The organism is Streptomyces sp. NPDC056169, assembly GCF_042268445.1.
Taxonomy (GTDB): Bacteria; Actinomycetota; Actinomycetes; order Streptomycetales; family Streptomycetaceae; genus Streptomyces.
The window spans coordinates 110,651-167,034 of record NZ_JBHJUO010000018.1; the positions used below are offsets into that span (position 1 = coordinate 110,651).

45 protein-coding genes, 1 tRNA gene and 1 riboswitch (1 of these 47 cut by a window edge) are annotated in these 56,384 nt (G+C 73.4%); of the genes, 20 read left to right on the plus strand and 26 right to left on the minus strand.

Going from position 1 to position 56,384, the window contains the following annotated elements; genetic code table 11:
* Positions 1 to 334: 334 nt before the first annotated feature.
* From ACFC0G_RS28655 to ACFC0G_RS28675, 5 genes are read left to right on the plus strand one after another with little or no spacing between them, the layout of a single operon-like run.
* The gene (locus ACFC0G_RS28655) at positions 335 to 2,338 is read left to right on the plus strand and encodes an ATP-binding protein (protein WP_376408297.1); all 2,004 of its coding nucleotides are present in this window, start codon (positions 335 to 337) and stop codon (positions 2,336 to 2,338) included.
* Positions 2,339 to 2,344: 6 nt separating this feature from the next.
* Positions 2,345 to 2,779, plus strand: a complete 435-nt coding sequence (locus ACFC0G_RS28660) for a roadblock/LC7 domain-containing protein (RefSeq protein ID WP_376408300.1) — start codon at positions 2,345 to 2,347, stop codon at positions 2,777 to 2,779.
* On the plus strand, positions 2,776 to 3,153 hold the full coding sequence (locus tag ACFC0G_RS28665) for a DUF742 domain-containing protein (RefSeq protein WP_376408303.1): 378 nt from the start codon (positions 2,776 to 2,778) through the stop codon (positions 3,151 to 3,153). Before ACFC0G_RS28660 ends, ACFC0G_RS28665 begins: the two co-directional genes overlap by 4 nt.
* Positions 3,131 to 3,754 carry an ATP/GTP-binding protein gene (locus ACFC0G_RS28670; RefSeq protein ID WP_376408306.1) on the plus strand — a complete coding sequence of 208 codons (624 nt, stop codon included), beginning with the start codon at positions 3,131 to 3,133 and terminating at the stop codon, positions 3,752 to 3,754. Before ACFC0G_RS28665 ends, ACFC0G_RS28670 begins: the two co-directional genes overlap by 23 nt.
* Positions 3,751 to 4,323, plus strand: coding sequence for a GAF domain-containing protein (locus ACFC0G_RS28675; RefSeq protein WP_376408309.1), 573 nt, complete (start codon positions 3,751 to 3,753; stop codon positions 4,321 to 4,323). The genes ACFC0G_RS28670 and ACFC0G_RS28675 overlap by 4 nt, the downstream gene beginning before the upstream one ends.
* 111 nt (positions 4,324 to 4,434) lie before the next feature.
* Here ACFC0G_RS28675 and ACFC0G_RS28680 read toward each other — a convergent pair whose 3' ends face one another.
* A complete protein-coding gene (locus ACFC0G_RS28680; RefSeq protein ID WP_376408312.1) occupies positions 4,435 to 5,643 on the minus strand; it encodes an acyl-CoA dehydrogenase family protein in 1,209 nt (402 codons plus the stop codon).
* 581 nt (positions 5,644 to 6,224) lie between these two features.
* On the opposite strand from ACFC0G_RS28680, the gene ACFC0G_RS28685 reads away from it, so the two are divergent.
* A tRNA-Pro gene (locus ACFC0G_RS28685) sits at positions 6,225 to 6,298 on the plus strand.
* 150 nt (positions 6,299 to 6,448) lie between these two features.
* Positions 6,449 to 8,107: a serine protease gene (locus ACFC0G_RS28690; RefSeq protein WP_376408315.1), complete on the plus strand. Its 1,659-nt coding sequence runs from the start codon at positions 6,449 to 6,451 to the stop codon at positions 8,105 to 8,107.
* Here the strand turns inward: ACFC0G_RS28690 and ACFC0G_RS28695 are convergent.
* The 7 genes from ACFC0G_RS28695 to ACFC0G_RS28725 all read right to left on the minus strand — a co-directional run bounded on the left by ACFC0G_RS28695 (position 8,079) and on the right by ACFC0G_RS28725 (position 16,541).
* On the minus strand, positions 8,079 to 8,759 hold the full coding sequence (locus ACFC0G_RS28695) for a DUF998 domain-containing protein (RefSeq protein WP_376408318.1): 681 nt from the start codon (positions 8,757 to 8,759) through the stop codon (positions 8,079 to 8,081). The two genes, ACFC0G_RS28690 and ACFC0G_RS28695, sit on opposite strands and share 29 nt — an antisense overlap.
* A 137-nt stretch (positions 8,760 to 8,896) precedes the next feature.
* Positions 8,897 to 9,673 (minus strand): class I SAM-dependent methyltransferase, encoded by a 777-nt coding sequence (locus ACFC0G_RS28700; protein ID WP_376408321.1) that lies wholly within the window; start codon positions 9,671 to 9,673, stop codon positions 8,897 to 8,899.
* Positions 9,674 to 10,814: 1,141 nt separating this feature from the next.
* Positions 10,815 to 11,633 carry a molybdate ABC transporter substrate-binding protein gene (gene modA, locus ACFC0G_RS28705; protein ID WP_376408324.1) on the minus strand — a complete coding sequence of 273 codons (819 nt, stop codon included), beginning with the start codon at positions 11,631 to 11,633 and terminating at the stop codon, positions 10,815 to 10,817.
* A 108-nt stretch (positions 11,634 to 11,741) separates the two neighbouring features.
* On the minus strand, positions 11,742 to 12,131 hold the full coding sequence (locus tag ACFC0G_RS28710) for a molybdopterin-binding protein (protein WP_376408327.1): 390 nt from the start codon (positions 12,129 to 12,131) through the stop codon (positions 11,742 to 11,744).
* Between the two features lie 139 nt (positions 12,132 to 12,270).
* On the minus strand, positions 12,271 to 12,771 hold the full coding sequence (locus tag ACFC0G_RS28715; protein ID WP_376408330.1) for a molybdopterin-dependent oxidoreductase: 501 nt from the start codon (positions 12,769 to 12,771) through the stop codon (positions 12,271 to 12,273).
* Positions 12,772 to 12,924: 153 nt separating this feature from the next.
* Positions 12,925 to 15,708: a molybdopterin-dependent oxidoreductase gene (locus ACFC0G_RS28720; protein ID WP_376408333.1), complete on the minus strand. Its 2,784-nt coding sequence runs from the start codon at positions 15,706 to 15,708 to the stop codon at positions 12,925 to 12,927.
* On the minus strand, positions 15,705 to 16,541 hold the full coding sequence (locus ACFC0G_RS28725; RefSeq protein WP_376408336.1) for an FAD binding domain-containing protein: 837 nt from the start codon (positions 16,539 to 16,541) through the stop codon (positions 15,705 to 15,707). The genes ACFC0G_RS28720 and ACFC0G_RS28725 overlap by 4 nt, the downstream gene beginning before the upstream one ends.
* 224 nt (positions 16,542 to 16,765) lie before the next feature.
* Here ACFC0G_RS28725 and ACFC0G_RS28730 point away from each other — a divergent pair, with 224 nt between their 5' ends.
* Positions 16,766 to 18,298 (plus strand): PucR family transcriptional regulator, encoded by a 1,533-nt coding sequence (locus ACFC0G_RS28730; protein WP_376408339.1) that lies wholly within the window; start codon positions 16,766 to 16,768, stop codon positions 18,296 to 18,298.
* An 18-nt stretch (positions 18,299 to 18,316) separates the two neighbouring features.
* Here ACFC0G_RS28730 and ACFC0G_RS28735 read toward each other — a convergent pair whose 3' ends face one another.
* The gene (locus ACFC0G_RS28735) at positions 18,317 to 18,715 is read right to left on the minus strand and encodes a molybdopterin-binding protein (protein ID WP_376408342.1); all 399 of its coding nucleotides are present in this window, start codon (positions 18,713 to 18,715) and stop codon (positions 18,317 to 18,319) included.
* 250 nt (positions 18,716 to 18,965) lie between these two features.
* On the opposite strand from ACFC0G_RS28735, the gene ACFC0G_RS28740 reads away from it, so the two are divergent.
* The gene (locus ACFC0G_RS28740; protein ID WP_376408346.1) at positions 18,966 to 19,142 is read left to right on the plus strand and encodes a hypothetical protein; all 177 of its coding nucleotides are present in this window, start codon (positions 18,966 to 18,968) and stop codon (positions 19,140 to 19,142) included.
* A 51-nt stretch (positions 19,143 to 19,193) separates the two neighbouring features.
* On the opposite strand, the gene ACFC0G_RS28745 is transcribed toward ACFC0G_RS28740, so the two are convergent.
* From ACFC0G_RS28745 to ACFC0G_RS28755, 3 genes are all read right to left on the minus strand, one after another.
* A complete protein-coding gene (locus ACFC0G_RS28745; protein ID WP_376408349.1) occupies positions 19,194 to 19,889 on the minus strand; it encodes a type 1 glutamine amidotransferase domain-containing protein in 696 nt (231 codons plus the stop codon).
* A gap of 83 nt (positions 19,890 to 19,972) precedes the next feature.
* Positions 19,973 to 20,632 carry a hypothetical protein gene (locus tag ACFC0G_RS28750; RefSeq protein WP_376408352.1) on the minus strand — a complete coding sequence of 220 codons (660 nt, stop codon included), beginning with the start codon at positions 20,630 to 20,632 and terminating at the stop codon, positions 19,973 to 19,975.
* A 102-nt stretch (positions 20,633 to 20,734) separates the two neighbouring features.
* Positions 20,735 to 22,066, minus strand: a complete 1,332-nt coding sequence (locus ACFC0G_RS28755) for an MFS transporter (protein WP_376408355.1) — start codon at positions 22,064 to 22,066, stop codon at positions 20,735 to 20,737.
* A gap of 210 nt (positions 22,067 to 22,276) precedes the next feature.
* Between ACFC0G_RS28755 and ACFC0G_RS28760 the strand changes: the two genes are divergently transcribed.
* From ACFC0G_RS28760 to ACFC0G_RS28785, 6 genes are read left to right on the plus strand one after another with little or no spacing between them, the layout of a single operon-like run.
* Positions 22,277 to 23,311: an ABC transporter substrate-binding protein gene (locus tag ACFC0G_RS28760; RefSeq protein ID WP_376408358.1), complete on the plus strand. Its 1,035-nt coding sequence runs from the start codon at positions 22,277 to 22,279 to the stop codon at positions 23,309 to 23,311.
* Positions 23,301 to 24,548: a FecCD family ABC transporter permease gene (locus ACFC0G_RS28765; RefSeq protein WP_376408361.1), complete on the plus strand. Its 1,248-nt coding sequence runs from the start codon at positions 23,301 to 23,303 to the stop codon at positions 24,546 to 24,548. Before ACFC0G_RS28760 ends, ACFC0G_RS28765 begins: the two co-directional genes overlap by 11 nt.
* On the plus strand, positions 24,545 to 25,360 hold the full coding sequence (locus ACFC0G_RS28770; RefSeq protein WP_376408364.1) for an ABC transporter ATP-binding protein: 816 nt from the start codon (positions 24,545 to 24,547) through the stop codon (positions 25,358 to 25,360). Before ACFC0G_RS28765 ends, ACFC0G_RS28770 begins: the two co-directional genes overlap by 4 nt.
* Positions 25,361 to 25,371: 11 nt before the next feature.
* Positions 25,372 to 26,253 (plus strand): Rossmann-like domain-containing protein, encoded by an 882-nt coding sequence (locus tag ACFC0G_RS28775; protein WP_376408366.1) that lies wholly within the window; start codon positions 25,372 to 25,374, stop codon positions 26,251 to 26,253.
* On the plus strand, positions 26,250 to 27,254 hold the full coding sequence (locus ACFC0G_RS28780; RefSeq protein WP_376408369.1) for a GHMP kinase: 1,005 nt from the start codon (positions 26,250 to 26,252) through the stop codon (positions 27,252 to 27,254). Before ACFC0G_RS28775 ends, ACFC0G_RS28780 begins: the two co-directional genes overlap by 4 nt.
* Positions 27,175 to 28,236 (plus strand): pyridoxal-phosphate dependent enzyme, encoded by a 1,062-nt coding sequence (locus ACFC0G_RS28785; RefSeq protein ID WP_376408372.1) that lies wholly within the window; start codon positions 27,175 to 27,177, stop codon positions 28,234 to 28,236. The genes ACFC0G_RS28780 and ACFC0G_RS28785 overlap by 80 nt, the downstream gene beginning before the upstream one ends.
* A gap of 149 nt (positions 28,237 to 28,385) precedes the next feature.
* On the opposite strand, the gene metE is transcribed toward ACFC0G_RS28785, so the two are convergent.
* The 3 genes from metE to ACFC0G_RS28800 all read right to left on the minus strand — a co-directional run bounded on the left by metE (position 28,386) and on the right by ACFC0G_RS28800 (position 32,767).
* Entirely contained in the window at positions 28,386 to 30,704 is a 2,319-nt protein-coding gene (gene metE, locus ACFC0G_RS28790; protein WP_376408375.1) for a 5-methyltetrahydropteroyltriglutamate--homocysteine S-methyltransferase, read from the minus strand.
* A gap of 166 nt (positions 30,705 to 30,870) precedes the next feature.
* Positions 30,871 to 31,091, minus strand: a riboswitch (cobalamin riboswitch).
* A gap of 106 nt (positions 31,092 to 31,197) precedes the next feature.
* On the minus strand, positions 31,198 to 32,103 hold the full coding sequence (locus ACFC0G_RS28795; protein ID WP_376408378.1) for a hypothetical protein: 906 nt from the start codon (positions 32,101 to 32,103) through the stop codon (positions 31,198 to 31,200).
* A 193-nt stretch (positions 32,104 to 32,296) separates the two neighbouring features.
* Positions 32,297 to 32,767 (minus strand): Lrp/AsnC family transcriptional regulator, encoded by a 471-nt coding sequence (locus ACFC0G_RS28800; RefSeq protein WP_376408380.1) that lies wholly within the window; start codon positions 32,765 to 32,767, stop codon positions 32,297 to 32,299.
* A 94-nt stretch (positions 32,768 to 32,861) separates the two neighbouring features.
* Between ACFC0G_RS28800 and ACFC0G_RS28805 the strand changes: the two genes are divergently transcribed.
* Together ACFC0G_RS28805 and ACFC0G_RS28810 are read left to right on the plus strand one after the other, a co-directional pair.
* Positions 32,862 to 33,716 carry an LLM class flavin-dependent oxidoreductase gene (locus tag ACFC0G_RS28805; protein WP_376408383.1) on the plus strand — a complete coding sequence of 285 codons (855 nt, stop codon included), beginning with the start codon at positions 32,862 to 32,864 and terminating at the stop codon, positions 33,714 to 33,716.
* Positions 33,713 to 34,141 carry a nucleoside deaminase gene (locus ACFC0G_RS28810; protein WP_376408386.1) on the plus strand — a complete coding sequence of 143 codons (429 nt, stop codon included), beginning with the start codon at positions 33,713 to 33,715 and terminating at the stop codon, positions 34,139 to 34,141. Before ACFC0G_RS28805 ends, ACFC0G_RS28810 begins: the two co-directional genes overlap by 4 nt.
* A gap of 118 nt (positions 34,142 to 34,259) precedes the next feature.
* On the opposite strand, the gene ACFC0G_RS28815 is transcribed toward ACFC0G_RS28810, so the two are convergent.
* Positions 34,260 to 35,513, minus strand: coding sequence for a serine hydrolase domain-containing protein (locus ACFC0G_RS28815; protein WP_376408389.1), 1,254 nt, complete (start codon positions 35,511 to 35,513; stop codon positions 34,260 to 34,262).
* 140 nt (positions 35,514 to 35,653) lie between these two features.
* On the opposite strand from ACFC0G_RS28815, the gene ACFC0G_RS28820 reads away from it, so the two are divergent.
* Positions 35,654 to 36,352: a 1,4-alpha-glucan branching protein gene (locus ACFC0G_RS28820; RefSeq protein ID WP_376408392.1), complete on the plus strand. Its 699-nt coding sequence runs from the start codon at positions 35,654 to 35,656 to the stop codon at positions 36,350 to 36,352.
* On the opposite strand, the gene ACFC0G_RS28825 is transcribed toward ACFC0G_RS28820, so the two are convergent.
* From ACFC0G_RS28825 to ACFC0G_RS28835, 3 genes are all read right to left on the minus strand, one after another.
* A complete protein-coding gene (locus tag ACFC0G_RS28825) occupies positions 36,349 to 37,458 on the minus strand; it encodes a trypsin-like serine peptidase (RefSeq protein WP_376408394.1) in 1,110 nt (369 codons plus the stop codon). The genes ACFC0G_RS28820 and ACFC0G_RS28825 overlap by 4 nt on opposite strands.
* A gap of 2 nt (positions 37,459 to 37,460) precedes the next feature.
* Entirely contained in the window at positions 37,461 to 42,992 is a 5,532-nt protein-coding gene (locus ACFC0G_RS28830) for a trypsin-like peptidase domain-containing protein (RefSeq protein WP_376408397.1), read from the minus strand.
* Positions 42,993 to 43,121: 129 nt separating this feature from the next.
* Positions 43,122 to 44,045 carry a DNA/RNA non-specific endonuclease gene (locus tag ACFC0G_RS28835; protein ID WP_376408400.1) on the minus strand — a complete coding sequence of 308 codons (924 nt, stop codon included), beginning with the start codon at positions 44,043 to 44,045 and terminating at the stop codon, positions 43,122 to 43,124.
* A 116-nt stretch (positions 44,046 to 44,161) separates the two neighbouring features.
* Between ACFC0G_RS28835 and ACFC0G_RS28840 the strand changes: the two genes are divergently transcribed.
* Complete coding sequence (locus tag ACFC0G_RS28840) at positions 44,162 to 44,968, plus strand: caspase domain-containing protein (RefSeq protein ID WP_376408402.1); 807 nt, start codon at positions 44,162 to 44,164, stop codon at positions 44,966 to 44,968.
* Here ACFC0G_RS28840 and ACFC0G_RS28845 read toward each other — a convergent pair.
* The 7 genes from ACFC0G_RS28845 to ACFC0G_RS28875 all read right to left on the minus strand — a co-directional run bounded on the left by ACFC0G_RS28845 (position 44,958) and on the right by ACFC0G_RS28875 (position 55,637).
* A complete protein-coding gene (locus ACFC0G_RS28845) occupies positions 44,958 to 48,059 on the minus strand; it encodes an AAA family ATPase (protein ID WP_376408559.1) in 3,102 nt (1,033 codons plus the stop codon). The genes ACFC0G_RS28840 and ACFC0G_RS28845 overlap by 11 nt on opposite strands.
* A 265-nt stretch (positions 48,060 to 48,324) precedes the next feature.
* The gene (locus ACFC0G_RS28850; RefSeq protein WP_376408404.1) at positions 48,325 to 50,124 is read right to left on the minus strand and encodes a S8 family serine peptidase; all 1,800 of its coding nucleotides are present in this window, start codon (positions 50,122 to 50,124) and stop codon (positions 48,325 to 48,327) included.
* A 564-nt stretch (positions 50,125 to 50,688) separates the two neighbouring features.
* On the minus strand, positions 50,689 to 51,555 hold the full coding sequence (locus ACFC0G_RS28855) for a GNAT family N-acetyltransferase (protein WP_376408406.1): 867 nt from the start codon (positions 51,553 to 51,555) through the stop codon (positions 50,689 to 50,691).
* Between the two features lie 209 nt (positions 51,556 to 51,764).
* Positions 51,765 to 52,670, minus strand: a complete 906-nt coding sequence (locus tag ACFC0G_RS28860; RefSeq protein ID WP_376408408.1) for a hypothetical protein — start codon at positions 52,668 to 52,670, stop codon at positions 51,765 to 51,767.
* A complete protein-coding gene (locus ACFC0G_RS28865; protein ID WP_376408411.1) occupies positions 52,667 to 53,677 on the minus strand; it encodes an SPFH domain-containing protein in 1,011 nt (336 codons plus the stop codon). Before ACFC0G_RS28865 ends, ACFC0G_RS28860 begins: the two co-directional genes overlap by 4 nt.
* A gap of 167 nt (positions 53,678 to 53,844) precedes the next feature.
* Positions 53,845 to 54,891 (minus strand): DMT family transporter, encoded by a 1,047-nt coding sequence (locus tag ACFC0G_RS28870; protein ID WP_376408414.1) that lies wholly within the window; start codon positions 54,889 to 54,891, stop codon positions 53,845 to 53,847.
* Positions 54,888 to 55,637: a phosphatase PAP2 family protein gene (locus ACFC0G_RS28875; protein WP_376408417.1), complete on the minus strand. Its 750-nt coding sequence runs from the start codon at positions 55,635 to 55,637 to the stop codon at positions 54,888 to 54,890. The genes ACFC0G_RS28870 and ACFC0G_RS28875 overlap by 4 nt, the downstream gene beginning before the upstream one ends.
* A gap of 352 nt (positions 55,638 to 55,989) precedes the next feature.
* Between ACFC0G_RS28875 and ACFC0G_RS28880 the strand changes: the two genes are divergently transcribed.
* On the plus strand, positions 55,990 to 56,384 hold the 5' portion of the coding sequence (locus ACFC0G_RS28880; RefSeq protein ID WP_376408420.1) for a TetR/AcrR family transcriptional regulator. Its footprint extends 208 nt past the window's final position; 395 of the gene's 603 nt are visible here — the first part of the coding sequence; its start codon is at positions 55,990 to 55,992; its stop codon lies beyond the right edge, outside the window.

Below are 56,384 nucleotides of genomic sequence, written 5' to 3' on the forward strand. Positions count from 1 at the left end.
GTACGAGCGCCTCCGCCCTCTTCCGTTCCCGCCGCTCCACGGCCCGCGGAGGTCGAGGCGTCGACTTTCGGCCACGTGGTTCTCGGCCTGTCGTGCGAGGGGCGATACCAGACCGGGCCGCTCTACGGGTAAGTTTGCCAACTGCGCACCGCACATGAACGGTTGACGACTACAGTGTGTGGTTGGTGATCATCGGTAGGCTCATCGCACCCCGCAGTACCCGCTGCACGACACCCCCCGCTCGACACCCCAGAACGACCGACTGAAGCACCCCCGTAGTCCACCCCCTGTACCCCGCAGTACGCCGATTCCTGGGCACGTACCAAGGACACTCATGTCTCAACTTCGCGCACCCGCCTCGCGGTCCGATCGACGCGAGGGCGGGCGGCACGGCCGGTCGGGCGCCCGCTCCGCCTCCGGCACCCCCAGCACCCCCCCGGCGCAGACGTCCGCGCCGCTCCCGACGGAAGCCCGCATACGCCCCCAACTCCTGCGCACCTCCGTGCTCCCCGCCGTCGCGGTGGCACTGGGCGGCGCGGCGGCCGTGCTCTTCACCATCCGTTCCACGGGGGCCAGCCCCACGCCCGGCCTCTGGGCCGCGCTGACCGGCGCGGCCGCCCTCACCGTCGCCTCCGTGACCGCCGCGGCGCTCGGCGCCGACCGGGCGGCCAAGGCGGTCCTGGACCGCTGTAACGCCCTGCGCCGCTCCAGCGCCCGCGGCCAGAGCGAACTGCGTGCGGTCGTCGAACAGTTGCGCAGGGGAGAGGGGCTCCCGCCCCGCCCCGCGGTGCCGACAGGACCCGCGACAGGTGACGAATTCGACCTGCTGTCGCAGGAGTTGAACCGCTCGCACGAGGCCGCCGTGGCAGCCGTCGTCCAGGCGTCCCGACTCTCCAGCAGCGTCGGCAACGAACAGAAGGTCGAGGTCTTCGTCAACCTCGCCCGGCGCCTGCAGTCCCTCGTCCACCGCGAGATCCAGCTCCTCGACGAGCTGGAGAACGAGGTCGAGGACCCGGAGCTGCTCAAGGGCCTGTTCCACGTCGACCACCTGGCGACCCGCATCCGCCGGCACGCCGAGAACCTCGCCGTGCTCGGCGGCGCCATCTCGCGCCGCCAGTGGTCGAACCCGGTCACCATGACCGAGGTGCTCCGCTCCTCGATCGCCGAGGTCGAGCAGTACCCGCGCGTCAAGCTCGTACCGCCGATCGACGGTACGCTCCGGGGCCATGCCGTGGCCGACGTCATCCACCTCCTCGCCGAACTCGTCGAGAACGCGACGCTGTTCTCCGCCCCGCACACCACGGTGCTGCTGCGCGCCCAGTACGTCACGGCCGGCCTCGCGATCGAGGTCGAGGACCGCGGCCTGGGCATGCCCGTCACCGAGCAGAACAAGATGAACGCCCTGCTCTCCGATCCCGATCAGGTCAACGTCGCGCATCTGCTCCAGGACGGCCGCATCGGCCTCTTCGTCGTCTCGGCGCTCGCCCGCCGGCACGGCATCGCCGTACGGCTCCAGTCGAACATCTACGGCGGCGTCCAGGCCGTCCTCGTGCTGCCGCAGGGTCTCCTCGGCGCCGACCCCGAGGGCCTGGCACAGCACGAGCGCCAGGCCGCCGCGGCCGTCGGTTCCCCGGCGATCCCTCCGGGGCAGGTGCAGATGCAGCCCCAGGCACAGGCGCCGGAGCCGGTGCACGCCCCCGAGCCGGTCCACGCTCCGACCCCGGGCCACGCTCCGGCTCACGCTCCGACCCCGGTCCACGCCCCGTCACCGGTCCAGGTCCCGGCCCACGCCGAGGCCCCGGCCCACTCCGACGTCCGGCACTCCGACCGGCACGAAGGGCACTACGAGGGCTCCCACTCGGTCCCGGCCGCGGGCCGGATGCCGGCGCACGCCCAGGCCTCCGCGCCGATGGCCGCGCCCTCCGCGGAGCGGGCCGCCGTCCGCCACGAGGAGACGCTGTCGTCCGACCCGCTCGCGTACTCCCGTACGAGCACGCACGGCACGCACCTGAACGGCCACGTCAACGGCCACGCGGACGCCGGCTCCATCCCCTCGATACCCGCGCAGTCGGTCGGCTCCGAGCACCAGGCCCCGCTCCTGCCCCCGGCGCCCGAGGGACCCCGTGCCGAACCCTCCGGCCGGCCCCTCCTCCCGAAGCGGCGCGCCCAGGAACACCTGGTCCCGCAGCTGCGCGACGAGCCGGCGGCCCGCAGGCCCGAGGAGCACGCCCTGCACGACCCCGGCCTGATGGCCGCTTTCCAGCGCGGAATCGGCCTCGCCGAATCCCAGCCCGCCCCCCACGAACCGCTGCGTCCAGGCGACGCGCACAAGGAGTAGATCACCATGGCGAGCAATGTGCCGAACGGCCATTCCTCGGATCTCGACTGGCTGCTGAGCGGCCTGGTTCAGCGGGTCCCGTACACCCGCAACGCCGTTCTGCTCTCCTCCGACGGCCTCGTGAAATCCGTCCACGGCCTCGACCCCGACGCCGCCGACCACATGGCGGCCCTGGCCTCCGGCCTCTACTCGCTCGGCCGGAGCGCGGGCGCCCGGTTCGGCGACGGCGGCGAGGTCCGCCAGGTGGTCGTGGAGCTCGACTCCACGCTCCTGTTCGTCTCCACCGCGGGCTCCGGCACCTGCCTCGCCGTCCTCGCCGGGCGCGAGGCGGACGCCGCCGTGCTCGGCTACGAGATGGCGATGCTCGTCAAGAGCGTCCGGCCGTATCTGGTCACGCCGGCCCGGCAGGCGGCCGGCGCGGCGGGTGGCCGCGGGCAGTGAACGTGACGTCCCATCAGGAAGGGCCCTGGCTCGACGACGCGGCCGGCCGGCTGATCCGGCCGTACACCGTGAGCGGCGGCCGGACCAAGCCCAGCACCGCGCTGGACCTGCTCTCGATGGTGATGGCGACCGGCTCGATCCCGCAGCCCCACATGGGCCCCGAGCACAGCCTGGCCCTCGGGCTGTGCGACGGGCCCACCTCGGTGGCCGAGATCGCGGCGCACTTACGGTTGCCGGCCGTCGTCACCAAGGTCCTGCTCTCCGACCTCGTGGACTGTGGGGCTCTCACCGCCAGAGCCCCCCGGTTCCACACCAACCACACCGACCGTTCCTTGCTGGAGGCAGTGCTCGATGGCCTACGACAACGGCTCTGAGCGCCACGAGAGTTTCGCGACCGACCCGTTCCCCACCGCGCTCAAGATCCTGGTGGCGGGCGGGTTCGGCGTGGGCAAGACGACCTTGGTGGGCGCGGTCAGCGAGATCGAACCGCTCAGCACCGAGGAGCTGCTGACCTCGGTCAGCGCGGCCACCGACAGCCTGGAGGGCGTGGAGTCCAAGACCACGACCACCGTGGCCATGGACTTCGGGCGCATGACGCTCGACGACCGCCATGTGCTCTACCTGTTCGGCACCCCCGGACAGGAGCGCTTCTGGTTCATGTGGGACGAGCTCTCCGAGGGAGCGCTCGGCGCGGTCGTCCTCGCCGACACCCGCAGGCTCCAGGAGTGTTTCTCCGCCGTGGACTTCTTCGAGCGGCGCGGCATCCAGTTCGTCGTGGCGGTCAACGAGTTCGACGGCGCCTACCGCTACGAGCCGGACGAGGTGCGGGCCGCGCTCGACCTCAAGCCGGAGGTGCCGGTCGTCGTGTGCGACGCCCGGATCTCCAGCTCCGGCATCCGTACCCTGCTGACCCTCGTCCAGCATCTGCTCACCACCATTCCGGCCGCCGTGCCGAGCTTCGGAGCCACGCCATGACCTACGACCCGACCGGTCATCTCCTCCTGACCCCCATCGACAAGGACGCTCCCGCGCGGGTGCAGCGGCTCCGTGAACTCGGGCTCGGGGAGCGACCGGACCCGGCGTTCGACGAGTTCGCGCACCGCCTCGCGGACGTGACCGGAGCCCCGTTCTCGATGGTCAACTTCATCGACGAGAACCGGCAGTTCTTCGCGGGGCTGCACACCCCCGAGGGCACCCACTCGGGCAGCGACCTCGGCGCGGCCGCGGCGAGCACCGGTGGCGTCGGCCGCTACATGGCCCGCGACCACGGCTACTGCCCGCACGTGGTGGTACGGCGCAAGGCGCTCGTCCTGGAGGACGTCTGCGACTACCCGCGCTTCGCGGGGAACCCGGTCGTGGACGAGATCGGGATCCGCTCCTACATGGGCGCGCCGCTGATCGACCGTACCGGTGTCGCGCTGGGCACGATCTGCGTGGTCGACACCGACGTCCGCCCGTGGGGGCGCGCCGGCCTGGAGACGATCAAGGCGATGGCGGCCGAGCTGGTGGAGCAGATCCACCGCCGCGAGGACGGCATGTTCTGACCGGCACCGCCGGAGAACACGGCCGGGGCCCCGGTACGGCGAGTGTCGCCGTACCGGGGCCCCGGCCGTATTCGTGCCCGTGCCCGTGCCTTTGCTCGCTTCCGTGGCCGCTCAGGCGTGCGCCGGTTCGAGCTCCGGGGTCCGGACCAGGTCGGAGAGCCGCTCCGACCAACTGCCCTTGTCCTGGCCGAGGGCGACCTCGGCCAGCCGCAGGAGCTGGATGTCGGAGGTGCCGGCCGGGGCGAAGATGTGGTGCGCGTCCCGGAGGTACCGCTCGATGGCCCGGTCCGTGAAGAGGCCGGCGGCGGCGTGGATCTCCATGGCGTTGCGGCCGGAGTCGATCGCCGACTCGACGTTGACGAGCTTCGCGTTCATCAGCTCGGCGTCGCAGGACAGTCCCTGGTCGAGCAGGTGCACCGCGTGGTACGCGGAGAGCCGGGCCGTCATGAGCCGGGACTGCATCTGACCGAGCTTCAGCTTCACCGTGGGCAGGTCGTGGAGCGGCTTGCCGTAGCGGATGCGCTCGGAGGCGAACCGGGTGGTCTCCTCCAGGATCGCCTGGTGGATGCCGAGCGAGACGGCGGTGAGGTTGGCCCGCCCGTACAGGACGCTGGAGGAGTACGCGACGGAGAGGCCGTCGCCCTCGTCGCCGAGGCGGTTGGACGCCGGGACACGGCAGTTCTCGAAGATGAGCTCGCCGAAGCTGAAGCCGTGGAGTCCCATGGCGGGCTGCTGCGGACCGGTCCTGAACCCCGGGCGATCGGATTCGACCAGGAAGGCGGTGAGTCCCTTCGAGCCGGGACCGGTCCTGACCACGACGCCGTGCAGATCGCCCACGTGGCTGTTGCCGACGAAGACCTTGCTGCCGTTGAGGATGTAGTCGTCGCCGTCCCGGACCGCGCTGGCGCTCATCCCGAGGACGTGACCGCCGGACTCGGGCTCGGTCACCGCGATGGTCGGCAGGCACTCACCGGCCGCGACGGCGGGGAGCCAGGTCTTGCGCTGCTCGTCGCTGCCGAAGTGGACGATCTTGGCGGTGCCCAGCTGCGAGGCCTGGACCATGGCGCCCATGGCGCCGCTGACCCGGGAGAGCTCCTCGATGATGATGGTTTTGGCCAGGTGGCCGGCGCCCATGCCGCCGTACTCCTGGCTGATTGTCGCTCCCAGCCAGCCCTGCTCGGCGATGAGCCGGGAGAGCTCGTGGTGGACTGTCCGGGATGCTTCCATCTCGGCTATCCGTGGCCGAACCTCACGCTCTGCGAAGTCCCGGACCGTCTCCCTGAGCTGATGATGCAGTCGACTGCTGAAGTAGCCGTCCATTCGAGTCCTCCCCTGCGAAACGCCTGTCGGCCTGGTCGACCGGGCAGGTGGTGCATCGGCAGTGGTCCCGTCCCGAACAGGCCGACCTCTTCATGGTGTTGATCTTTCCGGGACGGAGCAATATCGCCACGACTTTTGTCCGAAACAGGAGCTGTTGACGATTGAATCTGACTGTGTTTCGTGTGGTGTTGGCCCCCTACCACCGGTTCGGTGTCCATTCCCCGTGGGCATCTTTCTGCCACATGCCAACGGCAACGGATCCGGCGGCATATGGCCATGAGGCTCCCGAGGTCGTCCCATCCGCCCCTTCATCACCATAGGGGCGGCATTCCGGAATCCTCCCGACCGCGCCCCCGCCCCGAGAACACGGGCCTCGCCCCCGCCCTCCCCACTCCTGGGGCCCTCGCCACGGGCGCGCGGGCGCACTGAGGGGCGTGCGGAAGCATCACGGAGAGTGAGCGCCACGCCCCCGGCGCGCACCCCTCGCCCGGGCGCCGGAAAGGGTTCGTGACCACCACGGAAAGTGCGGTATTGTTCTGATGCGCGTTCGGCCAGGGGAAACCCCAGGTCAGACGGGTGATCGGGACGTGGCGCAGCTTGGTAGCGCACTTGACTGGGGGTCAAGGGGTCGCAGGTTCAAATCCTGTCGTCCCGACTCGAAAGAGTCGTAGATCAGGGGCCGTTTCAGAGCAATCTGAAACGGCCCCTGACTCGTTCTCGGGGATCGGTCGGGGATCAGTTGGGGACCGGTTGGGATGTGACGCGGCTCACGGGAACCCCGGGGCGGGACGGTCCAGTGCAGATCATGAACGTCTCCTCGAAGCACTCTCCCTCGTCCGTCCCGTCCGTCCCCGCCCTGGCGGCGACGCGCCGGTCCGTGCTGCGCGGGCTCGGCGTCGCGACGGCCGCGGGCACCGCCGCGATCTGCCTCCCGGCCGCCACGGCCCACGCCGCGCCCGCCGGGCGGCCGACGCGCGGCGCCTCCGGCACGTACGCGCTGACCCTCGTCCACCTGGGCCGCGACGGCGCGCCGACCACCGACTACCGCACCCTGCTGACCGCGCTGTCCGGGCCCGACGCCGGCAGCGGCCGGGAGCTGAAGGAATCGCCCAGCACCGTCACCGTCCAGGTGCCCGCCGGGCGGTACCTGCTCGACTCCACCCTCTCCACCAGGCCGGTGGGGGAGGGGAACTGGGGGAACGACTGGCTCGTGCAGCCCCGGCTGGACGTCGACCGCGACATGACCCTCGTGCTCGACGCGCGGGTCGCGCGCCCCGTGGACATCCGGCCGCCGGTCGCCGACGCCAGGTTCGAGCAGGCCGGGGCGTTCGCCAAGGTGACGTACGAGGGGGTCACCGGGTTCGTGAACCTGATGACGAGGTCTCTGGACCTGCGTACGGCGCACCTGGGGCCGGCCGCCGAGCGCGGGGCCGTACAGACCTGGGTGGACTCGTACTGGAGCCGGCCGGGCGGCGTCTGCGCCCTCGGCTACGCCTTCCGGGGCGAGCGGGCGCTGACCGGTCTGGTCCGGCACCCGGTGCCCGGCGACCTGGCCACGCTGGTGGTGCGCGCGGGGGTGCCCGCGTCCGGAGGGGGAACGGCCCTCGTCGAGTTCTCGCCGTCGGCGGGCCCCTCCCCGGCGCTGGGGCTGCCCGTGCCGTCGGGGGGCACCGGGACGTTCCTCTTCACGCCCGAGCGCGGCACCTGGGACCTCGTGTACGGTGCGCAGCCCGAACAGGAGGGGCCCGCCAACAACTACTTCGTCCTCGGGCGCTCGTTCACGCCCGGATCCACCACGGTGCACACCTTCGACATCCCGGTCTTCGGCCCGGCCATGGACTCCTCGCCCGGCGCCCGGCCCGTCGCGCAGCGCACCGGCGACACCCTGGACCTGACGGTGCCGCTGCTCGCCGACGGCGAGGGCCACGTGCCGTCCTCGCCCCTGTTCACCGCGTCGACCGTCACGCTGCACCGCGACGGCACGCTGGTCGCGACCCGCCGCGGCGAGAAGCCGGGGCACGCCTCGTTCACGGTGCCGGCGGGGCGGGCCGCCTACCGGCTGACGGCGAGCGCGACGCGGCCGCGCGGGAGCGTCACCGCGGCGTGGACGTTCACCTCCGCCGCGACGGCCACCGCCACCGACCTCCCGTTGAGCGCCGTGCGCTTCGGCCCCGACCTCGCGCTCGACGGCACCGCCCCGGCGCACACCACGAGCCGGGTGGCGGTGACGGTGGAGGGCGCGGCCCGGCGGTCGGGGGTGCGGTCGTTGACCGTGTCCGTGTCGACGGACCGGGGCGCCACCTGGACGCAGGCGGCGGTGACCGGCGGCCGGAGCACGGTGACGACGCCGGGGCCCGGCAAGGCGGTGTCGCTGCGTGCGGAGCTGACGGACGCGCACGGCAACACCCTCACCCAGACCCACATCGACGCGTACGTCACGCGGTTCGCCACCGGGGCGCGCTGACGCCGGGCTCCTCCCGCCGGTCCTCCGGCCGCCGGACGAGGCCGAGGGTGCCGGCGGCCAGGGCCCAGAGCAGGAGCGGGAACGCGGCGACCCGCTCCATGCCGCCCATGCCCAGGCCGAGGTAGTGGCCGGAGAGGAACAGCCCGAGAGCCGCGATCGCCGTGATCCCCAGCAGGGCGGTGGCCCGTCGCAGCGGGGGCCGGACGCGGCCCGCCAGGCCGGAACCCGCCAGGACGAGGCCGATGTTGCCCCCGGCCATGATGAGGAGGGCGCCCAGGACGTGCTGGTTCTCGTCGACGTCCGCGGGAGCCAGGCCGGCCAGGACGAACCCCGCGCCGGCGCCGGCCAGGAGCAGCCGGGCGAGGGCGGCGGCCGGCCCCTTGCGCCACAGGGCGTCGCCGGTCAGGGCGGCACCGACGACGAGCAGCACCCCCAGGGCGATGAACGAGCCGTTCATCAGGCCGTGTTCCGGGGAGCAGACGTACCGCGGTTCGGGGGTGGCCTGCAGTGCGCAAAGGGCGTTCCCCAGATCGCTGATGTTGTTCTGTGCCCAGCTGTACGGTCTCGACCAGGCCGACTCGGTGATCCCGTGGATCACGAAGAACTGCACCACTCCGACGATCCATGCCGCGTACCCGATCCGGAACTTCATCCGTCCGTCCTCCCCATGTGAACCCGTACGGGAAGTCGATCACGCGGCGCCCGACCGGGGCACTCCGACGAACCCCCTGGCGCGGGGTGGGGTCCGCCCCACCCCGCGCCAGGGGGTTCGCCGTCAGGTCGCTTCGTTCAGAGAGTGGCCCGTACGACGACGAGCGAGCCCTCGTACGCGGGCTCGGAGCGCAGGTGGCCGAAGTGCCGGTCCCAGGCCCCGGATTCCAGGTCGCCGCGGAGGGTTCGGTCGAAGCGTTCGCGTACGCCGTCGTCGACGAAACTCCAGGCGGAGCACGCCTGGCGGGCACGGGGGTCGAGGAGCAACTCGGGGCGTCCGTAGTACGCCTCGTTGAAGCCGTCGGTGCAGTCGAGGGGGATGGGGACGGGGTCGACGGTGACCGTTCCGCCGAGGGCGGCGGCGATCCGGTCGACGGGCGGGTACCGGCGGGCCTCCGTGTCGAGGACCTCAGGGGCGTAGTCGTACAGCCAGAAGTGGCGTACGAGGGCCGGGTCGCAGGTGAGGACCACGACGGGGCCGCGGGTCACGCGCCGCATCTCCCGCAGGCCGGCGCTCACATCGCTCCACTGGTGCACGCTGAACAGCGTCATCGCGGCGTCGAACTCGCCGTCGGGGAAGGGCAGGTCCTCGGCGACGGCGTCGATCGCGCGGGGGAGTCGGTCCGACCGCTGGGCCCGCATCGAGGCGGACGGTTCGACGGCGGTCACCGCTCCGGCGACGCCCTCGTACGATCCGGCGCCGGCGCCGACGTTGAGGACGGTGCGCGCCTGCCCCAGGCTCTTGGCGAGGAGCCGGGCGATGCGTCCGTCCGGACGGCGGTAGGCGGAGTAGCCGGAGCTGATCGCGCCGTGGTCGACGTCGCCGGCGCTGCCGTCGTGCGTACGTGTCGTCATCTGCCTTACCTCGCCTCGTGAGCAGGAGCAGCGGAAGCGGACGCAGGGCTCACGCGGAGGAGCCTCGCTCGGCAGTCTCCGCTCGGACGGCCGCGACTCCCATCTTGCATCTGCTGATCTGATCTCACAATTGCCTCACGAATGCTTGGTTGATCACCTATGTGGGCAGGCAGATGTGGTTCATAGCTTTGGGGGTTCGGGTGCCCGGAGTGGTGGGGGCGGCGGGCTGTCAGCCGCGCAGCTCGGCGCGTGCCAGGAAGTGGCCGGCAGCGTCCTCGTACGCGTCCAGGTGCCAGCCCGTCGCCTCCAGCGCGGGGCGGAGGTTGTTCTCGTCGGCGCGATGCGTGAAGAAGGCCCGGGGTCGCGGTGTGCTCGGACCGGGCCGCCACGAGCGCGGCGAACCGGTGGAGCAGACGTTCTCCCCAGGGGTCGAGCGGAGTGCCCGTCAGGAACCGCACGCCCCAGGCGCTGGATCCCCGGCGGAACGCCTGCTGTCCGTACCCGTCGCACGTCGCCAGGGCGACGCCGTCGGCGCAGGGTGTGAACGGTTCGTCGGCCGGGCGCAGCTCCGGCGGAAGCGGCCCGCTGCCCGCGAACAGAGGATCGGCGTCGGCCGCCGGGGTGAGGGCGACCGCTCCGCGCGTCGCCGGCCTCTCGGGGCCCGCCTCCACGGTCACGGTGTCGGCTCCCGCCAGCAGCCGGCCGGCCGGGCCCAGTGCCAGGACGGGAACCTCCGCCGCCAGGGCGTCCTGGAGCAGGGCGTGCGCGGCAGGGGCGGCGGACCGGGGCGTGGCCAGGAGGACCAGGCCCTCGACGCCGCTCAGGCCGGGGGAGAGAACCCCGTCGACCGTGGCGGACCGGACGGTCAGGCCGGCTCGGGCGAGGGCCTCGCTCACGGCGGTCGGAGTCTCCGTCGCCGGGTTCCGCACCACGACCACCGCCATTGCGTACTCCTCACGTTCCGGCCGCGTCGGGCCGGGGTAGGGCGGGGGCCCCTGCGCACCGAACACCGCGAGCGGTGCGCAGGGGCCTCTGGCAGGTCGTCCCGTCGCGGCGAGAGCCACTCCTCCGCCCCGGGCCGGTACCTGCCGGTCAGGCAGCCCTCACCCGACCGGGGCGAGGGGGCTCGGACACAGAAGGCCTACGGCTTCTGGAAGCCGGCGTCCTGAAGGATCTTCTGGCCCTCGGGCGAGGACAGCCAGGCCACGAACGCGGCCGCGGCCTCGGCGTTCTTGGAGTCCTTGAGGGCCGCGGCCGGGTACTTCGCGATGGCGTTCTGCGCGTCGGGGATCTCGACGGCGTCGACCTTGTCGGCGGCGGAGGCGGCGTCCGTCTTGTAGACGAGGCCGGCGTCGGCCTCGCCCAGCTCGACCTTGCTGAGCACGGCGCGGACGTTCGGCTCCTGGGAGACCGGCTTCACCGTGATCTTCTGGGCGTCCAGGACCTGCTTGCTGTACTTGCCCGCGGGCACCTCGGGGGCGGCGAGGACGACCTTGAGCTTGGTGTCGGCAAGGTCCTTCAGCTCGTCGACCTTGAAGGGGTTGCCCTCGCCGGTGGCGATGACGAGCCGGTTCTTCGCGATGATCGCCGGGGTGCCGGTCTCGGCCTTGACCTTGTCCATGCTCTTGGTGTCGGCGGTGACCAGGACGTCGGCGGGCGAGCCCTGCGACACCTGGGCGACGAGCTCCTGCGAGCCGGCGAACGAGAAGGTGACCTTCGTGCCCGGGTGGGACTTCTCGTAGGCGGCGCCGGCCGTCTTGAACACGTTGGTGAGGGACGCCGCCGCGAGGACCGTCAGGTTCGCCTGGGGCGCGGCGCTCGCGGAGCCGGAGGGCGTGGCCCCCGCGGCGTCGTTCTTCGTGTCGTCGTTGCCACCACAGGCGGCGAGGGGGACCAGCAGGGCCGCGGTGAGGGCGGCAGCGGCGGCACGACGTCTGGTGAACGTGAGGGTGTGGGTCATGAGGGTCTGAACTCCTTGGGGACGAACGGAGAGTACGGGGGAGGGCAGGCCGCGCCGGCTGCCTGGGTGTTGCGGTGTCGCGATGCTGCTGTGCTGCGTGAGGGGTGGTCAGGTGCGGTCGATGTGCACGCTGGTCGACTTCACGCGGGCGGTGGCCTGCATGCCGACTTCCAGTCCCAGCTCTTCCACGGCCTGGCGGGTGAGGAGGGAGACCAGCCGGTGTGGTCCGGCCTGGATCTCCACCTGCGCCGCGATGCCGCCGAGCCTGATCGCGGTGACGATGCCCGGGAAGGCGTTGCGGGCCGAGGTGTACGACACGTCGTCGTCGCCCTGTGACGCGAGCTCCGCGGAGAACGCGGCCAACGACGTCCCGTCGATCACGCGCCTGCCGCTGTCGTCGCGGTGGGTCGCGACCCGGCCCGCGTCGGCCCAGCGCCGTGCGGTGTCGGGGCTGACGCCCAGCAGTCGCGCGGCCCGGCCGATGGTGGAGGACTGCATGTGCGACACCGTAGGGCGCATCTCATCTCATGTGCAACAAAGCTGTGGGACTCTCCATGGCGAATGAGAGGAGGGCTGGAGGAACTGACGAGGGGGGCGTTCGGCGGGTTCAGGCAGGCTCATGTGGCCTCAGGTGGGCTCAGGACTCGGAGGGCGCGACCCCCGGGAGCCGGCAGCCGCCGATCCAGATGCCGGTGACGGCACTGATGTAGCGGGCGCCGCAGCGGTCGGACGGGACGACGAGCTGGGCGCCGGCCGTGTCGAGCTCCTCGCCGTCGAGCCGGGTCGCGAGGAGGACGGGGGAGCCGCCGAAGTCGGGGTCGATCTCCGCCCAGGACAGGACCGCGTGGTGCCCGTCGCCGCCGTTCACGACCAGGAGGAAGCGGGAGCGCTCCTTGCGGCGGGCGGGGTCGAAGCCGGGGTGGGTGCGGTCGAGGACCTCGAGCAACAGGGGTCCGGCGAAGGTGTGGCGCTGCGGCCCCGCCGTGGCGCAGTCGAAGACGACCTCGGCGCGGTGCTGCTCCCAGCCCTGGCGCAGGTCGGAGACGGTGAGCGAAGTGGGGTGGGCCACCTCGCCCCAGACGGAGAAGACTCCGGCGCGTACAGGCATCGCGGGCGGTGCGGTGCTCGGTCGACTCATCGTCGGTCCCTTTCGGACGGTCGGTGCTGCGGCTGCGGCTGCGCGCAGTGATACCCGACCGCCGGGACGGGGAATCGTGTCTGCCACCTGTACTCGCCTTTCCTCGCAGCATTTGTGAGCTTGCTACGAGTCGAGGGCTCCCATCCTCCAGGTCTATGACCCAACACCCCGCCTCGCCCGGTCCAGGGCGAGCCAGACGCGGTCCCGGGTGACCGGCAGTTCGGTGAAGCGGATCCCGGTGGCGTCGCGCAGCGCGTTGGCGAAGGCGGGGGCGACGGGGTTGAAGGGGCTCTCGCTCATGGACTTGGCGCCGAGCGGGCCGATCGCGTCGCTGGTCTCCGTGAAGTGGACCTCGGTCCGGGGGACGTCCGCGTACTGGGGGAGGCGGTAGCGGCGGAACGCGGCCGTGGTGACCTCGCCGCGCCCGTCGATCCGGACCGTCTCGAAGAGGGTGGCCCCCAGGGCCTGGGCGACGCCGCCCTCGACCTGGCCCCGGCACTGCATCGGGTTCATGACCTTGCCGGCGTCGGCGGAGTGGACGCTGCGCAGGATGCGGATCTCGCCGGTGCCGGGGTCGACGGCGATCCGGAACCACTGGGCGTTGAAGGCGACCGAGCGCGGCGAGCCGCCCCAGTGCCCGTCCGCCGCGAGCTCCTCCACGGCGCCGAGGGCGTGCCCGGCCTCGTACAGCTCCTTGAGCGTCACCGTGCGGCCGGCGCAGTCGAAGGCCTCGGCGCCGAGCACGCACAGGTGCCGGGCGACGCCGGTGTGGCGGGCGGCGAGGGTGCGCAGCCGTTCCGCGAGGGACGTCGCGGCGAGCAGGACGGCCTTGCCGGCGACGACGGTGCCGGCGGATCCGAAGGCGCCGGTGTCGTGGCGTACGACGTCGGTGTCGGACTGGCGGATCGCGAGGCGGTCCTCGGTGGTGTTCAGGGCGCCGGCGGTGATCTGCTTGTGGACCGTGGTGGTGCCGTTGCCGAACTCGGCGGTACCGACGGCGATGTCGTACGTGCCGTCCTCGAGGAGCGAGACGCGTGCGTCGGCGTAGTGACCGCCGGGCGGCCCGGTGGCGATCATGGCCATGCCGGTGCCCTGTCCGACGAGCCAGCCTTCGGGAGCCTCCTCCGCGCTGCGGTCCTCCGCGATGGCCCGGCGGACGACCTCCAGGCACTGGTCGAGGCCGTACGAGGCGATGTACAGGTCCTCCTCCTCGCCGATCGGGCTGTGCATGCCTTCGCCCGGGCCGATGATGTTCCGCTCGCGGAAGGCCAGCGGGTCCATGCCGAGGCGGCGGGCCAGTTCGTCCATGACGGACTCGACGGCGAAGGTGACCTGGCCGAGGCCGTATCCCCGGAAGGCGCCGGCCGGAACGACGTTGGTGTACACGGAGTACGCGTCGACCTTCTTGTGCGGGGCGCGGTAGACCGCGAACGACTCGCCGACGCTGTGGAACATGACGGCGGGGCCGTGGTTGCCGTACGCCCCGGTGTTGGACACGACCCGCATCCGCACGGCGGTCAGCGTGCCGTCGGCGCGGGCGCCGACCTTGATGCCGATGGTGAAGGGGTGCCGGGTGGTCGCTCCGTAGAACTGCTCTGCGCGGGTGTACTCCAGCTTCACCGGGCGGCGCAGCTTCAGCGCGGCCAGGGTGACGATGTCCTCGGTGAGCATCTCCTGCTTGCCGCCGAACCCGCCGCCCACCCGGCCGGCGACCACCCGCACCTCGTCCTCGGGCAGCTCGTACAGGGCGCACAGGGCCCGCCGGGTCAGGAACGGCGTCTGGGTGGAGGAGCGGACGGTGAGGCGTTCGCCCGTGCCGTCCTCCTTGGGCTCGAAGTACGCGACGCAGCCGTGGGTTTCGAGGCTCGCGTGCTGCACGCGCTGCGTGCGGAACGTCTCCTCGTACACGACGTGCGCCTCGGCGAAGCCCGCCTCGACGTCACCGATCTCGCCGTGCACCTCGCCCGCCACGTTGTTCTCGACGCGGGCGATGCGCACTTCGGGGCCCTTGCCGGCGTGGATGACCGGTGCGCCCGGCCGCATCGCCTCCTCCGGGTCGGTGACGTACGGCAGTTGCTCGTACACGACCTCGATCCGGCGGCAGCCCTCCTCGGCCGCCTGCTCGCTGTCGGCGACGACGGCGGCGACCCGCTGCCCGACGAAGCGGACGACGTCGTCCAGGACGCGCGTGTCGTCGGGGTCTTCGGTGGGGTGCTCGTGGCGGGCGCTGGAGTACAGGGTCGCGGGGGCGTCCTCATGGGTGAGGACGGTGTGCACGCCGGGCACGCGCAGGGCGGCGGCCGTGTCGATCGAGACGATCCGGGCGTGCGGGTGCGGAGAGCGCAGCAGCTTCATGTGGAGGAGGCCCGGGACCTCGACGTCGAAGGTGTAGCGGGCCCTGCCGGTGACCACGTCGGGACCGGCCGGGGCGCCGACGTTCCTGCCGACGGCCTGTCCCGCGCAGGGGCGTTCGGTGTGCTTCACGCCGCGTACGGCGTCCTCGATCGCCCGGTAGCCGGTGCAGCGGCAGATGTTGCCCTTGAACGCCCGCGGCAGGTCGTCGAGTTTGCCGTCGTCGTGCGCGGTGCCCCGCTCGGCCTCCAGGGCGGCCGTCGTCATCAGGAACCCGGCCGTGCACATGCCGCACTGGTAGCCCTGCGCGTCGAGGAACTTCTGCTGTACGGGGTGGAGTTCGCCGTCCCGGGAGGCGAGGCCCTCGACGGTGGTGACGGCGCGGCCCGCCGCCCGTACGGCCGGATACAGACAGCTGTGGACCGGCTCGCCGTCGACATGGACGGTGCAGGCACCGCAGTCCCCGGCGTCACAGCCCTTCTTCACCCCGAACCAGCCGCGCTCGCGGAGGTACGTGCGCAGACACTGGCCGCCGCGCGGCTCGTCGTCGTGGGACCGGTCGTTGACGCGGACGTGGAAGCTCATCGGGCACTCTTCTCCGGGCTGAGGGTCAGTTCGCGGCGGACTTCCTCGGCGAGGCGGAAGCCCATGTGCCGCCGCCACTCGGGCAGTCCGTGGATGTCGTCGAACCAGTCCTCCTCGCCGACGGCCGCCTCGATCGCCCGCCGCAGCTGCTCGGCGTCGGGCGGCAGCGGGAACCAGAACCGGAACGGCCGTACGGTCGCCGCGCTGATCGTCACCGCCAGCGAACCGTCCAACGGATCGAGCGTCCCGATGACCAGCGCACCCGAGCGGCCGAGCCCGTAGAGCGACGCCTGCCGGAACGCCGTACGGCACTCCAGCGCCCGGCCGGGGAGCGTGACGGAGCGCAGCAGCTCGCCCTCCGCGAGGTCCTTGCGACCCGCGCCGGTGATGAAGTCGACGACCTTCACCTCCCGCAGCGAGCCGTCCTGCGCCTGGAGAAGGCAGGAACCGTCGAGCGCGGCGGTCAGCGAGATCATCGGCCCGGCGGGCAGGCCGTTGCACAGGTTCCCGCCGACGGTCGCCATGTTCCAGATCTTGAACGAGGCGAGGAAGGCCCGGCAGCACTGCTCGAAGAGCGGCGCCGCCGGAGCGTCGAGGGTCTGCCTCCCGAAGCGGGACAGCTGGGCGATCGTGCAGGTCGCGGCGATCTCCAGGGAGCCGTCCGCGCGCCGGGTGAGCGGCTCCCACCCGGTCCGGCTCAGGTCGATCAGCCGCCGCAGACGCGGCTGCGGCTCGGAGAACAGATACGTGCCCCCGCCCAGCCACGCGTCGCCCGGGCGCCACGGCTCCCGGAGCCGGGCGTCCCTCACATCCGTGATCGTGTTCAGATCCATCCCCACGCCTTCCGACCGTTGCCTTCAGGCCAGTGAAGCCCGGGGGAGGCAGGCGGCACGACTGGTCGCGAAGCCGGAAAAGCACCACCCCGGGACAGTGCGGGCTGGAGGATCAACCAAGAGCTGTTTTCTGCCTGTGCCCGTGCATCTACGATGTCTCGACTCGCATTCGCCTCGTGAATGTGGGAAGCGGGCTCGCCCCGTGTTCGCGCAAGGAGCCCCGTATGCACGTCGATCACCTCCTCCGTCTCGACCGTCTCGACCTCTCGCTCGTGTGGGGCGACGAGGCGTTGCTCGGCCAGGAGATCCGCGGTGTGACGGCGACCGACCTGGAGGCTCCGGCGCGGTTTCTCCAGCCGGGGGAGGTCGTGCTCAGCGGACTCGTGTGGTGGAGCCGGGACGGCGGCTCGGACAAGGCCGACCGCTTCGTCTCCGCGTTGCGCGGCGCCGGAGCGGTGGCGCTCCTCGCCGGTGAGGAAACGCACGGCGCGGTGCCCGTGGAGCTGGCCGATGCCTGCCGGAGGCACCGGATCGCGCTGATCGCCGTACCGGCGCACACGAGCTTCCGGGCGATCACCGAAGCCGTCTACCTCCGCCAGTGGGGCGAGCTCAGCCGCCGGCCCGCCGACCACTTCGCACTGCCGGAGAACGTCCGCCTGGACCTCGACCGCGCGCTGGAAGCCGACGCGACGGCAGGCGAGTTGCTCGACCGGGCCTTCGGCCACCTCGGCACGCCGGCCTGTCACCTGCTGACCGGCAGCGGACGGACCGTCGCGCGGACGACCGGTTCGGCCGAACTGCCCGCCCACCGGGCTGCCGAACTCCTGCGCGGTGCGCACGGCACGACGGTGCGGGTCGAGGCGGACGACACGGTCTTCGACGCCTGGCACCTCTACCTGCCCGAGCCGGGGAAGGTCCCTCCGCGGGTCCTTCAGGAGATAGCCGAGCTCCTCGGCCGCCACCGGCGCCGCCAGGACCGCCACCGGGCGGCGCGCCTCGCGGCCTGCGCGGAGCTCATGGACGCCGCGGGTGCCCCGCGCCCCGATGCCCACCGGTTGCACGGCGCACTGGCGTCCTGCGGTCTGGGCGACCGGGCGGCGTACACCGTGGTCGTCGCGGTCCTCGGGCCGCACGGGGGAGGCGGTGCGGATGCCGTCGCCGCGCTCACCGAGGCGCTGCGACACCTGCCGTCCGTCTCCTTCGCGGTCGCCGAGGGCCTCGGCGGCGAGGCGATGGCGGTCGTCGCGACGCACGAGGGCGCCGGGGGCGAGCTGAGGGAAAGGCTCGGTGAGGCATGGCCGTTGGTCCACGCCTGCCGCCCGGTCGCCGCTCCGCGCGCCGGTGTGAGCGAGCCCGTCGCCGCCGAGAGGGGGTTGAACAGCGCACTGGTCCAGGCGCGTTACGCGCTGTCGGCGGCCCGCGCCGCGGCGACGTCGGAGGCCCGTGTCGCCGGCCTCGGCGACCTCGACGGGCTTGAGATGCTGATGGCCGGCATCCCCGTCGACGTACGGAACGCCTACCGCGAGACGGTCCTTGGCCCGCTGCTGGGCTCCGGGCGTGGTTCCCACGCGATGCTCCTGGAGACCCTGGAGACCTTCCTGGCGCACGACTGCTCATGGGCGAGGACCGCGGAGGCCCTGCACGTCCATGTGAACACGGTCCACTACCGCGTCGCCCGCATCGAGGCCCTCACCGGCCGTGACCTGTCCCGTATCGACCACAAGACGGATCTGCGCGCCGCGCTGCTCTGCCGCTGACGCTCCCTCCCGGAGTGGTCAGGGCACGTCGATGTGCACGCTCGTCGACTTCACCCGGGCGGTCACCGTGACGCCGACGTCGAGCCCCAGTTCCTCGACGGCCTCGCGCGTCACGAGCGACACCAGCCGGTGCGGACCGGACTGGACCTCCACCTGTGCGGCCACGTCGTCGACCCGTACGGCCGTCACGATCCCCACGAACGAGTTCCGGACGGAGGTCGGCACGTCGTCCTCCGGAACGGCGTGCAGTCCCGCACCCCGCTCCTTCGCGAAGCGGGCCAGGTCCGCACCCTCGATGATCCGTTTGCCGGCTCCGTCGCGCTCCATGCCCAGCCTGCCGCCGTCCGCCCACCGGCGAACGGTCTCCGAGCTCACTCCGAGCAGCTGCGCGGCCTGCCCAATGCTGTACGACGACACACCTGCACTCTAGGTCACGCGGGTGGTGGCGCTCGCGGTTCGTCGACATCGTCTCCGGCGGGGCTCACTCCGTTTCGGCCGGGGCGGGCATGGCGAGCTCGGAGTCCGCGGTAGGCGCCACCCCGGTGTGGCTGCTGCCGGCGGCGGGTGCGGTGAGCACGGCGGTCATCGGCGGTGCGTGCTGGATGTCGGGGCACGTCCACGCGGACGCCACCCTGCAGACCGGGGCCCGCTTCCTGCATGTGGCCTCGTGTTCGCCGTCACGGTCAACGGCCTGTACGCCCACTGGCTCGGCCGGCGCCTGGAGCGGTACCGCGGCCTGCCGGTTCCGCGCCACCTCCTGGTCCGGTCCGGAGCGGCCGCGACGGTCAGCCAGGCCGGCTGGTGGGGGGCCTCGCTGATCGGCTTCCTCAACAGCCGGACCTGAGGCGCCGGCCGCCGTCGCGGACGCATCGCCCGCATCGCACTGGACGCGGCGTCAGGTCAGCTGCTTGAGGACCTCGGCCGCGAGCGGGGTGGAGGAGGACGGGTTCTGGCCGGTGACGAGGTTGCGGTCGACGACGATGTTCGGGACCCACGGCTCGCCGACCTGTACGTCCACGCCTGCTTCGACGAGGCGGGTCTCCAGGAGCCATTTCGCCTTGTCGGCCAGGCCGGCCTGGGTCTCCTCCGCGTTGGTGAAGGCGGCGACCTGGTAGCCGGCGAAGGCGTTGGTGCCGTCGGCCTTCGTGGCGGCGAGCAGCGCGGCGGGGCCGTGGCAGACGACGGCGAGGGGCTTGCCCGAGGCGAGGGCGTCGACCAGGATCCGGCCCGAGACCGGGTCGACGGCGAGGTCCTCCATGGGGCCGTGGCCGCCGGGGTAGAAGACGGCCGCGTAGTCGTCGAGGCGCACGTCCTCCAGCGAGATCGGGTGCTGGAGCTCGGTGAGCGAGGCGAGGGCGACGGCGACCCTGGCGGCGCCTTCCTGGCCGCCGTTGAACTCGGGGGCGAGGCTGCCCCGGTCGACGGTGGGGACGACACCGCCGGGGGTGGCCACCACGATCTCGTGGCCGGCGGCCGTGAACGCCTCGTACGGCGCCACGGCCTCCTCGGCCCAGAAACCGGTGGGGTGCTCGGTGCCGTCGGCGAGCGTCCAGTGGTCGGCGCCCGTCATCACGAAGAGGATCTTGGACATGGTCGGGAGACTCCGAGGGGGCGGGGGCTGACGCTCCGGGTCCGGGGCGTCAGTGCGGTCATGCCCTCGACGCTACGCCCGCCTCAGGCTGCCGGAGCGGTGAGGCCCGCGAGGGCGAGGGCCCTGGCGACGGCCGGGAGGTCCAGCGGTTCGTGATCCGGGTTGGTGGGGCGCAGTCGTCCCAGCAGCAGGTCCGGATCCAGCCGGTGTGCCTCGGCTTCGGCCAGAAGAGTGTCCGCGCTCGGCCCGGCGGTGGTGCCGTCGAGGTACTCCGACAGGCCGCGCAATGCCTGGTCCCGGCCGACGAGCTCGCTCAAGCCGCAGTCCAGGCCGTCGTCGCCGAGGTCGTCGGGGTACGGGGCACGGGCCCAGGTCCCGTTCTCGTACCAGTAGACGCAGCCCAGCTCGTAGCCCTTGAGCCGGTCGTGCAGCTCGTCGTACGGGAGCCAGTCCGGGCCGCCCGCCAGCATGTCGATCGGCGGCTCGTGCCACTTGACCTCGCTCGCCTCGTCCTCGCCGTAGAGCACGAACCGGCCCTCGCCCATCCGCGACATGGTCCACCAGGTGCAGCCGGAGTCGTCGTGGTGGAGGCCTTCGTCGTCGATCCAGAGGCCGGTGCGGTAGCCGCTCGGGCGCTGCTCGTCGGCGGTGGTCGCGCTCATCGCGGCGAGCAGGGCCCACCGGGCCCACAGCGCCTCGCCGGCCGGAAGGTCCTCCGGCAGTCCCGGACGGTGAATGGTCATCCTTGCCCCCGTGCGTCGTCGTCCCGATGGTGATCGCGACAACCGTACGGCCGGCACCGGCGCCGGGTCCGGGCCGGGGCCGGCCGTACGAGGCCCGCGCCGTCAGTCCGTCGTCGCCGGGGCCGTACGGGCGAAGTGGCGGGCGGTGGGGACCAGCGCCGCCGCGGCCGGTACGAGGAAGCAGGCGGCGGCGCAGGCGCCGAGTACCGGCGTGACCCCGAAGGCGTCGATGGCCGGGGCCATCAGGGCCAGGCCGACGGGCGCGAGGCCGTAGGACACGAGGAAGTCCAGCGAGGAGACGCGGGCCAGCTTGTCCGGCGCGACCTCGCGCTGAGTCGCGGTGAACCAGGGCACGTTGAACAGCTCGATCCCGATCCCGGCGACGGCGTACGCGGCGACGACCACGAGCGGGTGCACGGGCAGCACCAGGCTCAGCGGTGCGACGCCGTACGCGGCGAGACCGGCGAAGGCGGCCCAGCCCTGGGAGCGAGGCCGCAGTCGGGCGATGACCAGCGCTCCGGCGAGCGCGCCCACGGTGTACGCGGTCATGGCCGCGGCCAGCACCCACTGGGTGTCGTACCGGTCCCTGCTGATCAGGGGCAGCGCGACGCTGGTGGCGGAGTAGCCGAGGGCGATGACCGCGACCAGGGCGGCGAGACCGGCGAGGAACCACGGGTGGCGCCGCGCCTCGCGTATGCCCTCCAGGAACTCGGCGCGGAAGCCTGCTCGCGGCGCGGGTGCGGCGGCGGGGTCCGTGGTGGCGGGGTCCGTGGAGGCGGCGGGGTCCGTCGCGGTGGCCGGGTCCGCCTTGGAGGCCCGGGCCTTGCCGGCCGCGCCCTTGCCCGGGACGAGTGCGGCGACCAGCCAGAGCAGGCCGATGCCGAGCAGCAGCGTCCCGATGTCGAGGAAGGCGGCGAGCAGCGCGGTCAGGGCGGGGCCGGCGAGCGTGGAACCGCGTACGGCCATGGTCATGGCGGCGTTGGCCTGTTGGCGGCGGTCGGGGTCGACGGTCTCGGCGGTGAGCGCCTGGAACGCCGGGCGGCAGGCGCCCTGTCCGGCGCCCGCGAGGGCGGCGGCGGCCGTCATCAGGACGAGCGAGCGGCCGAGCCCGGCGGCGAGGAGCGGTGCGGCCGTCGCCGCCGCGAGGCCCGACCAGAGGACGACCGCGCGGCGGGAGTGCCGGTCGGCCAGCACGCCGCCGACGGTGACGGCGGCGAGGAAGCCGACGGTGCGCGCGGCGAGGACCAGGCCGAGTCCGGCGGCGCCGAGGTCGCGGTGCAGGACGGCGAGTCCGAGGACGAACGGCAGGGCCCAGGTCGCGAGCCCGGAGGCGGTGGTGCCCGCCCACAGGCGCAGGAACGCGGTGTCGCGGAGGATCGAACGGGCGGGCGGTGTCGCGGACTTGGTCGTCGTGGGTGGGGGCGTGGTCGCCACGGTGTGGGTGCTCCTTGGGGCTGGGAGGGGGCTGGGAGGGGGGTTGTGAGAGCGCTGGGAGAGGGGGGTGGGTCGGTCGGTGGACCGGGCCCCCGGTGTGGTTAATGAAAATGAATACCATTACAGTACCCTTCGAACGCGGCACTCCTGCCGGGTGCACGACAACACCCACGCCCGTACCCCGCCCTCCCTTCGCAGACCGGAGACCCCATGCGCCACCCCGCCCGCCTCGGCATCGCCCTCACCGTCCTCCTCGCCACCGCGGGCTGCTCATCGGCGAGCGGCGACGGCCCCGCGCCGGACGCCAAGCCCGCCAACAGGTCCTCCGGCGCCGTGAATTCCGTCAGCAGCTGCGGTCGCCAGGTCTCCTTCGCCGAGCCCCCGAAGCGGGCCGTCGCCCTGGACCAGACCTCGACCGAGACCCTGCTCGAACTCGGCCTCCAGGACCGCATGGCGGGAACGGCCAACCTCAAGACGAAGATCCCGGCCCCGTACGCCGCCGCCTACGCCAAGGTCCCGGTGATCGCCCCGAAGATCGCCACCGGCGAGCAACTGCGCGCCGCCACACCCGACTTCGTCGTCGCCGGCTCCACGGACCTGTTCACCAAGGACCGGGTCGGCACCCGGGAGGAGCTGGGCACCCTCAAGGTCCCCACCTTCGTCAGCGCCGTGGACTGCCCGGAGCGGAATCCGGCCGGCACGACCCCCTTCGAGCTGCTCTTCGCCGACTACGAGAACCTCGGCAAGGTCTTCGGGGCCGAGGACCGGGCCGGCAAGCTCGCCGCCCGCCAGCGCGCCGCCGTCGCCAAGGCCGGGGCGAACGCCTCCAAGGTTCCCCAAGGCGCGGACCGGCCGACCGTCGTGTACCTCTACTCGGTCTTCAACGGCATGCCGTACGTGGCGGGCAAGACCGGCCTGCCCAGCGAGATGAGCCGGATCGTCGGCGCGAAGAACGCCTTCGACGACGTCGACGAGGACTGGCCGGAGGTCTCCTGGGAGGAAGTCGCCCGGCGCGACCCGGACTTCATCGTGATCGGCGACCTGTCCGAGCGCGGCCGGCCGGGCGACAGCGCCGCCGAGAAGCGCGCCTCGATGACCGCGCACCCCGTGATCTCCCGGCTGGCCGCGGTCCGCGACGACAGGATCCTCGAAGTGCCGGGCATCGAGCTGGATCCGTCGGTGCGCTCGGTGCACGCCCTGGGGCTGCTGGCGGACGGGATGAAGGAGCTCGGGTATGTCCGCTGACCCGGTCGCCCGGCCGGGGCCGGTGGATCTCCTGCTGCCCGCGGCCCGGGGATCCGCCGCGGGGGTCGCGGGTGCCGTGGGGGTCGCAGGTGCTGTGGGCGCCGCCGGAGCCTCCGGTCCCGCAGGCTCTTCCGGTTCCGCCGGTTCCGCCGGTTCCGCCGGTTCCGTTGAGACGTCCGACCCGTCCGATACGTCCGACCCGTCCGGCCCGCCCGTGGCGGTTCGGTCGGCGGCGGGCCGGGCGGTCCTCTTCCTCCTCGCCGTGGGCGTCCTGGCGGGCTCGGTGGCGGCGGCCGTCCGCCTCGGTACCGCCGACGTGGGCTGGACCGGCCTAGCCCGCGTCCTCGGCGCCCATCTCGGCCTGGACGTCGCTCCGTTGCCCCCGTTGGTGGACTCCCTCGTCTGGGACCTGCGCCTCCCGCGCGTGCTGATGGCCGCCCTCGTCGGCGCCTCGCTCGCCGTGTGCGGCGCGGTGCTCCAGGCGGTCACCCGCAACGCCCTCGCCGACCCCTACCTGCTCGGGGTCTCCTCGGGCGCCTCGACGGGAGCCGTCGCCGTCGTCGTGCTCGGGGTGGGCGCGAGCACGCTCGGGGTCACCGGCGGCGCGCTCGTCGGCGCCCTGGCGTCCTTCGCCCTGCTCCTCCTGCTCCTGCGGCGCAGCGGTCTCGACTCGGTCCGGATCGTCCTCACCGGTGTGGTCGTCGGCCAGCTGTTCACCGCCCTGACCTCGCTCGTCCTGATGGCCTCCGCGGACGCCGACACCACGCGGGCCGTCACCCACTGGCTCCTGGGCTCGATGGCGCCGGCCCGGTGGGACACCGTCGTCGTCTGCGCGATCGTCACCCCGCTGGGGCTCGCGGTGGCGTGGCTCTGCTCCACCGCCCTCGACGGGCTCTCCTTCGGCACCGACACCGCGGCCTCCCTGGGGATCGGCGTACGGCACACCCGGATGCTGCTCCTCGTGGTCACGGCCGTGCTGACGGCGGTGGCGGTGGCCACGGTCGGAGCCATCGGCTTCGTCGGGCTGATCGTCCCGCACGGGGTGCGGTTCCTCGTCGGGCCGCTGCACCGGGTGCTGCTGCCCTACGCGGCGCTCGCCGGAGCGGTGTTCCTGGTCTGGACGGACGCGCTGGCGCGGATCGCCTTCGCGCCCCGCGAGGTTCCCGTGGGTGTCATCACGGCCCTCCTCGGCGTACCGCTCTTCCTCCTCGTCCTGCGCAGGAGGGGGGAACTGTGAGGATCACCGCCGAAGCGCTCAGCTGGTCGGTGGCCGGCACGACGGTCGTCCGCGAGGTCAGCGCCGACATCGCCCCCGGCGAGACCGTGGGCCTCCTTGGCCCCAACGGCTCCGGCAAGTCGTCGCTGCTGCGCTGCCTGGCCGGGCTGCGCGCTCCCGGCGCGGGCGCGGTCCGGTACGACGGGGAGTCCGTACGCGACTGGAACGCGCGCCGGATCGCCCGTCACGTCGCCTTCGTCGAGCAGGACTCGGGAGCCGACAGCGACCTTCGGGTCCGCGACGTCGTGGGCCTGGGGCGGACACCGTTCCGGGACCGCTGGCGCGGACCGGACGCCACCGACCGGGCCGTGGTCGCCGCCGCCCTCGAACGCCTCGGACTCACCGCGCTCGCCGACCGCTCCTGGAAGGCCCTGTCGGGCGGCGAGCGGCAGCGCGCCCACATCGCCCGCGCGCTCGCCCAGCAGCCGTACGCCCTCCTGCTCGACGAGCCCACCAACCACCTCGACGTCAAACACCGGTTGGAGCTGATGGAGCTGCTGTCCGGCACCGGACAGACGGTCCTGGTCGCGCTCCACGACCTGTCGCTCGCCGCCCGGTACTGCGACCGGCTGCTCCTCCTCCACCACGGCCGGCTGATCGCCGCCGGCCCGCCCGCCGCCGTGCTGACCGCCGAACGGCTCGCCGACGTCTTCGAGGTCGACGCCGAACTCACCGCCGACGCCCTGGGGCACCCCCAGGTGACGTACCGAGGACCGCTCCGCGCGGCGGCACCGCGCCCCCCGGCGGCCCCCGCACCCCCACCCGCTCTGTGAAGAGGAAAACCATGACCCACACGATCCCCACCCCTCCCTCCATCCCCACCCCCACCTCCGGTGCCCGGGTCGGCGCGACGTCCGTCGACGGCCTCGTCGAAGCCGTCCTGGCCGGGGAACACGGACCCCTTCCCGCCGAGCTCGTCGCGACCAGCGTGTTCTGGATCCACCACGGCACCCGCCTGGCCGGCGGCGACACCACCTACCTCAACCAGTACGTCCTCGTCCGCCTCGGCGGCTCGTTCGGCGGCTGTGCCTTCGAGGCCGGCGAGATCGACCCGTCGATCTGCCGCGACTCCTCCGGCACCCCGCTCGACGTGCTCCTGCGAGAGGCCCCGCGACCGCTGCGGATCGCCGCCCTCGACGCCTACCTCTCCGAGGTCCGCCCGCACCGGACGGCCGGCGAGGCGGGCGACGCCGAACCGGTCACCCTCCCCGCCGGAACCCCGGAGGTCCGCGCCCGGGCCCGCGACGCGGCCATCGCCGGCCTGCTGGACATCGAGGAGGGCGCCGAGGTCGGCCTCATCGGCGTCGTCAACCCGCTCGTCGCCGCCATCCGCGAGCGCGGCGGCCGGCCGCTGCCCTGCGACCTCAACCTCAGGACCACCCAGTGGGGCGACCCCGTCACCGCCGACATGCACGAGGTGCTGGACCGGGCCGAGGCCGTCGTCGCCACCGGAATGACCCTGAGCAACGGCTCGTTCGACACCATCCTCGACCGCTGCCGCTCCCGTGGCATCCCGCTGGTCGTCTACGCGCAGACCGGCAGCGCCGTCGCCCGGGCCTTCCTCGGCTCCGGCATCACCGCACTGTCCGCGGAACCGTTCCCCTTCTCCCAGTTCAGTGCCGAGGAGACGGTCCTGTACCGCTACCGGACGGTGGGCGGCGCGTGATCCCCGCCGGTACCGGGTACGCCCCCTGTCACCACGGCGAGATCCTCCAGGGCGTCTTCCTCGACGACGACGGGCGCCGATGCGCCGGACTGGTCACCCTCCCGATGGCCGGCCCGGGCAGCCGGGCCGAGTTCGTACGCGGCCCCGGCACGCCGCCCGAGGCCCTCACCGTCGTCCCCTCCGGCCGGAGGAAGGCCGCACAGGCCGCGGTCCTCGCCGTGGCCGCATGTGCGGAGAGAACCCATCAGCCGCCCTGCGGAGGGGAGTTGCGCCTCACCGGGGACATCCCGGTGGGGCTGGGCATGGGCAGCTCCACCAGCGACGTCATCGCCACCGTCCGGGCGGTCGCCGACTCGTACGGCCTGCGCCTGACGCCCGGGACGGTCGCCCGGCTGGCGGTCCGCGCCGAGCTGGCCTGCGATCCGCTGATGCTGGACGGCGGCCCCGTGCTCTTCGCCCAGCGGGAGGGCCGGGTCCTGGAAGCCCTCGGCCCCGCCCTGCCGCCGTTGGTCGTGGTGGGCTGCGTGCTCGGCGGCGGAGCGCCCGTCGACACGCTGGCCCTGCCCGCGTACGAGCCCGACGACAGCGACGTACGGGCCTATGAGCGGCTGCGCACGCTGCTGCGCCGGGCCGTGGCCACCGGCGACGTCGCGCTCCTCGGCGAGGTCGCCACCGCCAGCGCGCGGCGCGGCCAACAGGTGCTCGGACACCCGGAGTTCGACGCCCTGACCGGCATCGCCCACCGGGTCGGGGCGGCGGGCGTGCAGATCGCACACAGCGGCGCGGTGGCGGGCGTGCTCTTCGACCCGGCCGCGCCCGGGGTGCGGCACCGAGTCCGGCGCTGCCTGCGCGCCCTGGACGCCCACGGCATCCCCGCCACCCGGACCTTCACGACCGCCACCACCACCAAGGAGACCTGGAATGGACCAGCACATCGCGGAGTCGATCGGCCGGCCGGACCTGATACGTCTCGACGACCGGCTCGTCTGCCTGCGCTTTGAGACGATGAAGGTGGTCTCGGCCCTCGCGGCGGTACGCCACCTCCTGGACACCGGAGTCGTACGGCGCGGGGACACCCTCCTCGACAGCTCCAGCGGCATCTACGCCTACGCCCTCGCCCTGGCCTGCCACCGGTACGGCATGCGCTGTCACATCGTCGGCTCGACCACCGTGGACCACACGCTGCGCACGCAACTCGCCGTACTAGGAGCGACGTTGGAGCAGATGGAACCGTGCAGCGACCTCAAGCTCGACCAGAAGCGGCGCGTCGTGCGGATCCACGAGATCCTCGCCGAGCACCCCGAGTACCACTGGATGCGGCAGTACCACGACGACATCCACTACCTCGGCTACCGCGCGATCGCCGACGGGATCCGGGAGGCGACCGGAGCGGACGGACTCACCGTCGTCGGCGGGGTCGGCTCGGGCGCCTCCACCGGCGCCCTGGCCCGCTACCTCCGCGCGGCGGACGACGGCCCGGACGACGGCTTGGGCGCCGGACCGGACAGCGACGCGGCCGATCGCCCCGGCGGCCGCGCGGCCGACGTCGCACTCGTCGGCGTCCAGCCGTACGGCAGCGTCACCTTCGGCGCCGAACACGTCTCCGATCCCGAGATCATCATCGCCGGGATCGGCAGCTCGATCCCCTTCGGGAACGTCTCCCACGAGCTGTACGACACCCTGCACTGGATCTCCTTCGACGCGGCGCTGGCCGGCAGCGTCGACCTGCTGCGCCGCCACGCGGTCTTCGCGGGACTCTCGACCGGCGCCGGCTACCTCGCCGCCCGCCACGAACACGAACGCAGCCCCGAGCGCACGGTCCTCTTCCTCGCCGCCGACACCGGCCACCGCTACGTCGACACCGTCTACGCACGCCACCGCGAGGCCGTGCCCGTCGAGGGCCTCGCCCCGCGCGACGTTACCGACCGGAGCCAACTGGCCCTGCCGTGGTCCCGGATGCACTGGAACCGCGCCCGTGCGTGAACATTCGTACGTTCCAGCGAGGTGATCACTCGCTCCTCGGCGTCCTGGAGACCATCGAGGACCGCTCGCCGCTCGGTGCCGCCGACGCGGGGCCCACGTGCTCCCGCCGGGCCGGCGGGAGCACGGGGACCCTCCTCGTCGCGGCGCGGTCAGGGGGTGGTGAGCTCGGACCGGACGGTGCGGGCCGCCTCGACCAGGTTCTCCAGTGCGGCCCGGGTCTCGGGCCAGCCGCGGGTCTTCAGGCCGCAGTCGGGATTGACCCACAGCCGCTCGGCGGGGATGGCCCTGAGGCCGGTACGGAGCAGCTCGGCGGCCTCGTGGGCACTCGGGACGCGCGGGGAGTGGATGTCGTAGACACCGGGTCCCGCCTCGCGCGGGTAGCCGTGGGCGGCGAGTTCCCGGGCGACCTGCATGTGCGAGCGGGCGGCCTCCAGGCTGATGACGTCGGCGTCGAGGTCGTCGATGGCCTGGACGACGTCGCCGAACTCGGCGTAGCACATGTGGGTGTGGATCTGGGTCTCCGCGCGCACCCCGGCGGTCGTGAGGCGGAACGCCTCCGTCGCCCAGTCCAGGTAGGCGTCGTGGTCGGCCGCGCGGAGCGGCAGGGTCTCGCGGAGGGCCGGCTCGTCCACCTGGATGACCGAAGTGCCCGCCGCCTCCAGGTCGTTCACCTCGTCCCGCAGGGCGAGAGCGACCTGGCGGGCGGTGTCGGCGAGCGGCTGGTCGTCACGGACGAAGGACCAGGCGAGCATGGTGACGGGTCCGGTGAGCATGCCCTTGACGGGCTTGGCGGTGAGGGACCGGGCGTACGCCGTCCAGCGGACCGTCATCGGCGCCGGCCGGGAGATGTCGCCGGCGAGGACCGGCGGCCGGACGTAGCGGGTGCCGTAGGACTGGACCCAGCCGTGCCGCGTGGCGAGGTAGCCCGTGAGCTGTTCGGCGAAGTACTGGACCATGTCGTTGCGTTCGGGCTCGCCGTGGACCAGGACGTCGAGGCCGGTCTTCTCCTGGAAGGAGATCACTTCCTGGATCTCGGACCTGATGCGCTCCTCGTACCCGGCGGTGTCGATCCGGCCGGCCCGCAGGTCGGCCCGGGCGGTCCGCAGCTCCGCGGTCTGCGGGAACGAGCCGATGGTCGTACTGGGGAGCAACGGAAGCCGGAGGGTGGCGTGTTGGGCGGCGGCCCGTTCGGCGTACGGCTGGGGGCGCCGGGTGTCGGAGGCGGTGACGGCGGCGGCGCGGGAACGGACGGCCGGGTCGCGGGTGATGGGGGAGCCGGCCCGCGAGGCGAGGTCGGCGCGGTTGGCGGCGAGCTCGGCGGTGATGGCCCCGGTGCCCTGTGACAGGCCCTTCGTCAGGGTCACGACCTCGGCGGTCTTCTGGCGGGCGAAGGCGAGCCAGCGCAGGATCTGCGGATCGATCTCGCGTTCGGCCGCCGCGTCGAGCGGGACGTGCAGCAGGGAGCAGGAGCCCGCCACGTCGACGCGGTCGGCGAGGCCGAGGAGGGTGCCGAGGGTGGTGAGCGACGCCGCGAGGTCGTTGACCCAGATGTTGCGGCCGTTGACCACACCGGCGACGAGCCGCTTGCCCGGCAGGCCGCCGGCGGCGGCGAGCGCGTCGAGGTTGGCGGCCGCCCGCTCCGTGAAGTCGAGCGCGAGCCCCTCGACCGGCGCCTTGGCCAACACCGGGAGGGCGTCGCCGAGTCGGTCGAAGTAGGAGGCGACCAGGAGCTTGGGCCGGTCCGTGAGCCCGCCGAGGTCGCGGTAGGCGCGGGTGGCGGCGTTCAGTTCCGCCGGGGTGCGGTCCTGGACGAGCGCGGGCTCGTCGAGCTGGATCCAGTCCGCGCCCGCCGCCCGCAGGTCGGCGAGGACCTCGGCGTACACCGGGAGCAGCCGGTCGAGGAGGGTGAGCGGATCGAAGTCGGCGGCCACGCCGGGCGCCGGCTTGGCGAGCAGCAGGTAGGTGACGGGGCCGATCAGGACGGGCCGGGCGGCGAGGCCCAGGGCGAGGGCCTCGCGGAGCGCGGTGACCTGCTGGGAGGAGTCGGTGGAGAAGACCGTGCCGGGCCCCAACTCCGGGACGAGATAGTGGTAGTTGGTGTCGAACCACTTGGTCATCTCCAGCGGTGCGACGTCCTGGGTGCCGCGCGCCATGGCGAAGTACCCGTCGAGCGGATCCGCGGCGACGGCCGCCCGGTGGCGCTCGGGGATCGCGCCCACCATGACGGTGGTGTCGAGGACGTGGTCGTAGTACGAGAAGTCGCCGGTGGGGACCTCGGTGATGCCGGCGGCGGCCAGCTGCCGCCAGGTGGTGGCGCGCAGGTCGGCGGCGGTGCTCCGGAGGGCGTCGGCGGTGACGCGGCCCTTCCAGTACCCCTCGACGGCCTTCTTCAGTTCCCGGTCGGGCCCTTGGCGGGGGTAGCCGTACAGGGTGGACTGCGCTGCCGCGGCTGCGGACTTGGTGGTCACGGAGATCTCCTTCGCGAGATGAATCCCTGAGATCCCGGAGACGGGACGCGGACGCGAAGGGGTGACGGAACGGACGGCGCGACCCGGCGCGGTGCGACGCGGTCGTCCTTCTCGCTCTGTACGCCGACCCGCCCACGAGGTCACCGGAATGTCCGCGCGCGGAATCGTCCGCGTGCGGGCAACGGGCAGGTCTTCGGACTCGCGGGCACGTCCTCACGGGGGAGGACTCCTAGTGGCCGTCGCTTCCCAGACCCGTCCCGGGTCCAGTGCTGATGACGGCGGTCGTTCCCGCTCACCGCTGCGGGGCAGTCCCGGATTCCCACCGGGTTCCCTCTTACGACGCATCCCGTCCGGCTGACGGGGCGAACCAGCTGCACCCGCAGCCTAGCCTGGTCGTCCGGTTGTTCGCACGCGACGGGACTCCGGAGCGCCACCGGGCCCCGGAGTCCGTCATGTCGGGTCGTACGTGCGTGTGCGTGCGTGCGTGTCGGGGTCAGGCGCCGCAGAAGGACTCGGTCCGGACGAAGCCGCCGAGGTTCTCGTCGTCGGTGCCGAGCAGCGTGTCCGCGGACTCGGGCAGGCACTCCACCGCCTCGACCTTGTACTGGGGGTACGTCCCGAGCACGGTCGGGGAGGCCGCGAGCGCGACCCGTACCCGGCCCGTCGCCGAGATCGTCACCCGGCCGGCGTCGCTCACCGCCGAGTCGAACGGGCCGTCGTCGCCGGCGTCCGCCGCCGACCCCACGACGAGCCTGCCGGCGGCGGTCACCGCGATGTCGGAGATGTGCCGTGCACCGTCGTCGGCGGGGTGTGCGGCCCGGTAGGTCCGGCTCGTCACCGCCCCGAACAGCGGCTGCCCCCACGCGGCGAACGTCAGCGGCGCCGCGTACAGGGTGGCGGGACGGCCGGGGCCGGCGCCCCGGTCCGCCCACAGGGCGGCGAGCTTTCCGTTCTGGGCGACGAGCGCGAAGCTCTCGAAGTCGTCGCCCTCGCCGATCGCCGGCAGCGGCGTGTAGTCGACGACCGTCGCCGTCGAGCCGGCGACCTTCAGGCGGAACAGGACTCCGCGGCTGGTGAGTGCCAGGTACTCGCCCGGCATCCCCGGGACGGCCTCGATGGCCTCCAGGTCGACCGGCTCCGGCCCGTCCCAGGTGAGCGGCGCGACGGTGTCGGAACCCTCCCGATGGGTGATCCGGGACAGCCGCTGTTGCCCGGACCGCTTGTTGTCATGGACGACCAGGACCTGCACGCCGGTGCCGTCGTCGGTACGGCCCTCGTACGCGAGACCGCTGACACCGCTGAGGACGTCGCCACCGACCTTCTGCCACTCTCCGGCGGCCCCGGCGGGGGCGGAGCCCAGCGTCGTCAGCAGCGCGGTCGCCGCGGTGAGCCAGGCCATGCGCTGCAACATCGAAAGTTTCACGGAGTCGCTTGCCTTCTCTGTCCGACAGACGCGAGATCACGCGCCGGACGTCAGGCTATGGATCTTGGTACGGGCGGCCCCAGCGCCCGTTGCTCCGTTCGCCGGAGCGCGCGGTCGGACAAGGGGCGCGTGGGCGGTAGGTGCGCGCCCCCTCAGTCCCCGAGACCTCTCACCGGGCCGGACGGGCGTCCGTACGAGGTTCGCCCGGCCCGCGGAACGGCAGCGTCCGGCTGAGGACCAGGTTCGTGGTCGTGCTCCCGAACTGCGCCAGCGCGTCGACGAGCTCCTCCAGATGGGACATCGACGTGGCCGCCACCTTCAGGACGTAGCAGTCGTCACCCGTGGTCCGCAGGCACTCCAGGTACTCCGGGCGCTCACCGAGCAGCCGGCGCAGCGGCTCGTGCCGGGTCCCCGGGTACTTCAGCCGCACCACCGCGAGCACCGGATAGCCGGTCCGCTCCAGGTCGACCTCCGCCCGGAACCCCGTGATCACCTCGGCGGCCTCCAGGCGCCGCACCCGCTCCTTGGTCGCCGACGCGCTCAGATTCACCCGCCGCGCCAACTCCGTGTACGCGATCCGGCCGTCCTTCTGGACCTCCGTCAGGATCGCCCAGTCCGTCGCGTCGAGAGTCTCGGTCATCCGGCCAGATTACCGGCGGATCCACGGCCGAAGGGCCCCGGAACAGGCGGGAATCCCTTCAGCGGCCCCCGGGCGCCGGACTAGCCTCGTCCTCGTGAAGATCGGAGTCAACATCCTCAATTTCGGGCCCGGGACCGACCCCGGAGTCCTGCGGGAATGGGCCCGGACCGTGGAAGGCCTGGGGTACGACCTCCTCATGGTCTCGGACCACATCGCCATCACCCCCGACGTCGCCGAGCGCTATCCGGCACCCTTCTACGAACCGTTCACCACCCTCTCCTGGCTCGCGGGCCTCACGACCCGGGTCCGGCTCGGTACGACGGTGCTCATCGCGCCCTACCGGCACCCGCTGCTCACCGCCCGCATGGCGGCCAACCTCGACCGGCTCAGCGGGGGCCGGCTCGTCCTCGGGGTGGGGGTGGGGTGGGCGCGCCAGGAGTTCGCCGCCCTCGGGATCCCCTTCGAGCGCCGCGGCCGGCTCACCGACGAGCACGTGCGCGGCGTCCGCGAGGCCTGGGAGAACACCGCGGACTACGGGGACCGGCGGATCCCGGTGTGGGTCGGCGGCAACAGCGATGCGGGGGTACGCCGTGCCGTACGCCTCGGCGACGCGTGGCATCCGCTGCGCTGCACCATGCCGTGGCTGCGCGAGGGCGTCGACCGGCTGAAGGCCGCCGCCGACGAGCAGCGGCTCCCCGTGCCCGCATTCGCCCCCCGGATCGCGCTCGGGATCACGGCGGCACCGGTCACCGCGGCGGACCGGCTCGCGGGGCACGGCACGCTCGACCAGATCCTGGACGACCTCGACCAACTGCGGCTGCTCGGCGCCGAGTCCGTCGTCCTCGACCCGTACGCCGGGGATCCGAGCGAGACGCTCCATCCGGAGAAGGCCTGGGAGGCACTCGCCGCCGTGGCCGCGCACCTCGACCTGAACGGAGCTCCCGCATGATCACGCCCGACGACCACACCCTCCTCCGCCGCGCCATCGCGCTCGCCGCCAAGGCGAAGGAGGGCGGCGACCCGCCCTACGGTTCGCTGCTCGCGGCACCGGACGGGACGGTCCTCGCGGAGGACCACAACACCACCCTCACGGACCGGGACATCACCGCCCACCCGGAGCTGAAGCTGGCACGGTGGGCCGCGAAGGAACTGGACGCGGCGACGGCGGCCGAGACCACGATGTACACCAGCTGCGAACCGTGCGGGATGTGCGAGCCCGTCATCCGGCTCGCGGGGCTGCGCCGGGTCGTCTTCGCCCTGTCCGGCGAGCAGCTCCTGGACATCAGGCCGGCGAGCTCGAAGCCGCCCGTACCCCAGGACGGCCCCGCGCTCCTCGACGAGGTGCGGGCCGTAGTCGAGGGCTACTACCGCTGACCGGCGGGGCGTTGACGCCCGGGCCGTCAGTCGTTGACCGCCCGGGCCGTCGGTCGTTGACCGCCCGGGCCGTCGGTCGTTGACCGCCCGGGCCGTCGGTCGTTGACCGCCCCGGCCGTCAGCCGGTGTCCGGGCTCGGCGGAGACGCCGGGAGCGGGATGTCGTAGACGTGGTCCGGGGTCACGATGCCGGTGATGGCCTTCCCGAGGCGGGTGCTGGGCGCGATTCCGCCTTTCGTGACGTCGGTGTTGAGGAGGACGACGAGGGTCGCCTGCGCCTCGGGCAGGTAGATCGTCAGCGACTGGTACCCCGGCAGGGAGCCGTTGTGGCCGATCCAGCCCTGGATGTTGAAGATGCCCAGACCGTATCCGTCGCCGCTGGTGGACGACGGGTAGACCTTGAGGCGTTCGGCCTGGGTCTTGGCGGTGAGCAGTGTGCCCGTGGCGACGGTCTTGGCCCAGGAGCGCATGTCCTGGAGGTTCGAGATCATCGCGCCTGCCGCCCAGCCCCAGGAGGGGTTCCAGTCGGCGGCGTTCTCGATCTCGCCCGACGCGGTCTGCTCGGTGTAGCCCTGGGCGTGCGGCTTGGGGAAGGCGGCGTCCGTGGGGAAGGAGGTGTGCCGCAGGCCCGCGGGCTCCACGACGTTCTTCTGGATGTACTCGTGCAGGGGCATGCCCCCGGCCTTCTCCACGACCAGACCGAGCAGGATCGTGTTCGTGTTGGAGTACTGGAACTCCGCGTCCGGCTGGAACTCCACCGGGTGTTTGAACGAGTAGTCCAGCAGCTGCTGCGGGGTGAAGGGGCGGTCGGGGTTCGAGGTCAGAGCCTTGTAGAAGTCCTCGTCCCCCGTGTAGTTGAACAGCCCGCTGCGCATGGCCGCGAGATTGCGAAGGGTGATCTTGTCGCCGTTCGGCACGCCGTCGACGTAGTCGGAGATGGGGTCGTCGAGGCCGATCTTGCCCTCGTCGACCAGTTCGAGCACGGCCGTCACCGTGAACGTCTTGGTCTCGCTGCCGATGCGCATGAAGAGACCGGGGCTCATGGCCGCGCCGGTCTCGGTGTCCGCCTCCCCGAAGGAGCGGAGGTACGTGCCCTTGCCCGGTGCCGACAGGGCGACCGAGACGCCCGGCACGTCCGCCTCCCGCATGACGTCCTGGATGGCCTTGTCCAGCTCGGCGGCGACCGCCGGGGTCAGCTCGGGGAAGTCGGTCTCCGCATCCGCCGATGGCGCGGCGGCGGAGGACGTCACGAACGCGGCGGGGCCCGGAGGCTCGGTGGCGACGGCGGTGCCCGCACCCAGCGGGGCCGCGAAGATCCCGAGCGCCGCGACACCGGCACAGACGCGCCGCCGACGGCTGAATGAGTACCTCACGGCGGGCCTCCTGCCGGCCGGGGACAACACTCCACCTCTCAGGCTAGGTCCGGCGGGCCGGGCTCGCACGGCGACCCGGGAGCCGTCTGTTAGGTTCCGTTGGCCTGTGAGTTCCGCTTGTCGAGAGGAAGAGACGCACGATGGCCGTCATCCACCGCACCACGATGCAGCCCACCAAACTGGAGCTCCTCGCCGCGTGGCTGCCCACCCGTGCCTGGTACGCCGGCCGGGCGGAGGGGCCGAGCCCGGCCAAGGCCGGTGGGTTCCGGCTCGACGACCCGGCCGGCGAGGTGGGCATCGAGTTCATGGTGGTGACCGACGGGCCGGAGGACGGGGCGACGGCCTATCTGGTGCCCCTCACCTACCGCGGGGCTCCGCTGGAAGGCGCCGAGCACGCCCTCGTCGGCACCTCCGAGCACGGCGTCCTCGGCACGCGCTGGATCTACGACGGCACCCACGACCCCGTTCTCGTCGGGCAGTTGCACGCCCTGCTGCGCGGGCAGGCGGTGGCGCAGGCCCAGTCCGTGAACGACACGCCGGATCCGACGGTCTCCGTCTCCCCGGCCGAGCACGCCGGTGCCGCCGACGCGTCCGGTACGGCCGACGCGGCCGACGCGTCCGACGTGGAACTCGTACGGGTCGCGGACCGGTCCGACCACACCGCCGCGGTGCTGCGGACGGCCGGTGCGGCCGGGGAACTGACGCTGCGTGTACGGCGGGTGCTGCGGGCCGCGGGAGAGGGCACCCTCCCGGAGCCGGGTCAGGTCACGGCCCAGTGGTCGCTGCCGGACGGGAGCACCGCTCGTGGTGCGTTCATCGAGGCGGAGGGCTCCCTCTAGACCCAGTTGACCTCCGCCCGGGCGAGCAGGGGGTCGTCGATCAGCTCCCACAGCGGGACCGCGAGGTTCCCGCTGCGGTAGCGGCCGCCGAAGTGCAGGCCGAGGACGCGATGGTCGTCGAGGTCGAACACGGGGGAGCCGCTGTTGCCGCCCAGCGTCGAGCAGTCGTGCTTCATCACCAGGCTGCCTGGGGTGAACTCGGTGGCCGCGCCCGGCTGGAGACGCTTCACGTTGTACACGTCCATGAAGATCCGGCGCATCGACTCGGGTTCGTTGCGCCGGCCGTCCCAGGCCGGGTAGCCGACCACGTACACCGGGCGGCCGGGCACGCTCGCGGGCGCGTCCGCGGCGACCGCGAGCGGGGTGGGCAGCCCGTCGGGCGACGAGGGTTCGATCCGCAGCAGGGCCATGTCGACGTCCGGGTGGATGCCGATGATCTCCGTGATCTCGTACGGGGCCGAGTACGGCGCGGAGGGGGGCGCCGCGACCGGGTCGCCGTCCACGGGGAGTTCCTCCGCCGGGTCCACCCGTGCCGACATCCCGAAGGTGAGCGTCCAGCGGTCGCGGTCCGCTTCGAAACTGCTGAACTCCGCCGCCACATGACGGTTCGTCATGACCGCGTGCGGGCCGACGAGGAAGGCCGTGCCGATCCAGTCCAGGCTGGGGTGGCCGGTGACCTCGACCCGTCCGACCCGGGCCAGGGACTCCTGGATGGCGGCCCGTTGACCGTCGAGCACCGCCCACTCGTCCCGCTGCGGTGCGAAGTCCTGGCGCTGGACCAGGATCGCCGGACGGCCCTGGAGGAGGACGATCGCCTCCACACCGAAGGACTCGTCATCGTCGATCTCGTCCTCGCGGTGGGCCGCCAGCTTCTCCAGGCCGCTGACCCCGGCCTCCAGGACGCGCGCCCGTTCCTCACGGGCGAAGCGGGAGATCTCGACCGCCGGCGCCACATCGGCGGGCAGTTCGAGCGACGACTCGGCGATCTCCGCCTCCAGATCCGCCCGGACGCGGGCGGCGACCTCCTTCAGGTCCCCGAAGATCTGCTCGGCGCCGGTCGCGACCGGCGACCCGCCCCGCGCCCCGCCGCGTGCTCCGTTCGGCATGGTCACTCACCTCGGCTGCCCGTGCGTCCGGCCACCGGGGCGGCGGGCCGCCCCGACTGACCGGCCACGATCTCGTCGTACAACTCCGGTCGGGACTCCCGCAGATGGGCCATGATGCTGCTCATCTGGGTGCCGACGTTCACGAACTTCGTCTTTCCGCCCTGGAACTCGACCTCGTCCACCTTCTGCGTGCCGCGGTGCAGTCCCACCACCGTCCAGTCGTCGAGGCAGACGGGGGAGCCGGAGGAGCCGCCGCGCGTGTCGGTGAAGTACAGGATGTCCCGCTCGTCCGCTCGGTAGACCAGGTTGTTGCGCAGGGCGATCCGCTTCGGCAGGCCGCCCGGGTGCTGGATGATGTTGACCGGTACGCGCTGGCGCTCCCGGACCAGCAGCGGGCGGGTGGCGACCTTGAGCGTCGGCCGCGGGGCCTGGTCGGCGGCGAGCCGCACGATGGCGTAGTCGAGCGCCTCGTCCCAGGCGGCGAGTTCACCGGCGGTCACCTCGGGCGAGGCCGTCGCGTCCTCGACGAAGTCGAAGCGGGAGCGGGACATCAGCGCCTGGAGCCGCAGGTCCTCGTCGCTCACGAACGGCCGGACGCCCGACTCCCACGAACGGGCCATCACCACATGGTGGTTGGTGATCAGCAGTCCGGGTGCCACCATCCAGCCCGTGCCGCCGTGCGGGTACGACGGGAGGAGCGGGGTCCCCGACTCGTACGGCGGGATCCTCAGCAGGGCGACGGAGGCGCCGGCCCGGATGCCGCCGTGGAGGAACTCGTACGGCACGGTGTCGTCCTGGAGGACGATCTCCTCCTTGAACTCCCCGGGCATCATGTCCGCCGGCAGGGCGGCCTCGCCGGTGATCTCCCGGGCCACGGTGTCGAGCGCGCCCTGGAGGACGGCACGCGGGCCCTGCTCGTGGGTCTGCTCGATCGCGTTGTGCAGCCAGATCTCCAGCGGGACCAGGCCGTCGATGAGGCGCTCGACCTGGTTCATCGCGTTCAGGTCGGCGTGGGCCTGGTGCAGGGGGTCGCTCAGCGGCTGGAGCGTGGCGGTGAAGTGTGCCGGGATGCCCTTGAGCAGGGTGGGGCGCAGCGCGCGGTCGGCGAGTCCGGCCTCCATCGCGGCGTTGCGGACCCGGACGAGCTCCTCCTGGGCCAGGAACGGCTCCTTGCGGAGCGCGGCCCCCGCGGCGTCGGGAGGCGGCTGCGTCCACAGGCCGACGCTGCCGCGACGGGGGCGCGCGGCCATGAGGGGAGTCGCCCAGGAGCCCGTCGCGGAGTCGGGGAGGGAGCGGCCGGGAGGAAGCGGGCCGGGGGGCGGGTCGAGGGAGGAGGCGCTGTCGGGTGAGGGCGGGACGCGAGCCGCGGGGCCGGTTGGACTCGGGTCGTTCGGCGTCGGGTCGTACGGGGTCGGCTCGTGTGGGAGGGGCTCGTAGCCGCCCGGGTCGCGGGGGACCTGGCCGTACGGGGCCGGGGCCGGGCCCGCGTCCATGGCGGAGGCGACGCCGTGGAGCAGGTCCCCGCTGTCGTCGCGGAGCGTGAGCGCCTGCCGGGCCACGCTGTCCAGCGTGCCGCGCCGCCGGGCCTCCCGCAAGGCCAGCTCGATCCGTTCGCGGCCCATCCGGAGGCGGCCCGTCCCCGGCCCCGTCTCCGTCCCCGTCCCCGGCCCCGCGCGCGGGGGCTCGCCCGACGCCGTGTCCAGGATGCGGGCCAGCGGCTCGCGCAGCCGGGGCTCGTCGGTCATCGTCGTGTCGATCCAGTGGGCGAGCTCGCCCACGACCGCGTCCTCGTCCGCCGGGAGCCCCACGAGCCGCAGCGTGTGCTCCAGGAGCTGGGGATCCGCCCGGCAGGCCGTCGCGGCCGCCGTACGGGCGAGGGACGGCTGCCGGGCCAGCTCCGCGTCGGGCATCCCCCGCAGCGTCCGGGCGAGCCGCGCCTCCGCCGGGGCGGCGTCGCCGTCCGCCAGGGCCGCGAGCCGGGACCGCGCGACCAGGACGCCCAGGGACTCGTACCGCAGACCGAGCCCGGCGGCGATCTCCTCGGCCTCCTGGAGGTCGCGGTCCGCGTCGGCGAAGTCGCCCGCGTCCTGCGCGAGCCGGGCCGACAGCTGGAGCAGTTCGAGCTGGGTCTCCGCGCAGCCCGCCTCCGCCGCCCGGTCGACGGCCCGCTCGGCGCCGTCGCGGGCCTCCTCGCTCCGCCCCGAGCGGGCGAGGGTCTCCGCGAGCAGCGCGTGGAGCCTGCTGCACGGCGTCCACGGCCGCCGCTCGGACAGCCGCTGCGCCGCGGCCTCCACGTATCCCTGGGTGAGCAGGTCCTCGACCTCGCGCGCGGCGATCCGCTCCCAGTCCTCCTGATCGGCCCCGGTCATGACCTGGTCGGGGACGTGCCCGCCGATGAGGCCGAGGAGGAAGGCCGCCGACCGGTCCGGCATCTCGCGGTGGGTCGTCCCGCCCAGGAAGGCGGAGACGCCTCGCTCCCAACGCCCTTCCACCGTGCGGGGGTTATCGCCGAGCCGGAGCAGGTGGTAGATCTCCTCGGCGCGGTTCCTCGGCCCTTCGCGGGCCGAGTAGTACGCGACGGCGCTCTGGTCGACGGCCCGCATCAGGTCGGTGCGCGCGCGGTCCGACAGGCGCAGCATGATGGCCCGCAGGTCGGTCCGGTGCCGGATGGCCTCCGGGCCGGCCGACTCCATCAGGTCGACCCGGGACGTGAGCAGCCCGTAGAGGCGGCGGGCCTCCGCCGGGGTGTCGACCCGCAGCCCCGCCGGTCCGGCCAGGACGTGCCGCACGAGGTCGGGGGTGATGAGGCGGAGCGCGAGGCCCGCCTGGACCAGGGCCCGGACGTCGTCCTCCGCGATGTGCTTGAGGATGCGGTCGTACAGCGTGCCCTGGATGAGCATCTGGTCGACCTGGCGGTCGAAGTAGCGCCGCCGGTGCGGGAGTCCGCGCAGCAGCTCGCCGAGGGACGCGGAGTCGCCGCCCAGGGCGACCGCCGTACGCGCGGCCAGCTTGAGGCTCAGCGGGTGGCCGCCGATCCGGTCGACGAGGCTGTCGGCGACCGTCTCGTCGTCCACTCCTGACGACATCAGCAGCTCGACGGAGGCCTGCTGGTCCAGCTCGGTGAGCTCCATCGTCCGGGGGGTGAGGACGCGCGCCGGATGGTCGACGGGCGCGCGCCCGGCGACGACGAAGCGCAGGCGCGAGTACGCGGCGCGCAGCGCCGTCCAGATCGCCCACATGCGGGCGATCACCGGCGAACCCCGGTACTGGGCCTCCTCGAAGGAGTCCACGACGATGAGGAGCGGCGGGGCGGTCCCGCCCGGCGGGGGCCGGACGGCCTCGGCGACGAGGGCCGCGATCCGGCGGGCGAGCTCCTGCTCGTGGGCGCTGGCCCGGGCGTGGAAGTCCGCCGAGTAGTCGCGGCCGATCGTCGCCCGTGTCGTGGAGAGCTGGTGGAGCTCTTCGAGTTCGTTGCGTTCGCCGCGCTGGACCGCCGCCGTCTGCTCGCACTCGTCCGCGAGGGCGTCGAAGGCGGTGCGGTGTCCGGGGTGCTGGATGCCGAGCTGGCGTGCCATCTCCGCGATCACGGTGGCGGGTTCGTGGATGGAGAGCGTCGGCCGCTCGAAGTCGAGGTAGGCGAAGGGGAAGCGGGTGGGGGCGGCCTTCAGCGCGTCGACGAGGAACCGGGCGAGCAGCATGCTCTTGCCGATGCCGCCCACGCCGTGGATGAGGACGGGGGGCTCGGCCGGCTCCTCGGGGAGTGCGAGATAGGTGTGCAGGGAGTCGAGTTCGGCGGTGCGGCCGTGGAAGGTCCCCTGGAGGAGGCGGTGCATGGGCTGGAGCAGCCGGGCCTCCTCCAGGCGCTGCTGGACGTCGTCGACGGCGGGCAGTCCGGTGACGCCGGGGACCCGGCGGAGCCAGAGCACGGCCTGGAGGGTGTCGCAGAGCGCGTCGGCGTCCGCCCCGCCGGGGAGGGCGTCGACGCCGTCGAGGGGGCCCGCGCCCAGGAGCAGGGCGAGGGCGGTGCGTTCCGGGCCGGGGCCGTCGGGGCGCTGGCCGATGTTGGTGCGCAGGGCCCGCAGGGCGGCGGCGGGTCCCGCGAGGCCCGCCAGGGCCGTCTCGCGGATCTCGGGCTTCAACGACCAGACCGTGGACTCGGGGGAGGGCAGGGCCGCGCAGTCGTCGACGAGCTCCAGGACCGCCCGCCCGGTGGGGAACTCCTCGTCGGGGAGGCGCAGCAGCGCGGGGTCGAACTCCTGGAGGAGGCAGGCCGCTTCGCGGTAGGACGTGCGCAGGTCGGGCAAGGCCGGCGTGGGGGCATCCAGGCTCGTGCGCAGGGCGTCGCGCAGCAGATGGCCGGCGTCCCCGGGCGGGGGAGGCTGCGGAGGGAACGCCCGGTGGAGCCGTACGACGTCCTCCACCGCCGTGCACACCCGGCGCATGTAACTGTCCTCGGTCCCGGGCCGGTCGGCGGCGCGCAGGACCTCGGCGACGGACGTCTCGACGAGGTCGCGCACGGCTCCCTCCTTCGCCGTTCCGCCCTCGCCCTCTCCGTCCTCATCGGCGTAGAACTCCCGGAAGAAGGCCCGGAGATCGTCCTCGTCGAGCAGCCGTGTGGTGTCGCGGCACTCGTTCTTGCGGATTTCGTACGGGAGTTGGCGCATCGTCGTCGAGTAGCCGAGGAGGACGAGGCGGGGCGCGGTCTCCTTCCGTACCGGGGTGTGTTCGTAGACCGCCCGGGCGAGGACGCCGATGCAGTCCCACACGTCGGAGTTCGGGTCGAGCCGGTCGCAGTCGTCGAGGACGATCCAGAAGCTGTCCGAGGCGGCGGTCGCCCGACCCACGATCCGGTGCGCGGCGTCCTCGAAGGCCGGCAGTGGATCGTTCAACCGTGTCGGGTCCACGACCAGGTCGTCGGTGTCGGCTCCGGGACCCGCGACGAAGGCGGCGAGACGCTGCATGAGCCGCGCCGCCGTCGAGGTGCGGGACAGGGTGACCCGTACCGGCCGGAAGCCGCAGTGCTGGCCGAGATGGCGGATGAGCTCGTACGTGTAGGAGCGGCCGCTGTCCGGCGGGCCGTCGACGACCAGGACCGTCTGCTCCGGGTCGGCGAGGAAGCCCCGGAGCTTCTCCCGCAGCTCGGACCGGCCGAGGAACGCCTCCGTACCGTGCTTCAGGAGCAGGCTGTCGAAGGGGTCCTGCGGGGAGCGGTCGAGCCGCTCGTCGTCCCGGAGCCGGGTGAGGAGGTTCCGGGCCTCCGCGCCCTGCTCGAAGGAGTGCGGATCGTCGATGGACGCCAGGGCGTCGAGCCCGGCGAGGACCGTGAGCAGCCGGCGCTGGTGGGCGATGTCCCGGCGGGCCGCCCCGACCACCAGCAGGGCGTTTCGGTCGGGATCCGGGGTGAGCGGCAGGTCCTGGACGAGATCGGCGGGCAGTCCCGCGCGAAGGAGGTTCTCCCGCGGTTCGGGTGTGTCCAGGAGATGGGCCCGTACCCAACTGGCGACGAGCCCCCACTCCGTCTCGGTGAGCGGCATGCGACACCTGTCCGGCGAACTGGCTGGTCCTCCTCATCGTTTCACCGGGCCGTACCCGTCGCAATCGCTGGTCGGGGCGGCGGGCCGACGGGCCGACTGCGCGGCGGGCCGGCGGGGCGGCGGCACGGCTCAGGGGTGCAGCACGATGTCCCCGTACGACTCAAGGCGCCGCCAGCGCTCCTCGGGCCCGCGCGCCGGCGGCAGCACGTCCACGTCCGGCAGCGGCCCGAACTCCAGCTCGGTGATCTCCGCGACGTCCGAGACGGGCACCTGGTACGTACGGAAGGGGCCCAGCGGCGGCGGCGCGCCCGCCGTCGCCCCCGCGAGCGCCCGCTCGGCGTCCCGGCTCAGGTCGGGGCTCTGGTCGAGGACGTACGCGGCGGCGGCGAGCGCCCCGTCCTGCACGAACGCGGCCACCTTCCAGAAGCGCAGCGGCACCTGGATCCCCCGGTACGGCGGATCGGAGTCCTGGAGCACGGGCCCCGTGAGGACGGTCAGCTTCCGGTCGAACTCGGCGGCATGGTCGAGGAGGTAGTTCTCCAGGCCCTGCCAGAGCTGTTTGCCCTGGTTGAAGACGTCGGCCTGCGGCGCGGCGTTGGTGAAGTGGAAGGTGTCGGTATTGGCCCGGGCCGCCACGGCCGCCGTGCCCCAGACCGGGTCGAGGCGGCGGACGAGATGGCCGCGGTCGAGACTGTTGTTCCGGTAGACCTCGTCGCCGGCCTGCTGCTCCCTGGGCAGCCGCGGGTCGAACTCCCAGACGTCGTCCCTGGGTACGTCCTCCTGGAGCTCGCGCCCGTCGATGCACACGGCGGTCGAGGCGGCGAGCCGCCGGTCCGGCCGGAAGACGACCGTGAAGTGCGTGTACGGCAGGACCACCGTCGCGACCGCGGCCCGGACCGGGAACGGCAGCGGGACGACGGGACCGAGGAAGGCCTCGTCGTAGCCCGTACGGTCGGCGAGCGCCTCGCGACGGGCGCCGGGGGCGGGACCGGGACCGGGCGCGGGACCGGGGGCGGGGGCCGCCGAGGCGGGCGGGGGATCGGAAGGGTTCATACGATGTAAGTACCGCGTGGAGAGGGTCGCGCTCGGCGCCGGACCGCAGGCCACTCGATCAGCCGCCCCCGGAAGCCGCCCCGGCATCCCCTCCCCTCCGTACGAGGAGGCACCCCATGGCCACCGGACTCTCCCTGCACGTCGGACTCAACGAGGTCGACCCAGGCCGCTACGAGGGCTGGTCGGGCACCCTGAACGCCTGCGAGAACGACGCCCACGACATGGCACGGATCGCCCGCACCGCGGGCTTCGAGTCCACCGTCCTGCTCACCCCGGACGGCACCGTCGCCAACGTCACCTCCGTCCTCGGCGAGGCCGCCGGCCGGCTCGGCGCCGGCGACATCCTGCTCTTCACCTACTCGGGCCACGGCGGACAGGTCCCCGACGAGACGGGGACGGACGCCGAGCCGGACGCCCTCGACGAGACCCTGGTCCTCTACGACCGCCAGTTCCTCGACGACGAGGTGCAGCGGGCTTTCCGCGCCTTCGCCGACGACGTACGGATCGTCGCCCTCCTCGACTGCTGCCACAGCGGCAGCAGCATCGAGATCCCCGGCGGCGCGGACGACGACCGGGGCCGCTACCTGCCCGAACCGCGGCAGCGGCAGCTGTACGAACGCGACCGGGTCTTCCTGGACGAGCTGCGCCGCTCGCTCGCCGGGGACGCGGCCGCCGACGGGACGGCCCCCGACGCCCTGCTCGTCTCGGCCTGCCAGGACAACCAGACCGCAGCCGACGGCGACGTCAACGGAGCCTTCACCGAGGCGCTGCTCCAGGTGTGGGACGGGGGTGCCTTCCAGGGCGGCTACCGGGAGTTCCACCGGGCGATCCAGCGCAGACTGCCCCCGAGCCAGAGCCCGAACCTCTACCTGACCGGCTCGCCGGGCCCGGACTTCCTGAACCAGCGGCCGTTCACGGTCTGAGCGCCGTCGCCAGCTGGGCGCGCGAGCGGACGTCGAGCTTCTGGTAGATCCGGGTCAGCCGGGCCTCGACGGTCTTCACGCTCAGATACAGCTTGGCCGCCGCCTCCTGGTTGCTGGCCCCCTGGCCCACCAGCCGGGCGAGCCGCAGCTCCGCCTCCGTGAGCACGGAGAGCGCGGGCGACGCCTCCTCCCCGCCCGAGCCGCCGCCGGTGCTCTCGCCCACCGCGCCCGCCGGGGGCTCGCCCGCCAGGGCCAGCCACGGCGCCGCTCCGGCCCGCTCGAACACCGAGGCGGCCTCGTGCAGGGCGCTCTGCGCCGCCGACCTGCGCCGCCTGCGGCGCTCCACCCGGGCCAGCGCGATCAGCGCCCGGCCCCGCTCCAGCGGCAGCCCGGCGCGACCGAAGCGCTCGGCCGTCCCCGTGAGGAGCTCGGCCGCCGCGTCCGTACGCCCCTCCGCCGCCAGGCAGAGGGCGTGCACCCGGTCGCAGCCGAGCAGCACGGTGCCGCGTCCCAACCGCTCCGCCACCGGCCGTACCTCGGCGAGGAGCGCGAGGGCCTCGTCGCCGGCGTCGTTGGCGAGCAGCGCCTCGGCCAGTTCCTCGTGCCAGCGCAGCATCGACGGATCCACGGTCGACTGGGCCCGCTCGTCGGCCTGGACGCGCCGCAGCGTCTCCAGGGCGGCGGCCACGTCCCCGTTGACGAGCTGGACCCGGCCGAGCGCGTACCGGCTGCGGGAGAGGAAGACCCGGTCACCCTCCTCCTCCGAGGCCTGGACGCTGCGGCGGGCGTAGCTCGCGGCCCGCGCGAAGCTGCCGCCCGCGGTCTCCGCGAGCGCCAGCGCGTACCAGGCGGGACCGGGGGAGAGGCCCGCCTCCAGGGTGAGCGCGAGCGACTGCCCGGCGTGTGCGAGGGCCGCCTGGCACGGACCGATCCGGGACGCGATCTCGGCGAGGGTGCTGAGGAGTTCGATGGCGTCCTCCACCGAGCCGCGCCGCTGCACCAGCGGGAGAAGGGCGCCCAGTTCGTCACGGGCATCCGTCAGCCGGCCGTCGAAGAGTGCGTGTCGGATCGTCAGGATCTGTGCGGCGTTGCGGATGCCGAGCGGGCGCTCGGCCAGCTCCAGGGCACGGGCCTGGGCGAGGACCGTCTCCGCGTCCGGTGAACCGAGAGCCCGCTCCATCCGCGCCTGCACGGTCAGCGCCTGCGCCGCCGTGCGCGGATCACCCGTCGAGGCGGCCAGTGCGGCGGATTCTGCGGCGGCCTTCCGTGAGCGCTCCGGATCGCCGTCGGCGAGCACGTACTTGACGGCCAGGCGGAGCTGCACGGCGGCCCGCAGGGCGGTGTCCCCCTCCGAGTCCTCCATGGCGTGTACGTACATCTCGTCGAGCCCCGTCAGACCCTGGCCCGCCGTGTCGAGGACGGCGAGGCGCGCCCTGACCCGGTCGGCCGGCGCCGCGTCCCGGGCGAGGAGGTCGGTGGCGGCCCGGATCGCGAGGTCGGCGCGGGCCGCGCGGGCGGCCTCCTCGGCTGCGTCGACGAGCCGGGCGATCCGCCGCTTCCCGTGCCGGCCGGGCGTCGACTCGGCGGCGAGCAGGGCCAGTTCGGCGGCGAGCGCACTGTTCCCGCGCCCCCGGGCCAGATCGGCGGCTGCCGCGACCTCGGCGGCGAGCTCCTCGTCGGGGCTGTCGGTCGCGAGCGCCCGGTGGCGTACGGCCTCCACCGGGTCGTCGACGACCTCGGCGAGCGCCGCGTGCCCGGCGCTCCGCTCCGCCCAGCAGGCGTCGTGCACCAGGGTCGAGGGCAGCAGTCCGGCGGTGAACGTCACCGAGCCGTCCTCCGCGAGCGACACCAGATCGGCCCGCTCCGCCGCCGCCAGGTCCGCCTCCGCGGTGGGTCGGCCGGCCCGGCGCACCAGGGTCGCCGAGGGGCGCAGCGCCAGCGCGGCGAGCAGCAGCGTCTCGCGTACGGGAAGGGGCGCGGCGCCCAGGAGCTGGCGGGCCAGGTCGCGGGCGCGCCCGGAGAGCGTGAGCGCCTCCGCGTGGTGCACCGGGGTGCGGGCGTCGGCGAGCGAACGGCCCACGGCGAGCGCGAGCCGCGGATTGCCGCCGCTGGCCCGGTGGATGCGGCCGGCCATCCGGGAGGGCAGCCGGTGGTGGATGAGGAGTTCGGCGATCTCGTCGGCGTGCAGCGGGGGGACGAGCAGGACGTCCGCCTCCGACGGCACCCAGAGGTGGGTGGCGTGCGGGTCCTCGGGGCGGAAGGCCGCCCGGTGGCTCTCGCCGTACGGCTCCTTGGCCTCGGCGTACGGTTCCGGCGTCTCGACGGCCACCACCCGCAGCGCGGGGGGCGCCAGATGGAGCGCGAAGCGCAGCAGGTCCGCGCTGTCCGCGTCGACGTGCTGCACCCCGTCGACGACGAGCAGGACGGGGCCGCGGCAGGCGAGGGCGCGCAGGATCCGGGCGATGCCGAGGCGCAGGGCGATCGGGTCCCAGCCGCCCGCGTCGATCGGTGCCTCGCGGCAGAGCATGGCGACGGCGGTGCGCTGGGGGCCGGGCAGTTCGTCGAAGACCCCGGAGGCGAGCACACCGGGCGCGAACTGTCCGGCGGACGACGGCCCGGCGGCGGACGAAGGTCTGGTGCCGGACGAGGGTCTGGTGCCGGACGAAGGCCGAGCGGCGGACGAGGGTCCGGTCGCGGCCGCGGTCCTGGTGGCGGACGGCGAAGGACCGACGGGCGATGCCCCGGCGGGAGACGACGCCGGCCCGGCGGCGTACGGCGGCGCGCCGGGGTGCGGGTCGGCGGCGGACGGATCGGGTACGGGTGTGCCGAGCCCCGGCCAGGTCACCGTCGCCGCCACGGAGGCGACGAGCGCGGCGGCCGCGGCCCCGGGTATCTCCCGGTCGGACGGCAGGGTCGCGAGCCACAGGACGGTCTCGCCGCGCGCCTCCGCACGGGCGGCCTCGGCGAGCGCGAGCTCGGTCTTGCCGACGCCTGCGGGTCCGGTGAGCAGGGCGCGGCCCCGTGCGTGCAGGACGCGTTCGAGGCGGGCGAGGAGTTCCTCCCGGCCGACCGGCGCCGGTGGTCCCCCCACGCCGGCGGGGCGCAGGGGGCGGTGCGGTGCTGTCGTCACTGTCCACCACCTCCGGCGCTCGGGCCCCCGGCCCATGAGCCCCGTGGGCAGAGAATACGGAGCCCACACGTGGAGTCCAGGCCCCGTGTCCGGCATACGGACGGGACCGCCCCCGCGGGTTCCGGCCGAACACGCCAGAACGCGCCCGTGGTGTAGACCACGAGCGCGTCGCTGACCAGCAATGATGCTGATGTGGGGGGTGGTTCAGAAGGGATTCAGCGGTCTATCAGAAGGTGAGGTTCCACGAGTCGATGTAGCCGGTGTCACCCGTGGCCACATCGCGGACCTGAAGCTTCCAGGTGCCGTTCGCGACCTCGCTCGACGCGTCGACCGTGTAGGTCGCCACGACGTTGTCGGCGCTGTCCGAGGAGGAGGACGCCTTCAGGTTGCGCACGGTGCCGTCGGGGGCGACCAGGTCGACGACCAGGTCCCCGCGCCAGGTGTGCTTGATGTCCACGCCGACCTTGAGGGCGGCGGGGGCGTTGCCGGTGCGGCCGGTGACGGCGATCGAGGACGACACGGTGGCGTTGTCGGCGATCGTGACGTCCGTCGCGTTCGTGAAGACGGTGCCGACCGGCGGGGTGGTGGTGACGGCGTCGACCGTCTTCGCGGAGTCGGCGATGCCGGTTCCGCAGCCGCCGGTGCAGGCGCCGGCCGCGAGCGGACGGGCGTTGGCCTTGATCGCGGTCTCGATCTCGGCCGGGGTGAGGGTGCTCTTGGCCGACTTGAGCAGCGCGGCGAGGCCGGCGATGTGCGGCGCGGCCATCGACGTGCCCTGGTAGGGCTTGTACGTCTCGGCCGACTGGGTCGTCGCGCCCGAGTTCAGCGTGGAGTAGATCGCGTTCTCGGGGGTGGTGACGGTGCCGGGCGTGTCGGTGGCGTTGCGGGTCTCGCCGCCGGGCGCGGCCACGTCCACGATGGCGCCGTAGTTGGAGTAGTACGACCGGTTGGCCGCGCGGTTGGTCGACGCCACGGTGATGACGTTCGAGCAGTTCGCGGGAGTGAAGCCGGAGGCGTTGGCGTTGCTGTTGCCCGCGGCGACGACGACGGTGGTGCCGCGCGAGACGGCGCCGTTGATGGCGGTCTGGTAGACGCTCGGGCAGGTGGCGCTGGCGCCGCCCAGGCTCATGTTGATGACCTTGGCCGGGTTGGCGTTGACCGGGATGCCCGGCACGGTGCCGCCGGACGCCCAGGTGATGGCGTCGGCGATGTCGGAGGACGAGCCGCCGCACTTGCCGAGCACCCGCACGGGCTGGATCTTCGCGTTGTACGCGATGCCCGCGATGCCCTTGGTGTTGTTCGTGACGGCGCCGATGGTGCCGGCCACGTGGGTGCCGTGCCAGGAGGAGTTGGACGCCGTGGAGCCGGTGCCGCACTCGCCGGCGGTGGCGTTCCAGTCGCCCTCGTCCTTCGGGTCCGCGTCACGGCCGTTGCCGTCGCGGGCGTCGGCGGACGTGGAGATGAAGTCGTAACCCGAGACGATGTTGGTCGCCAGGTCCGAGTGGGCGGCGTAGCCGGTGTCGATGACGGCGACGGTGACGCCGGAGCCCGTCGTCTTGTCCCAGGCCGCAGGAACGTTCATGCCGCCGGTGGGCTCGAAGAGGTCCCACTGCTTGGCGTAGTCGGTGTCGTTCGGCGCGGCCGCCATCGCGTAGGCGCGGATGTCGGGCTCGACCGAGGCGACGGACGGGTCGGCGCGGAACGCGTCCATGACCTCCGTCAGGTCCTGCTTGCTGGCGCTGTCGCCCAGGTCGACCAGGGCGCCACCGCCGGCGAGGCGGCGCTCGAAGGAGAGCTTCTCGCCCGTCTTCGCGGCCTTCTCGGCCGTGTCGCTCTTCGCGGCGGTGTTGGAACCGGCCTCGGCGGCCTGGCTCTTGTAGGTGACGATGACCTTCTCGATCGGGGCGCTCGGCAGCGCCCGCATCGTCTGCGAAGCCGGAGCCGGCTTCGGGGTGGCAGCGCCCGGGGCGGCGGCGAACGCCCCGGTGGTGGCAGCGGCGCCGAGGATCGCGGCGCTCGCGACCACGGATATGACTCTCCGCCTGGAACCGTTCAAGGTGTGGCCCTTTCGAGTACGACGTAACTGCGGAGCAGTGGCGGCGGCGCGGGACACACGGGGCGAAGTGGGGTCGCTGTCCGCCGGTCCCTGGGCTTGGGGAGCCCGTGCGCCGCCACCGGCGCGACGGCCCGGGTCAAGGCCGTCCCCGGCAGGCACCACCCTCCGCATGCACCTGTCAGGTGCAGCTCGGGGCATGTTATCTGCCGGTGCGGAGGACAGTAGGGAACGGGGGAGTGAACCCGATACGGGGAAAACCCTTGTCACCCCTCATAGGGCGGCGGGGGTCCGGGGGAGGTGTGCCGGGGGCCGGCCGGGGAAGACGCGCGACGGGGCGACGTTTCGGCTGGTGGGGGCGGTGCGGGGACGGCGCGGGGGTGTTGCGGTGACAGCGGAGGTAGGGCGTCCGTCTCTGGAGTGGATGTGGAGGCGGGGTGGAGAGGGTGCGGAGCCGCCGGGGAGGCCGTGCGCTGCGGCGGGCCGAAGTCCGAGGGGTCAGGTCTCCGGTGGCGCGCGGCCGGACTCCGGCAGCGGTCAGCCGAGTTCGAGCGTCGTGACGCCGAAGACCCGCTCCCGCGCCACCGGCCGGACCGGCCCCGTGTACATCCGGGCCGTCTCGAACGTCGGCTCAAGACCCCGCTCCAGCGCCAGGCGGGCCGCCGCCGGATTCGCCTCCGGCATGTCGACGGCGATCCGCGTCGCGCCGAAGCCCCGTGCCTCGGCGGCGAGTGCGTCGAGCAGGACCGCCGCGTCCGCCGGGGTGTCGGCGAACAGCGGTCCGATACGCGCCTCGTCCCGCGCGGGGCGGACGACCCCGTACCCGGCGGTTCGGCCGTCGACGACCCGGACCAGCGCGCGGTGGCCGGGCGTGGTGAGCCACCTGGCGAGGAAACGCGGCCGGTCGGCGTGGTGGCAGGTGCTGTCGTACGCGACGACGGCCGCCGGGTCGAGCAGCCCGCCGGGCAGCACTCCGGCCACCGGACGGTCGGGCGCCGGGACCTCGCCCACGAAGCGCGCCGTGCGGTACGCCGTGCTGAAGCCGGAGCGCCGGTAGTTGTCCTGCTGCGCCGGCACCCCGTCGAGCCCGACGGACCGGTCACCGGCGTGGGCGAGCGCGGCGCGCCAGGTGGCCAGGCCGTGGCCGAGCCCGCGGAGTTCGGGGCGGACGAGGTAGAAGCCGAGGAAGGCGTACGTGTCGCTGTAGTTGACGACCGAGATGGCGGAGACCGGCTCCCCGTCGACGCGGCCGAGGAAGAAGCCGCCCGGGTCCTGCGCGAAGAAGGCGGGGACGTCGGACAGGCCCGGATTCCACCCCTCCTCGGCGGCCCAGGAGCACACGAGCGCCCAGTCCCCGGGCGTGGCGGGGGCGACGGACAGAGAACCGGAGGAGGCGGGGGCCATGGGGTTCCTTCAACAGCCGGAGCCGGGCGTGGTCGGACGTCGGACGGGGCGGAGCGCGCCGAGCATAGTGCCGCCGAACACCTCGCCCACCCCACGCCGATCGATTCTGGCCGCGAGCCCTGGGGGGACGGGTCCAGGCTCCCGGCTCCGGCCGAGGCTCCCGGCACGGCCGCTCCCGGCGGTCGAGGCGCCGCGACGGACGGAGGCCGTCAACCCACCAGACGCAGGCGGGCTTCCGCTGCCGTGAGGCGGATCGTCTGGCCCCACGTCAGGTGCAGGGCGTCCGATTCGACGCCGTCGCCGAAGGCCACCAGCCGGTCCGACTCGACGGTGAGGCGCAGGCTCTGGCCCGCGCCGAGGAGGCCCTCGACGCGGGTGGTGCCGGTCGTCGGCGACGGCCAGGCCTCGCGGACGAACCACGCGAGCCGGGCGTCCGCCGGTGCGGGCAGGGCGAGCGTGCTGGAGCGCTGTTCCCAGAGGGAGCGCAACCACCCCGTGGCCCCCGTGCCGGTGCCGACGAGGACGCCCGAGGAGGCCTGCGGTTCGGGCTCCGGCGGGGCGTCACCGCCGTCGAGCCCCAGCGTGTAGCGCGCGGTCTGGTGGCCGGGCGGGCCGACGTAGATCTCGTTGAGGGCGAGGAGCCGCTGCGCGTCGTCGGTGACCGCCTCCACCATCGTCAGCTCGTCGACCGCCGCCCCGTCCCCCGCCGCGTACGGCAGCAGCCGCCGCGCCTGCGCCGCGCGGTGCCGTACGAGGACGCCCGCGTTCCGCCCGGGGTCCGCGTCGATCCCGATCACCGGCTGCCCCGTCAGGTACTTCGCCGCGTTGGCGACCAGACCGTCCTGGCCGACCACGACGACGACGTCCTCGGGGCCGAAGAGGAAGCGGTCCAGGTCGGCGCGCTCCACCCGGGTCTGTCGCCAGGACAGCGGAACCGCGCCCGCCACCTCGGCGAGCGCCTGCCGGACCCGCTCGTGCCGCTCCCGTACCGCCTCGACCGAGCGGCCGCGCGCGGAGAGGAAGAACGCGGCCTGGCCGTGCGTACCGTGCCGGGCGAGCAGCTCCTCGTACTCCGTGGTCCGGTGTACGAGGACCGCGCGCGGCGCGAGGCTCACGACCGGGCCCCGCCCTCGCCGCCCAGCTTCGCGAGGAGTCCGGTCAGCACGTCGGGGGAGAGCGTGAGGTGCTCGATGCGGGGCAGGTTCTCCGCGGCCCGGGTCACCGCCAGGGCGTGCAGCGTCGCCGGCTCCGCCTCCCCGTGCGCCCGCAGCCACGCCGACTGCGCGCCCGCGCGCGCCTCTCCGACCACGCGCGCCGCCTCGGCCTCGGCCCGGGCGAGCCGGACCTTCCGTACGGCCTCGGCCTCGGCCCGTACGGCGTCGGCGGCGGCGCTCTCCTCGGCCTCGCGGCGCGCGTTGGTGCCGCGCTGCTCGACGAGCCGCTCCTCCTGGCGGGCCAGCTCGATCTTGCTGGCGAGCTCGTTCTCGGCGATGGCGCGTTCGCGCTCGACCGCGACGGCCCGGCGCTCGTACGTGGCGCGGTCCGCCTCCTGCTGGATCTGCTCGCGGGCGGGGGTGCGCAGGGCGCGCTCGACCTCCGGTTCCGGCCGGATCGCGACCACCCGAACGGCGACCAGTTCGATACCGGTGTCGGGCAGGCGCGGTTCGGCCGCGAGGCCGTCCGAGATCCGGTCGCGGACGGCCGAGACACCGTCGACGAGCGCCGCCGCGAGCGTGGTGCGGGCGAGGACGTCGAGGGCGTGCTGCTGGGCGGTCTCGGTGAGGAGGGTGGCGATCTGCTCCAGCGGCGTACCGCGCCAGGCGCCGGTGTCGGGGTCGATCGAGAAGTCGAGCCGGGTGGCCGCCGCGCCCGGGTCGCCGATCCGGTACGTGACGGTGGACTGCACGCTCACGTCCTGGAAGTCGGCCGTGCGGGCGTGGAACGCCATCGCCAGCTCCCGGTCGTTCACGGGAACCTCGGAGAGGGCGGCGGTACGCGGCCGGAACCAGAAGCTCAGCCCCTCGCCGTCGTGGACGATCTGTCCGCGGCGCTGGTGGCGGATGTGGGCGGTGGGCGCGGAGCGCAGATGGCGCCAGCCGGACCGCCGGGTGATGTCAGCCATGGAACCCCCTTGTCGTCATGCTGACGATAGGGGGTTCCATGGTTTTTCGTCAATATGACGAAAGTGATCGACGGGGGATGCCGGCGGGTCATGTCGGCGGGGATGCCGGCGGGGATGTCGGTGGGGAAGCCGCCGGGGGTGCCGCCGGGGATGCCGGTGTGGGGATGTCAGCCGGGGATCGACGCGCGAGCCGGCTCCACCTCCGGGACCGAGAGGGGGACGGTGAGCGGGAGGGGTGTGGACAGGGGCGCGGGCAAGGGCGCGGGGAGTTCGGTGGCCCGGGGCGGCGGCACCGGCCGGGAACCCGTCACGACGACGGTGGACGAGGCCGGGTCCGCCTCGGGAGCCGGCGCGCCGCCCTTCGTCAGCAGCACCACGCCCCGCGCCGCGACCAGCGACGCGGCGGCCGCGATCGGCCAGCCCCACGTGCCCGCCCGGAAGGTCTCGCCGAGGAGGGCCACGCCGATGATCGCGGCGGCGGCCGGGTTGGAGAGGTTGACGACGGCCAGCGGCGCCGCGAGACCGCCCCGGTAGGCCGCCTGCGAGAGCAGGAGTCCGCCCACGGCGAAGCCCGAGATGAGGACCGCTAGCAGCGCGGTCTGCCACCAGACGGGTTCCCTGCCGGGCAGTTCGAGCGCGAGCGCGGCCGTCAGGGTCTGGGTCAGGGCGGAGCCGACCCCGGACGCGATGCCGGAGGCCGTCGCGTGCCCGAGCCCACGGGTTCCCGTGTCGCCGCGCCTCCGCGGCACGCGACCCGATGCCAGCGCCGCGATGAGGAGCCCTGTCGCCGCGGCGACGATCAGGGCCTCGCGCAGGCTGAGGGCCTCGCCGGGCTCGGCGGGGCCGGTCATCGCGACCAGGCCGACGAGCCCGCCCAGTGTCAGGAGCGCTCCGCGCCACTCGGTCCGGGTGACGCGCCGGCGCGCGCAGTACGCGCCCAGCGGCAGCGCCGCCACGAGCGTCAGGGCGCCGAGCGGCTGGACCAGCGTCAGCGGCCCGTAGTGCAGGGCGGCCACGTGGGCGAGCGCCCCGGCGGCGTTCAGACCGACCGCCCACCACCACTGCCCGCGGGCGAGGAGCGCGCGGAGCGCCCCGCGTCCGGCCGGTGCCGCCGAGGCGGCCAGCCGTGCCTGGGCGACGGCGGCGAGCGCGTACCCGGCGGCGGAGACGAGGGAGAGGAGCACCGCGAGGACGGTGCCGGCGACGGGGCTCATCGCAGGGCTCCGGCCGGGAGGACGGTCGCGCCGCGCTGGTGGGGCACGGTCGGCGGGGCCGTACTGCTGCGGCCCGGGGCACGGACGGCGAGCAGTGCGAGGCCGAGGATCGCGGCGGCGGCCAGCGCGTCGAACCAGTAGTGGTTGGCGGTGCCGACGATGACGAGCAGGGTGAGCAGCGGGTGCAGCAGCCACAGCACGCGCCAGCGGGAGCGGGTGGCGACGATCAGGCCGATCGCGACCATCAGGGCCCAGCCGAAGTGCAGGGACGGCATCGCGGCGAACTGGTTCGCCATCGAGTCCGTCTCGGGGGTGGCGCCGTACACGGACGGGCCGTAGACCCGCGCCGTGTCGACGAGGCCGGTGGCGGCGAGCATCCGCGGCGGGGCGAGCGGCATCAGCAGGTGCAGCGCGAGCGCGGCGGCGGTGACGAGCGCGAGGACGCGGCGCGACCACACGTAGTGGGCGGGGCGGCGCCAGTACAGCCAGCAGAGGAAGGCGATGGTGGCCGGGAAGTGCACGGCCGCGTAGTAGGTGTTGGCGGCCCGGATGAGCGGTTCGCCGTGCATGAGCAGCTGCTGGATCGTTCCCTCGCCGGGGAGGTGGAGCGCGCGCTCGGCGTCCCAGACGAGGTCGGCGTTGCGGAAGGCGCGGGCCTCGTGGCCGTTGGCGACGAGCCGGCCGAACTTGTAGACGAGGAAGAGCGCGGTGACGAGCACGAACTCGCGCAGGAGGGGGGGTCTCACGACCTCTTCGTGGCCCTCGGACCGGCCCTCGGACCGGTCACGGGATCCACCCTCGGACCGGCTCTCGGACCGGCCCTCGGACCGGTCGCCGGACGCGTCGCCGGCCTCCTCGTGGTTTCCGGGCTCACCGGGGCCGGGGGTAGCCGTCGTCCCCGGTCCTGGAGGACGTCGTCCTCGTGTCCCGCGTATCCCGGCAGCCATCGCGCGGCCCCTCTAATCCGTCAAACCGGCAGCAAACGGAGTGAGCCTAGATCCGATTTCATCGAGACGCAAGCGTCTCGATACGTTTGCGTCTCGATTGTGCACCCCCTACTCTCGTATGTGCAGAGGCAGAGGTGTCCGGGAGGATTCGATGTCCACACAGGCCGCGACCGCCGCAGCCCGTCGCAGCAAGATCACGCCGGAGCGTGAGACGGAGCTGTACGACGCGGTGATCTGCCTCCTCAGGGAGGGCGGCTACGACTCGGTCACCATGGAGGGCGTCGCGGCCCGCACCAAGTGCGGCAAGGCCACCCTCTACCGCCAGTGGGGCACGAAGCCGCAGCTCGTCACCGCCGCCCTGGCCCGCCGCCGCTGCACCGTCTTCGCCGGCATCGACACCGGCACCCTCGCCGGCGACCTGCGCGAGGCCGCCCGCGTCGCCGCCTCCCACCGCGAGCGCGACGCCGAGCTGATGGAGGCCGTCGCCCAGGCCTACGTCCAGCACCCCGACCTGCGCGCCGCGCTCCGCGAGACCGTCATCGCCCC

Coding starts and splice junctions, on each gene's coding strand:
- ACFC0G_RS28870 (WP_376408414.1), bottom strand. CDS start 54,891: ATGAGCCCCGTCGCCGGCACCGTCCTCGCGGTGCTCCTCTCCCTCGTC.
- ACFC0G_RS28795 (WP_376408378.1), bottom strand. CDS start 32,103: ATGGCCTGGCTCACCGCGGCGACCGCGCTGCTGACGACGCTGGGCTCC.
- modA (WP_376408324.1), bottom strand. CDS start 11,633: ATGACCCACACCCTCACGTTCACCAGACGTCGTGCCGCCGCTGCCGCC.
- ACFC0G_RS28655 (WP_376408297.1), top strand. CDS start 335: ATGTCTCAACTTCGCGCACCCGCCTCGCGGTCCGATCGACGCGAGGGC.
- ACFC0G_RS28745 (WP_376408349.1), bottom strand. CDS start 19,889: ATGTCCAAGATCCTCTTCGTGATGACGGGCGCCGACCACTGGACGCTC.
- ACFC0G_RS28840 (WP_376408402.1), top strand. CDS start 44,162: ATGGCCACCGGACTCTCCCTGCACGTCGGACTCAACGAGGTCGACCCA.
- ACFC0G_RS28775 (WP_376408366.1), top strand. CDS start 25,372: ATGACCCACACGATCCCCACCCCTCCCTCCATCCCCACCCCCACCTCC.
- ACFC0G_RS28690 (WP_376408315.1), top strand. CDS start 6,449: ATGAACGTCTCCTCGAAGCACTCTCCCTCGTCCGTCCCGTCCGTCCCC.
- ACFC0G_RS28855 (WP_376408406.1), bottom strand. CDS start 51,555: ATGGCCCCCGCCTCCTCCGGTTCTCTGTCCGTCGCCCCCGCCACGCCC.
- ACFC0G_RS28660 (WP_376408300.1), top strand. CDS start 2,345: ATGGCGAGCAATGTGCCGAACGGCCATTCCTCGGATCTCGACTGGCTG.
- ACFC0G_RS28725 (WP_376408336.1), bottom strand. CDS start 16,541: ATGGATCTGAACACGATCACGGATGTGAGGGACGCCCGGCTCCGGGAG.
- ACFC0G_RS28730 (WP_376408339.1), top strand. CDS start 16,766: ATGCACGTCGATCACCTCCTCCGTCTCGACCGTCTCGACCTCTCGCTC.
- ACFC0G_RS28720 (WP_376408333.1), bottom strand. CDS start 15,708: ATGAGCTTCCACGTCCGCGTCAACGACCGGTCCCACGACGACGAGCCG.
- ACFC0G_RS28710 (WP_376408327.1), bottom strand. CDS start 12,131: ATGCAGTCCTCCACCATCGGCCGGGCCGCGCGACTGCTGGGCGTCAGC.
- ACFC0G_RS28695 (WP_376408318.1), bottom strand. CDS start 8,759: ATGAAGTTCCGGATCGGGTACGCGGCATGGATCGTCGGAGTGGTGCAG.
- ACFC0G_RS28715 (WP_376408330.1), bottom strand. CDS start 12,771: ATGAGTCGACCGAGCACCGCACCGCCCGCGATGCCTGTACGCGCCGGA.
- ACFC0G_RS28830 (WP_376408397.1), bottom strand. CDS start 42,992: ATGCCGCTCACCGAGACGGAGTGGGGGCTCGTCGCCAGTTGGGTACGG.
- ACFC0G_RS28765 (WP_376408361.1), top strand. CDS start 23,301: ATGTCCGCTGACCCGGTCGCCCGGCCGGGGCCGGTGGATCTCCTGCTG.
- ACFC0G_RS28785 (WP_376408372.1), top strand. CDS start 27,175: ATGGACCAGCACATCGCGGAGTCGATCGGCCGGCCGGACCTGATACGT.
- ACFC0G_RS28680 (WP_376408312.1), bottom strand. CDS start 5,643: ATGGACGGCTACTTCAGCAGTCGACTGCATCATCAGCTCAGGGAGACG.
- ACFC0G_RS28825 (WP_376408394.1), bottom strand. CDS start 37,458: ATGCCGAACGGAGCACGCGGCGGGGCGCGGGGCGGGTCGCCGGTCGCG.
- ACFC0G_RS28810 (WP_376408386.1), top strand. CDS start 33,713: ATGATCACGCCCGACGACCACACCCTCCTCCGCCGCGCCATCGCGCTC.
- ACFC0G_RS28760 (WP_376408358.1), top strand. CDS start 22,277: ATGCGCCACCCCGCCCGCCTCGGCATCGCCCTCACCGTCCTCCTCGCC.
- ACFC0G_RS28835 (WP_376408400.1), bottom strand. CDS start 44,045: ATGAACCCTTCCGATCCCCCGCCCGCCTCGGCGGCCCCCGCCCCCGGT.
- ACFC0G_RS28800 (WP_376408380.1), bottom strand. CDS start 32,767: ATGACCGAGACTCTCGACGCGACGGACTGGGCGATCCTGACGGAGGTC.
- ACFC0G_RS28700 (WP_376408321.1), bottom strand. CDS start 9,673: ATGACGACACGTACGCACGACGGCAGCGCCGGCGACGTCGACCACGGC.
- ACFC0G_RS28675 (WP_376408309.1), top strand. CDS start 3,751: ATGACCTACGACCCGACCGGTCATCTCCTCCTGACCCCCATCGACAAG.
- ACFC0G_RS28865 (WP_376408411.1), bottom strand. CDS start 53,677: ATGGCTGACATCACCCGGCGGTCCGGCTGGCGCCATCTGCGCTCCGCG.
- ACFC0G_RS28820 (WP_376408392.1), top strand. CDS start 35,654: ATGGCCGTCATCCACCGCACCACGATGCAGCCCACCAAACTGGAGCTC.
- ACFC0G_RS28670 (WP_376408306.1), top strand. CDS start 3,131: ATGGCCTACGACAACGGCTCTGAGCGCCACGAGAGTTTCGCGACCGAC.
- ACFC0G_RS28750 (WP_376408352.1), bottom strand. CDS start 20,632: ATGACCATTCACCGTCCGGGACTGCCGGAGGACCTTCCGGCCGGCGAG.